This window comes from Aeromonas sp. 603404, from assembly GCF_049171775.1.
GTDB lineage: Bacteria > Pseudomonadota > Gammaproteobacteria > Enterobacterales > Aeromonadaceae > Aeromonas > Aeromonas veronii_A.
Genome location: NZ_JAAKPE010000011.1, coordinates 113,132 through 155,349 on the forward strand (window position 1 = coordinate 113,132; position 42,218 = coordinate 155,349).

At 58.9% G+C, this 42,218-nt stretch carries 40 protein-coding genes (1 of these 40 cut by a window edge); 25 read left to right on the forward strand and 15 right to left on the reverse strand.

The window, feature by feature from the left end:
- The 5 genes from ppc to G5306_RS15005 all read left to right on the forward strand — a co-directional run.
- On the forward strand, positions 1-573 hold the 3' end of the coding sequence (gene ppc / locus G5306_RS14985) for a phosphoenolpyruvate carboxylase (protein ID WP_118854538.1). 2,061 nt of this gene lie to the left of the window's left edge; 573 of the gene's 2,634 nt are visible here — the last part of the coding sequence; its start codon lies beyond the left edge, outside the window; its stop codon occupies positions 571-573.
- Between the two features lie 351 nt (positions 574-924).
- Entirely contained in the window at positions 925-1,389 is a 465-nt protein-coding gene (gene ybaK / locus G5306_RS14990; RefSeq protein ID WP_005336092.1) for a Cys-tRNA(Pro) deacylase, read from the forward strand.
- 136 nt (positions 1,390-1,525) lie between these two features.
- Positions 1,526-2,419 carry a hypothetical protein gene (locus tag G5306_RS14995; RefSeq protein WP_216952184.1) on the forward strand — a complete coding sequence of 298 codons (894 nt, stop codon included), beginning with the start codon at positions 1,526-1,528 and terminating at the stop codon, positions 2,417-2,419.
- Positions 2,420-2,486: 67 nt separating this feature from the next.
- Complete coding sequence (locus tag G5306_RS15000) at positions 2,487-3,278, forward strand: substrate-binding periplasmic protein (protein WP_216952183.1); 792 nt, start codon at positions 2,487-2,489, stop codon at positions 3,276-3,278.
- 111 nt (positions 3,279-3,389) lie between these two features.
- Positions 3,390-4,274: a hypothetical protein gene (locus G5306_RS15005; protein WP_421313079.1), complete on the forward strand. Its 885-nt coding sequence runs from the start codon at positions 3,390-3,392 to the stop codon at positions 4,272-4,274.
- On the opposite strand, the gene G5306_RS15010 is transcribed toward G5306_RS15005, so the two are convergent.
- Complete coding sequence (locus tag G5306_RS15010; RefSeq protein ID WP_047434749.1) at positions 4,268-5,152, reverse strand: LysR family transcriptional regulator; 885 nt, start codon at positions 5,150-5,152, stop codon at positions 4,268-4,270. The two genes, G5306_RS15005 and G5306_RS15010, sit on opposite strands and share 7 nt — an antisense overlap.
- A gap of 134 nt (positions 5,153-5,286) precedes the next feature.
- Between G5306_RS15010 and G5306_RS15015 the strand changes: the two genes are divergently transcribed.
- The 5 genes from G5306_RS15015 to dhaR all read left to right on the forward strand — a co-directional run bounded on the left by G5306_RS15015 (position 5,287) and on the right by dhaR (position 10,494).
- On the forward strand, positions 5,287-5,688 hold the full coding sequence (locus tag G5306_RS15015; RefSeq protein ID WP_040069042.1) for a CidA/LrgA family protein: 402 nt from the start codon (positions 5,287-5,289) through the stop codon (positions 5,686-5,688).
- The gene (locus tag G5306_RS15020) at positions 5,681-6,370 is read left to right on the forward strand and encodes an LrgB family protein (protein ID WP_005341581.1); all 690 of its coding nucleotides are present in this window, start codon (positions 5,681-5,683) and stop codon (positions 6,368-6,370) included. Before G5306_RS15015 ends, G5306_RS15020 begins: the two co-directional genes overlap by 8 nt.
- A gap of 74 nt (positions 6,371-6,444) precedes the next feature.
- On the forward strand, positions 6,445-7,344 hold the full coding sequence (locus tag G5306_RS15025; protein ID WP_342291521.1) for a hypothetical protein: 900 nt from the start codon (positions 6,445-6,447) through the stop codon (positions 7,342-7,344).
- 277 nt (positions 7,345-7,621) lie between these two features.
- A complete protein-coding gene (locus tag G5306_RS15030; RefSeq protein WP_421313080.1) occupies positions 7,622-8,482 on the forward strand; it encodes a patatin-like phospholipase family protein in 861 nt (286 codons plus the stop codon).
- A 110-nt stretch (positions 8,483-8,592) separates the two neighbouring features.
- Positions 8,593-10,494: a dihydroxyacetone kinase operon transcriptional regulator DhaR gene (dhaR, locus tag G5306_RS15035; protein ID WP_421313081.1), complete on the forward strand. Its 1,902-nt coding sequence runs from the start codon at positions 8,593-8,595 to the stop codon at positions 10,492-10,494.
- Positions 10,495-10,588: 94 nt separating this feature from the next.
- Here dhaR and G5306_RS15040 read toward each other — a convergent pair whose 3' ends face one another.
- From G5306_RS15040 to G5306_RS15075, 8 genes are all read right to left on the reverse strand, one after another.
- Complete coding sequence (locus G5306_RS15040) at positions 10,589-11,671, reverse strand: glycerol dehydrogenase (protein WP_064337434.1); 1,083 nt, start codon at positions 11,669-11,671, stop codon at positions 10,589-10,591.
- A gap of 132 nt (positions 11,672-11,803) precedes the next feature.
- Positions 11,804-12,520 carry a dihydroxyacetone kinase phosphoryl donor subunit DhaM gene (gene dhaM / locus G5306_RS15045; RefSeq protein ID WP_421313082.1) on the reverse strand — a complete coding sequence of 239 codons (717 nt, stop codon included), beginning with the start codon at positions 12,518-12,520 and terminating at the stop codon, positions 11,804-11,806.
- Position 12,521: 1 nt separating this feature from the next.
- Positions 12,522-13,151, reverse strand: a complete 630-nt coding sequence (dhaL, locus tag G5306_RS15050; RefSeq protein WP_421313083.1) for a dihydroxyacetone kinase subunit DhaL — start codon at positions 13,149-13,151, stop codon at positions 12,522-12,524.
- Positions 13,152-13,160: 9 nt separating this feature from the next.
- Complete coding sequence (gene dhaK / locus G5306_RS15055; RefSeq protein WP_421313084.1) at positions 13,161-14,231, reverse strand: dihydroxyacetone kinase subunit DhaK; 1,071 nt, start codon at positions 14,229-14,231, stop codon at positions 13,161-13,163.
- Positions 14,232-14,469: 238 nt separating this feature from the next.
- Complete coding sequence (locus tag G5306_RS15060; protein ID WP_005355011.1) at positions 14,470-15,828, reverse strand: NCS2 family permease; 1,359 nt, start codon at positions 15,826-15,828, stop codon at positions 14,470-14,472.
- 306 nt (positions 15,829-16,134) lie between these two features.
- Entirely contained in the window at positions 16,135-16,347 is a 213-nt protein-coding gene (cspE, locus tag G5306_RS15065; RefSeq protein ID WP_005316548.1) for a transcription antiterminator/RNA stability regulator CspE, read from the reverse strand.
- A 595-nt stretch (positions 16,348-16,942) separates the two neighbouring features.
- Positions 16,943-17,227, reverse strand: a complete 285-nt coding sequence (gene yjbD / locus G5306_RS15070; RefSeq protein WP_421209399.1) for a DUF3811 domain-containing protein — start codon at positions 17,225-17,227, stop codon at positions 16,943-16,945.
- Positions 17,228-17,373: 146 nt separating this feature from the next.
- Positions 17,374-18,276: a cation diffusion facilitator family transporter gene (locus G5306_RS15075; RefSeq protein WP_421313085.1), complete on the reverse strand. Its 903-nt coding sequence runs from the start codon at positions 18,274-18,276 to the stop codon at positions 17,374-17,376.
- Between the two features lie 461 nt (positions 18,277-18,737).
- On the opposite strand from G5306_RS15075, the gene G5306_RS15080 reads away from it, so the two are divergent.
- Positions 18,738-18,863 carry a hypothetical protein gene (locus G5306_RS15080; protein ID WP_019445191.1) on the forward strand — a complete coding sequence of 42 codons (126 nt, stop codon included), beginning with the start codon at positions 18,738-18,740 and terminating at the stop codon, positions 18,861-18,863.
- A 72-nt stretch (positions 18,864-18,935) separates the two neighbouring features.
- Here the strand turns inward: G5306_RS15080 and G5306_RS15085 are convergent, their stop codons facing one another.
- Positions 18,936-19,679, reverse strand: coding sequence for a substrate-binding periplasmic protein (locus G5306_RS15085; RefSeq protein ID WP_368226823.1), 744 nt, complete (start codon positions 19,677-19,679; stop codon positions 18,936-18,938).
- A gap of 149 nt (positions 19,680-19,828) precedes the next feature.
- Positions 19,829-20,416, reverse strand: a complete 588-nt coding sequence (locus tag G5306_RS15090; protein ID WP_005340181.1) for a single-stranded DNA-binding protein — start codon at positions 20,414-20,416, stop codon at positions 19,829-19,831.
- A 426-nt stretch (positions 20,417-20,842) separates the two neighbouring features.
- Between G5306_RS15090 and G5306_RS15095 the strand changes: the two genes are divergently transcribed.
- From G5306_RS15095 to G5306_RS15150, 12 genes are all read left to right on the forward strand, one after another.
- Positions 20,843-21,490: a LuxR C-terminal-related transcriptional regulator gene (locus tag G5306_RS15095; protein ID WP_042080923.1), complete on the forward strand. Its 648-nt coding sequence runs from the start codon at positions 20,843-20,845 to the stop codon at positions 21,488-21,490.
- Positions 21,490-21,933 (forward strand): curli production assembly/transport protein CsgE, encoded by a 444-nt coding sequence (locus G5306_RS15100; protein WP_421313086.1) that lies wholly within the window; start codon positions 21,490-21,492, stop codon positions 21,931-21,933. The genes G5306_RS15095 and G5306_RS15100 overlap by 1 nt, the downstream gene beginning before the upstream one ends.
- A gap of 11 nt (positions 21,934-21,944) precedes the next feature.
- Positions 21,945-22,346 carry a curli assembly protein CsgF gene (locus G5306_RS15105; RefSeq protein ID WP_042063493.1) on the forward strand — a complete coding sequence of 134 codons (402 nt, stop codon included), beginning with the start codon at positions 21,945-21,947 and terminating at the stop codon, positions 22,344-22,346.
- 7 nt (positions 22,347-22,353) lie between these two features.
- A complete protein-coding gene (locus G5306_RS15110) occupies positions 22,354-23,193 on the forward strand; it encodes a CsgG/HfaB family protein (RefSeq protein WP_005355003.1) in 840 nt (279 codons plus the stop codon).
- Positions 23,194-23,379: 186 nt separating this feature from the next.
- Entirely contained in the window at positions 23,380-23,901 is a 522-nt protein-coding gene (locus tag G5306_RS15115; protein WP_201952781.1) for a curlin, read from the forward strand.
- 34 nt (positions 23,902-23,935) lie between these two features.
- Positions 23,936-25,387: a curlin gene (locus G5306_RS15120; protein ID WP_216952160.1), complete on the forward strand. Its 1,452-nt coding sequence runs from the start codon at positions 23,936-23,938 to the stop codon at positions 25,385-25,387.
- Positions 25,388-25,497: 110 nt separating this feature from the next.
- Positions 25,498-25,812, forward strand: coding sequence for a curli-like amyloid fiber formation chaperone CsgH (gene csgH, locus G5306_RS15125; protein ID WP_257493016.1), 315 nt, complete (start codon positions 25,498-25,500; stop codon positions 25,810-25,812).
- 89 nt (positions 25,813-25,901) lie between these two features.
- Positions 25,902-28,730, forward strand: coding sequence for an excinuclease ABC subunit UvrA (gene uvrA / locus G5306_RS15130; protein WP_421313087.1), 2,829 nt, complete (start codon positions 25,902-25,904; stop codon positions 28,728-28,730).
- A gap of 121 nt (positions 28,731-28,851) precedes the next feature.
- Positions 28,852-30,528: a sensor domain-containing diguanylate cyclase gene (locus tag G5306_RS15135; protein WP_421313088.1), complete on the forward strand. Its 1,677-nt coding sequence runs from the start codon at positions 28,852-28,854 to the stop codon at positions 30,526-30,528.
- 458 nt (positions 30,529-30,986) lie between these two features.
- Complete coding sequence (locus tag G5306_RS15140) at positions 30,987-31,583, forward strand: OmpW family outer membrane protein (RefSeq protein ID WP_421313092.1); 597 nt, start codon at positions 30,987-30,989, stop codon at positions 31,581-31,583.
- Between the two features lie 222 nt (positions 31,584-31,805).
- Complete coding sequence (locus tag G5306_RS15145; RefSeq protein WP_164535993.1) at positions 31,806-33,785, forward strand: HAMP domain-containing methyl-accepting chemotaxis protein; 1,980 nt, start codon at positions 31,806-31,808, stop codon at positions 33,783-33,785.
- Between the two features lie 8 nt (positions 33,786-33,793).
- Entirely contained in the window at positions 33,794-35,251 is a 1,458-nt protein-coding gene (locus tag G5306_RS15150) for an ABC transporter substrate-binding protein (protein WP_421313089.1), read from the forward strand.
- A 73-nt stretch (positions 35,252-35,324) separates the two neighbouring features.
- Here G5306_RS15150 and G5306_RS15155 read toward each other — a convergent pair whose 3' ends face one another.
- On the reverse strand, positions 35,325-36,125 hold the full coding sequence (locus G5306_RS15155) for a GNAT family N-acetyltransferase (RefSeq protein WP_421313090.1): 801 nt from the start codon (positions 36,123-36,125) through the stop codon (positions 35,325-35,327).
- Between the two features lie 329 nt (positions 36,126-36,454).
- Here G5306_RS15155 and metF point away from each other — a divergent pair, with 329 nt between their 5' ends.
- Positions 36,455-37,345, forward strand: a complete 891-nt coding sequence (gene metF, locus G5306_RS15160; RefSeq protein WP_005340191.1) for a methylenetetrahydrofolate reductase — start codon at positions 36,455-36,457, stop codon at positions 37,343-37,345.
- Positions 37,346-37,414: 69 nt separating this feature from the next.
- On the opposite strand, the gene G5306_RS15165 is transcribed toward metF, so the two are convergent.
- Positions 37,415-38,479: a DUF3103 family protein gene (locus tag G5306_RS15165; protein ID WP_219295629.1), complete on the reverse strand. Its 1,065-nt coding sequence runs from the start codon at positions 38,477-38,479 to the stop codon at positions 37,415-37,417.
- 122 nt (positions 38,480-38,601) lie between these two features.
- Positions 38,602-39,777, reverse strand: a complete 1,176-nt coding sequence (locus G5306_RS15170) for a benzoate/H(+) symporter BenE family transporter (RefSeq protein WP_421313091.1) — start codon at positions 39,775-39,777, stop codon at positions 38,602-38,604.
- Positions 39,778-39,896: 119 nt separating this feature from the next.
- Between G5306_RS15170 and G5306_RS15175 the strand changes: the two genes are divergently transcribed.
- Positions 39,897-40,466 carry a helix-turn-helix domain-containing protein gene (locus G5306_RS15175; RefSeq protein WP_043822550.1) on the forward strand — a complete coding sequence of 190 codons (570 nt, stop codon included), beginning with the start codon at positions 39,897-39,899 and terminating at the stop codon, positions 40,464-40,466.
- Positions 40,467-40,482: 16 nt separating this feature from the next.
- On the opposite strand, the gene G5306_RS15180 is transcribed toward G5306_RS15175, so the two are convergent.
- The gene (locus tag G5306_RS15180; RefSeq protein ID WP_219295632.1) at positions 40,483-41,679 is read right to left on the reverse strand and encodes an NnrS family protein; all 1,197 of its coding nucleotides are present in this window, start codon (positions 41,677-41,679) and stop codon (positions 40,483-40,485) included.
- Positions 41,680-42,218 lie beyond the last annotated feature (539 nt).

Sequence of the window (42,218 nt, forward strand, 5' to 3'; positions counted from 1 at the left end):
CTCGGCAAGCTGCCGCTCGGCTCCCGTCCCTCCAAGCGCAAGCCCAACGGCGGCGTCGAGAGCCTGCGCGCCATTCCGTGGATCTTCGCCTGGACCCAGAACCGCCTGATGCTGCCGGCCTGGCTCGGTGCCCACAAGGCGCTGCAACAGGCCATCGACGGCGGCAAGCTGGCGGTGCTGGAAGAGATGAGCGCCCAGTGGCCCTTCTTCCGCACTCGCCTCGAGATGCTGGAGATGGTGTTCCTCAAAGCGGACGTCTGGCTCGCCGAGTACTACGACACCCGTCTGGTGCCGCAGGAGCTGTGGGGCCTTGGCAAACAGCTGCGTCAGGAGCTCGCCGAATCTATTGAAGTGGTGCTGAAACTGAGCCCGCGCGGGGATCTGCTGGAGGATCAGCCCTGGATCAAGGAGTCCATCAAGCTGCGCAACCCCTACACAGACCCGCTCAACGTGCTGCAGGCCGAGCTGCTCAACCGCTCCCGCAACCACCCGGAGACCCTGCACCCCGAGCTGGACAAGGCGCTGATGGTCACCATCGCCGGTATTGCCGCAGGTATGCGCAATACGGGTTGATAGCCAGCCCAAGCAAGAGGCTTTAGTTATATCTATCAAGCCAAAGGGCGCCAATAAGGCGCCCTTTGTTTTTTTGTTGCCCGGCAGAATTCGGCTCGATGGGAGCCTCACCCATGTTTTGGGCGGTATTTTGTAGGGTGCAATAAGCACAGCGCATTGCACCGCTCGAAAATGCTCTTTGCCTAGTCTCGTCCTGTGTTTCATAGGGCAAGTGGCACAATTCACCTTGTTAATTGCACCCTACGTATTATCGGTGATGGGTACATATTTCCCCTCCGGCTTGCATCCCTCGCCATGCAGGCGCAGACTGTTTGGCCTTGTTTTTATGCGATTCGATTCAAGGCAACCATCATGACTCCTGCCATCAACCTGCTGAAGAAGCTAAAAATTCCCCACAAGCTCTACCCCTACGAGTGCGAAGCCCACGACGATTTCGGCAAGCATGCCGCGACCCAGCTCGGGCTGCCGGAGGCGCAGGTGTTCAAGACTCTGGTTGCCCATCACGACAAGCAGGCGGTGGTGGCCATCGTTCCCTCATCCGGCATGTGCAGTCTGAAGCAGCTGGCCAAGGCGACTGGCCTCAAGAAGGTGGAGATGATGAAACCGGCGGAAGCGGAGAAGCTGACCGGTTACAAGGTGGGTGGCATCAGCCCGCTGGCCCAGAAGAAGCTGCTGCCCACCGTGCTCGACGAGTCGGCGCTGCAGTTTGACGAGATCCTGGTGAGCGGCGGCAAGCGCGGCCTCTCGGTCGGTGTGGCGCCGCAGGATATGCTGACGCTGATGAAGTGGATCGCCGCTCCCATCGGCGAAGAGTAGTGCCGGGCACGTTGTGAACCTGTTCTCCGGGCCTGTGGTGGCCCGGATAGCCCCACCTGTGAGCGGGCGCGTGCCCTGTGCTCAACGGGGTGCGTGCCAGTCTATAATGGGTGAACCCCGTTGTATGAGTTCAGCCATGATGTACCGACTTCTGTTGCTTTGCCTCTGTTTATCCCTCCCCTCAGCCTTGCTGGCTGCCACCCGTTTTACCCTGCTCAGCCCTGAAAACAGTCAGGATATGCGGATGCGTTATTACCGTGAGGTGATGCAGCTGGCGCTAGAGAAAACTCGCCCCGAATATGGCGACTACGAGTTGCTGGACTCCCTGCCGATGAACAAGGCGCGGATGCGGATCGAGGTGCAGGAGCAGGGCAAAAACGCCCTCTTTATTGTCGACAGCTGGCCTTATCAGGGGGAGGCAGTGGCGGATCAGGTGGCATCGATCCCGTTCCCGATCGATATGGGGATCCTCGGCTATCGGGTCTGTTTCGTCGGCTCGGATCGTGCTGCCGAGCTGGCGCGGGTGAACACCCTGGATCAGTTGCGCCACTTCACTCAAGGGGTGGGCACCGGCTGGCAGGATGCGGTGATCCTGCGCAACGGCGGGCTGACTGTGCATGAGGTGGATAACTACGAGTCGCTGTTTCGTATGGTGGCACGAGGGCGCATCGATCTCTTCTGTCGTGGGGCCAACGAGATCCTGTCGGAGTGGCAATCTCATCAGGGCAAGGTGGCCGGTTTGACGGTCGATCGCCATCTGGCCCTTTTCTATCCGCTGATCCACGTGTTCTACAGCAATGCCCGCTACGTTCAGGAGCGCGAGCGCCTTGAGCGCGGTCTGCAACTGGCCTGGCAGGATGGTTCGCTCAAACGGCTCTGGCGCCATCACTTCCAACCCTCGCTGGTGTTTGCCAATCTGGGGGCTCGCCAGATTGTCCGGCTCGGCAATCCGCAGTTACCCAAGGACGGTTTTGACTATCGCCCCTACCTTTACAACCCGCTGACGGATGATTTCGGTTCACAACCCTGAGCCGGGTTATCAGGTGCGCAGCTCTGATAGAGTAAGGGAGAGATCATTGCCGCAAAGGAGATGGCCCATGCACGCATCTGCCCTCTCCTTGCTCTTCATCGCGTTGCTGCTGCCTGCCACCGGCGGTGCAGCCCCGGTCTTTACGCTGCGTACCTGCCTCGAAAACAGTGACTCCTACCCCTGGCTGCTGCAATCGGGGGAGGGGATTGTCCAGTATCACCTAAAGGCGGTTGCTACCGCCCTCAATGCCGAGATCGTGCTGACGCCGCTGCCGTGGAAGCGCTGCCTCTCTCGGGTGAGCAGTGGCCAGATGGATGCGGCCATCAAGATGAGTTACAGCGTCGAGCGGGCGACCAGGGTGGGGGTCTATCCCATGCGTGAGGGCAAACCCGACCCCGCCAAGCGGCTGCTGACCGAGAGCTACAGCCTCTACCAGCTAAAGGGGGGCAAGAGCCTGTGGGATGGCACCACCCTCAGGATCAAGGGCATGGTGGCGGCCCAGTCGGGATTCTCCATCGTCGACTGGTTGCAGGCTGCGGGAGCCGAGGTGGATGACTCCAGCCGTGACCCGCTGATCATGTTGAAAAAGCTGGTGATGGATCGGGCGCAGGCGACCGCCATCCAGACCGAGGTGGCCGACAGCATTCTGGCGGCCCATCCCGCGTTGCAGGCCCGTATCGAGCGGCTGTCGCCGGTACTGGTGGAGAAGCCCTACTATCTGGTCTTCTCTCACCGCTTCTATCAATCTCATCCCCGACAAAGCCGGCAGGCGTGGGATGCTATCGAGCAGGTGCGCGACTCTGCTGCCTATCAGCGTTATGCCACATCGCTCAGAAGCACACCTCCGGTGGGGGAGTAGGCTGATGGATGCGACTGGCCGAAAAGTGGAGGAGAGCGTGGGGTGGCGGCAGGGCCGAGCGGCCAAGCTAGGGGCTACACTGAAAGAACCCCTTCAGCCAAGGCGCGGTTTATGTCACCCCTGCATCTGCTGGCTGCCGCTCTGCTCTGCATGTTGTCGCTGACCGGACAGGCGGCCACCCGGTTTACCTATATCAGCCCGGAGAGCGAGCGGGACCCGCGCACCACTTATGATCGGGAGCTGCTGCGGCTCGCCCTCGACAAGACCCGCGACCAGTTTGGCGACTATCTGTTGGAGCCTGCGCCGCCCATGACCAAGGCGCGCGAGCGGGTCAGCATGCAGCTCGACAACTATCCCAACCTCTTTGTAATGGACAGCTACAGCAGCACCCGCGAGGATCTGGGGCTCGCCTATGTCCGTTTTCCCATCCATCTGGGCATCGTCAGCTACCGCATCTGTTTTGTCAGCCCGCAGCAAAAGGGGGCGGTGAGCAAAGTGACCGACCTCAAGGGGCTGCGCCAGTTCACCTTCGGTCAGGGCAAGGGGTGGCTGGATGTGGATATCCTGCGTTACGCCGGGATGGAGGTGGTGGAAGTGGAGGGGTACGAAAAGCTGTTCAAAATGGTGGCGCGGGGCCGCTTCGATCTCTTCTGCCGCGGGGTGAGCGAGCTGCGCAGCGAGCAGCTGACCCACAAGGAGATGACGGACCTGCTGGTGGATGATGCATTGTTGATCTACTACCCGCTGCCCCGGGTTTTCTACACCAATCCCAACAATCGCGAGGCGCTGCAGCGGGTCGAGCGGGGGTTGCAGCTGGCGTGGCAGGATGGCTCGCTACAGGCGCTGTGGCGCAAGAGCTTTGGCCCGGCCATCGCCTTTGCCAAGCTCTCCCAGCGCCGACTGCTGCGACTGGATAACCCCTTCCTCGACGGGATCAGCTTCGATTACCGCCCCTACTTCTACAATCCGCAGACCGATCGCTTCGGCGATTACTGAGGTGCCTGCCGCTGGCGGCAGAGGGCCAACCAGGCCTCGGCGGTGCGGGAGAGATAGCGCTCGCTCGGCCAGATCACCCCGAGTCGCCAGCTCAATTCGGGCTCCAGCGGCCGCAGCACCAGACCATCCGGGGTCAGCCGGTGGCAGACCGGCTCCGGCAAGAAGGCGACCCCCATGCCGCTGCGTACCATGGCGGTGAGAAAATCCCACTGGCTGCTGCGCGCCGCCACCTGCGGCACAAAGCCCGCCTCCTGACATGCCTGCTCCAGCCGCTCGCTCAGGGTAAACGCCTGGGTATAGAGCAGGAAGGGCTCCTCCTGCAGGGACTCCAGCCGCAGCGGCGCCTCGCCATGCCAGCGGGGTTGATCAGGCAGCACTACCCGGATCGGGTATTGATCCAGCTCCAGCGCGCTGAGGGCGCCTCCCTCTTTGGTCGGCAGCATGGTGATGGCGAGATCCAGCTCCCCCTCCAGCACCGCCTGTTCAATGCGGCGACCGCCGTACTCCACCAGGGTCAGCTCCACCTTGGGATAGCGGCTGCGGTAGGCGCGGATCAGATCCGCATAGACGTGACCCACCATGGGGGGAATGCCGAGGGTGAGGCGACCATGTTGCAGGCTCTGCAGATCCGCCAGTTCGGCCTCCAGCTGCTGCATCTCTGCCAAGATGGTCTGGGCCCGGTTGAACAGCACCTGGCCGCTGTCGGTCAGGGTGAAGCGGCGCCCTTCCCGGTTTAGCAGGGGTTGACCCAGCTCCTCCTCGATATTGCGGATCATCTTGCTGATGGTGGGCTGGGTGACGAACAGCTTTTCAGAGGCGCGGGTGAAGCTTTTTTCCCGCACCAGTTCGACAAAATAGCGCAGGGCGCGAATATCCATGGACTCTCTCGACCCTTGTTGGCGGGTGCAGGATGAAGTATGCCTATGGGGCATGAATTCGATAATTTTAATTCATTTCTGGCAGGTTTTGCTCAACTCTATACTGTGAGCCGGTTCACAGAAAGACGATGATCATGAAAGCCCTCTGCTTGCGCTGGTTACAGACTCCCTTCCAGATTGTGTTGCTGGCAGCCATCTGGCTGCTGGCCGATACCGCGGTGCGTACCCTCCATCTGCCGCTGCCCGCCAACCTCACCGGCATGTTGTTGCTGCTGGCCTGCATCCTGCTCGGGGTGGTTAAGGCCGAGTGGTTTAGCGCGGGTGCTCGCTGGCTGCTGGCCGAGATGCTGCTCTTCTTCGTGCCCGCCGTGGTGGCGGTGGTCAACTATCAGGATCTGCTGTTGCAGGAGGGGTGGCGCATCATGGTGGTGCTGCTGGTGAGCACTACGCTAGTGCTCGGCACCACGGCGCTGGTGGTGGATCGGGTTTACCGCCTCGAACTGAAACTGGCCCGCCGGAGTCGCCGTCATGTCTGATACCCTGCTCGGGCTGATCTGTTTCGCCCTCACCCTGCTCTTCTACTACGCCAGCAAATGGCTCTATGGCAAGAAGCGCATTCTGCCGCTGATGCCGCTGCTACTGGCGCCGACCCTGCTGGTGGCCGTGGTGCTGCTGTTCCACATCCCCTATCAGGATTACATGGCGGAATCCCACTGGCTGCTCTGGCTGCTGGGCCCCGCCACCGTCGCCTTCGCGGTGCCGGTCTACGAGAACCGCCAGCTCATTCGTCGCCACTGGTTGTCGTTGTCGGTAGGGGTGGTCGCTTCCGTCATCATGGCGGTGGGGAGTACCGTGCTGCTGGCTCGCTGGCTGGATCTCTCCGACATGTTGCAACGCAGTCTGGCGATGCGTTCCATCACTACACCGTTTGCGGTGGAGGCGACCCGCGCCATCGGCGGTCAGAGCGACCTCACCGCGCTGTTTGTGGTGCTCACCGGCGTCATCGGCATGGCGGTGGGTGAGAGCGTGCTCACCGTGCTGGCCATTCGCAGCCGTCTCGGCAAGGGGGCGGGGTTTGGTGCCTCGGCCCACGGCGCCGGTACCGCCAGGGCCTATCAGATGGGCAACGAAGAAGGGGTGGTCTCCAGCATGGTGATGATGATCGCAGGTATGGTGACCGTGCTGCTGGCACCCCTGCTGGGCCGGATGTTCTGGTAGGCCTGGCTTCCCTTTAGAAGGCGGCTCGTCCCGGCGCTACACTCTAGTGAGCCTGTATTTCCGGGATGAGCAGTATGACCTTTCATCGCCTCGCTTCCTGCTTGCTGCTGTGCAGCCTTTCCCTCCTTGCCACTCCCCTACGGGCGAGCGACGTCATCACTCATATCAGCCCCGAGAGCGATCGGGACTTGCGTACCCTCTATTTTCGCGATCTGTTGCAGCTGGCGCTGGAGAAGACCCGCGACAGCTTCGGTGACTACGAGCTGCGAACCGCGCCGCCGATGAACCGTATCCGGATGCGACAGATTGTGCAGACTCAGCAATACCCCAATCTGTTTGTGGCTGACAGTCTGCGCCCGGCCGCAGAGAGCGGAGCGCTGGATTACGTCCGTTTTCCGGTGGAGCTGGGCATCCTCGGTTATCGCATCTGCTTTGTCAGCCCGCAGCAGGCCGATGCGGTGGCAAGGGTCAATACCCTGACCGACCTGCAGCAATTTCTGCACGGGCAGGGACGTGGCTGGCAGGATGCGGAGATCCTGCGTCATGGGGGATTCAAGGTGCAGGAGATCGACGGTTACGAGCGGCTGTTCAAGCTGGTGGCTCGCGGTCGCATCGATCTCTTCTGCCGCGGGGCCAACGAGCTCTTCATCGAGCAGGAGCAGCACAGTGATCTGCCCGGCCTCACCGTGGATCGGCGAGTGGCGCTGCACTATCCCTTCCTCCACCTCTTCTACACCCACAAGGATAATCAGGCCGCCATCCGCCGCCTCTCGGTCGGCCTCAAACTGGCGTGGCGGGATGGCTCGCTGCAACAGCTCTGGCTGCGCCACTTCAAACCTTCCCTTGAGCAGGCGCAGCTCCCCAGGCGCCTGCTGTTCGAGTTGGCCAATCCGCGCCTTGATAAGGTGGACTTTGATTATCGGGCCTACCACTACAACCCCGTCGACGGGACGTTCGGGCCCGGGCTGCCTTGATCCTGATGGTGTTGTTCCCGGATAAAGGGCCGGATCTGCCGATGCGCTTAAGCATGCCAAAAAGGCATGTTTTTTATTATTTAAATTCATTTTTTGAAGGTTGGTGCGCTGCATATACTGGGGGTCGCTTCACGGTTCAGGTTTGCTCCTGCCCGCTTCTGGCTTGTGCGAGTGAGCCTGAATCGTCCTGCTGCGGCGTCTTGATGTTCTGCATGAAGGCGTCCATCACTGGGCCGGGATCGATCCCGGCAGGTATTACAGCTGACGGAGCCTTGTTATGTTTAATTCCCACTCTTGCGCCCTGATTGTCGAAGGGGGGGCGATGCGCGGCATCTTTGCCAGCGGCGTGCTCGATGCCTTCGTGGAAAGCCACCACTACCCGTTCGATTTCGTCATGGGCGTCTCGGCCGGTGCCACCAATCTGGTCTCTTATCTGAGCGAGCAGCCGCGCCGCAGCCACCACATCATCACCGAGCTGGCTTGCAGTTCCCGGTTTCTCGATCCCCTGCGCTTTGTCAAAGGGGGCGATCTGGTGGACATCGGCTGGCTGTGGCAAGCCAGTCGCCATCGCTTCCCGCTCGATCTCGAGACTTTCTGCGCCCGCGACATTCCCTTCTATGCGGTGGCGACCGATGTGGCGAGCGGCAAGGCCATCTATCTGCCGGTGCGGCCCGACAACATGGATGAGGTGCTGACCGCCACCTGCGCCCTGCCAGTGGTGCAGCACGATACCCCCTGCGTCGATGGTCGCCCGATGGCCGATGGCGGGATCAGCGACTCCATTCCGGTGATCGAGGCCTATCGGCGCGGTGCACGGCGGATGACAGTGGTGCTGTCGGAACCCCGGGGCTATCGCAAGAAGCCGGCCCGTTTCTGCTGGATGGTCAAAGCCTTGCTGAAAACCCAGCCTGCACTGGCGCAAGCTATGCTGGAGCGGGATCGCGCCTACAACCGGGCGCTCGATTTCATCGCCAATCCCCCTGCCGATTGCGACATCGAGGTGATCGCGCCACCGACCGATTTCATGGTCTCCCGTTTTACCCAGGATCCGATCAAGCTGGAGTCCGGCTATCTGCAGGGCTACTGGCAGGGGCGCCAGAGCGTGCTGCGGGCAGTCAGGACTGTACGTGCCGCTTAGCGGCAACCTGGTGTCTTTAAACGTTGCCACCCTCTGAGGCAGGTCACTGAATCGGGGGCGCTGGCGTGGTTAAATGGTCGGCTCACATCTTGCCGGATATTGCTGTGACCATGCCATCTGACCTTCAGCCGCTGCTCGCTTGGCCTGACTATCTGCAGGCCTCCTGGCTGCGCTGCGCCCACCAGACCAGTGCCACCCTCTGGCATCCGCCCCACAGCGCCAAGGGGCAGACCTTGCAGAGCCTGCGTCAGCGCAAGCGTGACCTGCTCACCACCGGCGAGATGGCCCTCGAAGATCTCTACGAATTTATGGAGGGGCGCCCCTGCGCCCTGCTGCTCACCGACGAGAGCGGCTGCCTGCTGGCCCAGACCGGTCACCCCGACACCTTGCGCGAACTGGCAGCGCTGGGGTTTGGCCCCGGCGCCTTCTTCAGCGAGGGGCGCATCGGCACCAATGCCATCAATCTGGCGGCGCTGGAGGGGGTACCGCTCTGCGTCAGCGGCCCCCAGCACTTCAACCAAACCCTGCACCCATGGCACAGCTGCGCCAGCCCGGTCTACAACAGCAATGGCCGTCAGGTCGCCATCATCGCTTTGATCTGCAAGGTGGAGGAGGCGAGCGCCGGCGATCTGGCGCTCACCGTCAGCGCCGGGCGCGAGCTGGCACATCTGCTGCAGATGGAGACCCTGATGCAGGAGTCCCAGCACCACCTGAGCGAGCTTTACGCCCTGCTCGACGGCATGGATGACGGCGTGCTGGCCTGGGATCCGCAGGGTCGGCTGCGCTACCTCAACGCGCTGGCGGCCCACCGGCTGCGGCTCGATCCGGCGCTCTGCCTCGGCCAACCGCTGGAGCAGCACCTGTTGTTGCCCCAGCGGTTGCAGCTGGCCATCAGGGGGCAGACGCCGCTCAGCCATGTGGAGGTGACGCTGGAGCGGCTCGGCGCGCAGGGGGGAGAGTTTATCAATGCGCTGGTGAGCCTCAAGCCGCTGCCGGGGCCGGAGGGGGTCAGCTTTATCGCCCTGCTGCACCCGGTCGATCGGCTGCGGGCCATTCACCAGTTGCGCCAGACGGTGCCCGAGTTGTCGGCGCTGGTGGGCGAATCGAGCGCCATGCGCAAGCTGCTGCGCTACGCCCGGCAGGCGGCCCAGAGTCAGGGGCCGATCCTGCTGCGTGGCGAGGAGGAGGTGGGCAAGGCCCAGCTGGCGGAGGCGATCCACTTTGGCAGTGAGCGGGCCGCCGGGCCGCTTATTACCCTCAACTGCAAGGCACTGCCGAGCGAGCGGATGGCGCTGGAGCTGATGGGCTCCGACGAGGCGGGGCAGGAGCGGGCAGGCAAGTTCGAGCTGGCCCACGGTGGCACCCTGGTGCTGGAGCAGGTGGAGTGCCTCTCCGCCCCCATGCAGGCGGCGCTGCTGCAACTGCTCAAGACCGGCCGCATCCAGCGCTTCGATTCGGCCCGCATCCTGCCGCTCAAGGTGCGGATCATCGCCACCAGCAGCGCCCCGCTGGAGCAGCTGGTGCAGGAGGGGCTGTTTGGCCGCCAGCTGCTCTATGCCTTGCAGGCGTGCGAGCTGTGGCTGCCGGGGCTGCGAGAGCGCGCGGCGGATCTGCCGGGTCTTATCAGCCAGCAGCTAGGGGCGCAGGGGCGCGAGCCGGTACGCCAGTTCAGTCCGGCGGCCCTCGACTGTCTGCTCGCCTATCCCTGGCCCGGCAATCTGGGGGAGCTGCGCAGCGCCGTCGAGCATGCGCTGCTTCAGGCCGGTCAGGGGCCGATCCCGCCGGAGGCGCTGCCCGCCGCCATTCGGCACGGTTATCAGCGGGTGGCGGACGAGGTGGTGGGGCAACCGCTGCTCACGCTGGCGGAGCTGGAGCGGCAAGCCATCCTGCGCTGCGCCCATGCCTGCAAGGGGCAGGTGAGCCAGATGGCCCAGCATCTTGGCATCAGCCGCACCACCCTCTGGCGACGACTCAAGCTGCTCGAGATCGATCCCGCCGACTATCAGGGCTGATGGCTATTGAAGCCGTTGCAAACCGGCCCGCAGAAAACGAAACGGCCCCGCAGTTGCGGGGCCTTGTTATATGGCAGGGTCAGTCGTAGCGCGGTTACAGCCCCAGCTGGTGGGCAGTCACGATAGCTGCCAGCACATCTTCGGCAGTGACCTTGAACGGCATATTGTGGATGGTTTCGCCCTCGGCGGTGGAGGCTTTGGCCACCTCCATCAGGCGCGCCATATCCAGCTCCTTGACCCCCATCATATGCAGGTTGGTCGGCAGGCCCACCGAGCGGCAGAAACCCAGCACGGTTTCGATCTCCGCCATCGGGGCGTTCTCCAGCACCAGTTGCACCAGGGTACCGAATGCAACTTTCTCACCGTGATAGAGGTGGTGGCACTCGGCCAGCTGGGTCAGGCCGTTGTGGATGGCGTGGGCGGCGGCCAGCCCGCTGCTTTCGAAGCCGATACCGCTCAGATAGGTGTTGGCCTCGATGATGTTCTCCACCGCCTTGGTGCAGAGCCCCTGCTCCACCGCCAGCTTGGCCTTGTAGCCATCGGCCAGCAGGGTCTTGTAGCAGAGCTCGGCGATGGCCTGCGCCGCCAGGGTGGAGGCGCCACCGGCCATGGTCTGGCAACCGGAAACCTTGTTGGCGCGCGCCTCGAAGTAGGTGGAGAGCGCATCCCCCATGCCGGAGACCAGCAGCCGCACCGGGGCGCGGGAGACCACGCCGGTATCCATGATGACCATGTTGGGGTTGGTCGGGATCATCAGGTATTCGCTGAACTGCCCCTCCGGGGTGTAGATGACCGCCAGCGCGCTGGTGGGGGCATCGGTGGAGGCGATGGTGGGTACTATGACCACCGGCACCTTCTGGTAGAAGGCGACCGACTTGGCGGTATCCAGCGTCTTGCCGCCGCCGATGCCGATGATGACGTCAAACGGCGTCTGCTTGCAGCGGGCCAGCAAGCGGTCGATCTCGGGGCGGGAACACTCGCCGTTGAAGCAGTCGAATTCCGGCTTGATACCGGCGCCGTGGAAGCTGGTGGCCACGGTATCGCCCACCAGCTTGGTGACGAAGGCGTCAGCCAGGATCAGTGGCTTGCTGCCGAGCGCTTTGACGTAGTTGCCGATGTTGGCGAGGGCCCCGTTGCCTTGCACGTATTTGCTGGGGCTGATGATAATGCGGTCCATATTCTATCCCTCTCTCTTTACTAATTAAGAATCGGGGCGAAGGGGCGGCAGTGCCGGGGACTCCTTCGTCTTGAATGAAGCTGCACAGGCTCTGCGAGCGAGTGCAACCCCTTGAAACAATGGTGTGCGGCGTCAGTCGCCGAAGCGATCAAAGGCCAGCTGCTGGAAGCAGGCCAAGGCGGCGCTGGCATCCTCCCCGCGTGCCAGCAGGGTGAGTTGGTCGCCCTGACGCACGTTGAGCATGGCGAGCCGGGTCAGGCTGCGGGGATTGGCCTCTTTGTCCCCCTTTTGCAGCTTGAGTTCGGCGGCAAAGGGCTTGAGGGCGGCCACCAGCCGGGCGGCGGGGCGCACATGCAGGCCGTGGGGGTTATCCACCACCACCTCGCAGCGCAGCCAGCCGTCGTCAGCAACGGGGGCTGTCTCGGTGGCGGCCTGCGCCGCGCTGGCAGGCAGCATCGCCTGTTTCGGGCCCAGCGCGCCGAGTGCCTCGGTGGCCACCTCATCCAGCGTCAGGCCGGAACCGGCCGCCACCACAGCGGCCAGGGTGCCCTCCACCAGCGGGGCCGGGCAGAGCCGCACCCTTGCGCTTAACTCGGGTGGCAGCAGTTCTAGGGCGGTCTCGGCGCTGAGCAGAGCGCTGCCCAAGTCCATCAGCACCAGCACGCCGCTGCCGTCGTCCGCCTCTTCAATCGCACTCATCACCGCGATGGCATCGGTGCCGATGGGGTGGTCGGGGTCATCGACCCCGGCCGCCAGCAGCAATCGGGCCGGGCTGCCGAGCTGGTCGGCCAGCGCTTTCAAGCCGGCCGCCAGCATGGCGCTGTGAGAGACAACTACGATTCCGATCATGTCACAACCTCGCTCTGTCACGCAGGGCGCTCAGCAGCAGCAGGGTCGAGGTGGCCCCGGCATCCTGATGGCCGATGCTGCGCTCGCCAAGATAGCTGGCGCGCCCCTTGCGGGCCTGCATCTGGATGGTCGCCTCGGTACCGGCCGCGGCGGCTGCCACCGCCTTGTCCAGTGCTTCATTGAGGGGCAGCTCTTGCTGCTGCGCCTGTTGCAGGGCGGCCAGTGCCGGCCACCAGGCATCGCACATAGTCTTGTCGCCCGGCTCGGCACGGCCGCGGGAGACGATCCCCTCGACCCCGTCACTCAGCATTTTGCACAACTGGCTGAGGCTCAGGCTCTGGCAGGCATCGCTGCTGGCCGCGGCCCGGATAAAGAAGGTGCCGTAGAGCGGGCCGCTGGCGCCGCCGACCGAGGAGAGCAATGTCATACCGGTGGTTTTCAGTACCTGCCCGATATCCTTGTCTGCCACTGCGGGCAGCTTCTCGGCCACCTTGGCGAAGCCGCGCTGCATGTTGAGGCCGTGGTCGCCGTCGCCGATGTCGGTATCCAGCGCGGTGAGGTAGTCACGCTGCTCGGTAAAGATGTGTTCGCAGTCCAGCAGCCAGTTGACGATGTGATGCTTGCTTAACATGGGTTCTCCTTAGCAGCCGCGACGCAGGGCGGGGGTGTGAACGGGGGCATCCCACAGGGTCATCAGTTCGTCATCTACCTTGAGCAGGGTGATGGAGATGCCGGTCATGTCGAGGGAGGTGCAGTAGGGGCCGATCAGGTTGCGCACCAGATGGATGCCCGCCTCCTCGCACAGGGTAGCGAGGCGGCCATAGACGCCATAGAGCTCGGAGATGGGGGTGCCGCCGAGGCTGTTAACCAGCGCGATGACCCGATCGCCCTTGTTGAGCGGTTCGATAAAGGTGTGCTCTTCCTGCCAGCTGCCGCTGGTGCGATCCCAGTGGCGCAGGGTGCGCCCATAGGGGGTATTGTCCGCCAGCTCGCTGAACATGTCGTCCACCAGCATATTGAGGTCGGTGAAGGGGCGGCGCTCGATGCCCGGCTCGCCGTGGATACCGACGCCGAACTCCATCTCGTTGTCCGCCAGGGTGAAGGAGGGCTTGCCAGCGGCCGGCACGGTGCAGGCATGCATGGCTACGCCTATGGTGCGGCTCTGGTTGTTGATGCGACGGGCCAGCGCCTCGCAGCGCGCCAGATCGTAGCCCGCCTCGGCGGCGGCACCGACCAGCTTCTCGCACAGCACGGTCGTGGCAACGCCACGGCGACCGGCGGTGTAGAGGCTGTCTTTGACCGCCACGTCGTCATCGATCAGGGCGAAGCCTACCTTGACCCCGTCGCCGTGAAGCAGCTCGACCGCGGTCTCGAAGTTGAGCACGTCGCCGGTGTAGTTCTTCACCAGAAATAGTACGCCCGCGCCGCCATCAACGGCCTGACCGCACTCGTACATCTGATCCGGCGTCGGAGAGGTAAAGATCTCGCCGGGGCAGGCGCCATCCAGCATCCCTTTGCCCACCAGACCGCCGTGCATCGGCTCGTGGCCGCTGCCACCGCCGGAGACCAGCGCCACCTTGCCCATCACGGGGGAGTCGGCGCGGGTGATGTAGTGGGGTTCGATACGTACCTTGAGCTCGGGGTGGGCGGCTGCCATCCCCATCAGTTGTTCACGGACCACGGCATCGACGGCATTGATCAGTTTCTTCATGGCTCACTCCTTGGCTTGCCACCGCTCGGGTGGGCAAATGGTTGATGGAGCCAGTCTAACGACAGAAAAAGGGATAAAAATGACGGGCGATTTGGTTCGGATTTGAAACAGCAGAAGGGGGATGGATGTTTCAATCTGAAACGGCGCGGGGCTAGCGGGCGGGAAACTGTTAGCTGACTCACAGCCATGAAAAAGGGCCCCGCAGGGCCCTTCGCTATAACCGGAATATGCGGGCGGGTTAGATGGCCCAGCCACCGGCATAGAAGACCACCAGCGCCAGGGCGATGATGACGGTGCCGACGTTCAGCTTCTTCCACTCGGCAGCGAAGATGCGGCCAACGACCAGCGCCACGAAGCCCAGCATGATGCCGGTCACGATGTTGCAGGTGAGCACGATGAAGACGGCGCACAGCATGCCGGAGAGGGCATCGACCGAGTCGCTGAAGTCCAGCTTGGTGACGTTGCCCAGCATCAGCAGACCGACGTACATCAGGGCCGGTGCGGTGGCGTAAGCCGGTACCAGATAGCTCAGCGGGGAGAGGAAGATCATCAGCAGGAACAGCACGCCGACCAGCGCGGCGGTCAGACCGGTCTTGCCACCGGCTGCGGTGCCTGCGGCGGATTCGATGTAGACGGCAGCCGGAGCGCCACCAACGGCACCTGCCACCATGCTGCTGACGGAGTCGGCAGTCAGGGCCTTGCCGCCGCTGATGATGTGGCCACGTTCGTTGATGAGACCCGCCTGTCCGGCCACGGCACGGATGGTGCCGGTGGCGTCAAACACGGCGGTCATCACCAGCGCCAGTACGGTCGGAATGACTACCGGATTGAGGGCGCCCAGCAGATCCATGCTGCCTACCAGCGAGCCTTTCTCGCCAGTCAGGCTCGGCATGGCGAAGAAGCCCTGCCAGGTCACTTTCGGGTCGAAGATAAGGCCGAGGATGGAGATGGCGATGATCACCATCAGGATGCCGCCCGGCACCTTGCGACGCTCCAGACCGAAGATGGCAGCCAGACCCAGCACCGTCATGATCACCGGGAAGGCGGTCACTTCACCGAGCTGTACCGGCAGACCGGCCCCTTCGTTCTTGATCACCATGCCAACGCCGTTGGTGGCGATCAGCAGCAGGAACAGACCGATACCGATGCCGGTACCGTGGGCGATGCCGGAGGGGAGGTTGTCCAGGATCCACTGGCGCACGCCGGTGACGCTGATCAGGGTAAACAGCACACCCATCAGGAAGATGGCGCCCAGCGCGACCGGAATGCTCAGTCCCTGACCCAGCACCAGACTGAAGGCGGTAAAGGCGGTGAGGGAGATCGCGCAACCGATAGCCATCGGCAGCTTGGCCCACAGGCCCATCAGCAGGGAGCCGAAGGCGGCGATCAAACAGGTGGCCACAAACACCGGGCCCTGCTCAAAGCCGGCAGCGCCCAGCATGTTCGGCACCACTATGATGCTGTAGACCATCGCCAGGAAGGTGGTCAGCCCCGCGACCAGCTCCTGACGCACGCTGCTGCCGCGCGCAGAAATGGAAAAATAAGAGTCCAGAAAGCCGCCAGTCCCTGTTTGGGCGGCCATATCTTGCTTTGCCATAACTAATCCTGAAAGTGTGAAGGAAATCGTTTGCGTTGGTGGCGCGCAAAATAGCAAGAATTCGCGGCAAATACAGCGGATAACCTGACTTTTTCGTCACTATTTTACATTTTGAGTCCATTCGGAGCTCATTCTAAGACTCAAGCGGTGAGAGCGTGTAAGGGAGGGATCAAGCGGTCGGGGGAGGGGAGGTCAGTGAGGAAAAAAGCGTGGAACAACAAAAAACCCGCCGAAGCGGGTTTTTTTAAATTCTTGCAGAGCTGTCAGCAGTTGGCATAAGCCATCAGCAGCATGCTCCGGCTTGAATTACAGACCAACTACGTTGGCAGCAGCCGGGCCTTTCTGGCCTTGCTCGATGGTGAACTCAACGCGCTGACCTTCGTCCAGGGTTTTGAAGCTGGTGGACTGGATAGCGGAGAAGTGTACGAACACGTCTTTGCTGCCGTCAGCCGGGGAGATGAAACCAAAACCTTTCTCAGCGTTGAAGAACTTAACGGTACCAGTCATTTTGTTAGACATAATAATTTCCTTAAATAGTGTTGAATGCCACCTAAATGGCAATTTTTGATTTTTCGTCAGCAATACGTATTGGGAGCACTAAAGAAGGAGAATTATTTGATAAGAATTATCCGAGGATAACGCTTATGCTAATCACTGCTTTACTAAAATGACTGCCTAACATAATCAGGTCTGAACTGCCGAACCATCGAGAAAGATTAAAACACGCTCTCATTTTTAAAGCAAACTTTATCTCGATATTAATGTTTTGTAACAGCCAAAAATATCATTTTTTATAGTAAACATGATGCATTTCAACGGCATAGAAAAATCAGTGCGGACTCATATCACCCTGTGGCAAGTCAGATTCGGCTTTTTTGTCCTGACTATGTAGCCAGTTCTGACAAAAAATATGAGAAAAAATGAAAAGGTGGCGAGAGACGTGGATTGTCAGTTGGCGTTTTCTCTAACTCACAATGTAAATCACTTCTTTGCTGCTGCGATTAGCTTCTGAGCGGCAAATCAATGGCAGCACCAAATCTGGCGCATCGAGCATCGTCCAGACATGCAAACGCCCGCTGGCACCAAGTGCCAGCGGGCGTTTTGCAAGAAGGGATCAGCGCTTGCTGCGAAACTTGTTGCTGACCGAATCAATCCAGCTGAAGGTTTCCGGCAGTACCTGGTTCTTGGCACGCTCTTTGGCTTTCTCGCGAGCCAGCTTGGAGGCTGCCTTGGCCGCTTCGGCGCGGTCGGCCACAATTTTCAGGCGACCCTCTTCGCGGATCTTGTTCCGCTCTCCGTTGGTCAGCTGGTGGTCTACATTGGCTTGTGCCTTTTGCAATAACAAGGCTATCTCGGCTTTTTCGGCCTCGGTCAGATCTTTCATTTCCAGCTTTTTCACGGCGCGCTCCTGCGGCAGGGTGGTTAGACACCCTAACACAGTTGTGCCGATCACTTCTTATGCAATCGGCTTTCCGGCAGTAAAAATGCGGGTTTGTGCCAACTTTCTGTTATTTCGCTGCCACTTTCCCGCCTGTTTGCCACATTTCAATTTATGGCGAGCGGTGAGGGCAGCTCTTGCTCCTCCGGCTCGACGTGGATCAGCACGATGGCGTGGGGCAACTGCGCCATGATGGCGTGTTCGATGCGATCACAGATATCGTGGGCTTCGCCGATGCTCATCTCCGTGGGCAGGGTGAGATGGAAGTCGATATGGCGACGACGACCGGCACGACGGCTGCGCAGATCGTGAAAACCGCTGGCGGCAGGGCAGCATTCGGTGATGATGCGGCTGGTCATCGCCAGCTCTTCCGGGCTCATGCTCTGGTCGATCAGCGGCTGGAAGGCCTCGTTGAGCATGCTGATCGCCTCTCTGACAATAAAGATGGCGACCGCAATGGCGACCAGCGGGTCGAGGATGGCGAGTGAATGGCCAAACAGACCGGCCAGCCAGATCCCGCCAAGACCGACGGCGACCCCGGCGGAGGTGAACACATCCGCCTTGAGATGGAGCGCATCGGCCGCCAATGCAACTGACTCTTCTTCCCGGGCCACCTTGTAGAGGTAGGCCGAGACGCCGCTGTTGACCAGCGCCGAGATCACCATCACCAGCACGCCCCAGCCAATGCTTTCAATCGGGCTGGGGGTGATCAGCTTGTCGACGGCTTCGAAGATGATCCAGCCCGCGGCCAGCAAGATAAGCAGTGCTTCGATGACGCCGGAGACATTTTCAATCTTGTCGTGACCATAGGGGTGGCGTTCATCGGGCGGGAGATCGGACTTTTTCACCGCGAACAGGGCGATCAGGGCCGCCACCAGATCCATGGCGGAGTGGATCGCCTCCGAGATGATACTGACCGAGCCGCTGGCGAACCCGGCCACCATTTTCATGATGATCAGACTGATATTGGAGCAGACCGACACCATGGCGGCTCTGGTTTTTCTGTTCATGTCACAGCTTCCTGAATAAAAACGGATATTTCGGTGCGGCGCGCATTATATCCGGCTGACCGGAAATAACCTATTAGGTGTTGTAACCTGATGTTTCCGGTGATATTGCGAATGCTTATTAAAATGGTGGCCTCTTGCGCGGTAATAAATAATGAGAGGGATTTATATTTCTCCGTGAAAATATCTAGCCAACGATGACTTAATATAAGCGTGACAACATTTAATAATGCGAATTACTCTTTTTTGGTCTTTCCTGTTGAGGTCGTTTGGCCTCCCCTCTCAAGGGGCTGCACGCGACATCTTTTGGACGAGAATGAGGCTGGATCCGGATGCCGCTGGAGGGTATGCTGGGTCTGGTGATGGTCTTGCACCATCCCACCAAGCGTACTGAAGTTGATGATTCGGATGGCATGCTGGCTCCCATGAGGAACCAACTGTCTGGGTAACATTTTTGGAGTTTGATGATGAGTAACAAAGAACATCACAACGGCAAAGATGCCAAGAAAAAACCGCAGATGTCACTGAAAGAGAAACGCGAAGCCAAACGTCAGAAAGCAGAACTGAAAAACGGCAGCGCAATGAAGTAACGCTCCCCTACTGCTGTTCCTTCGGAGCCAGTACAAAGCCAGCCCTTACCGGCTGGCTTTTATGTTTGTGGCTCACGGCGTGGCGCCGTAAGCCGCGAAAATCTGGTGATAACGACCATCCTGACGCATCGCCTCAAGGCGCTTATCAAACAGATTGCGGGCATCGGCCGTTCGGAAGGCAAAGTGATAGACGGTGGGCGGGAAGAGGTCTGCTTGCCTGACCTGATTGCGCTCGTAGTGCTCGCCTGCCTGGGCGGTGGCGATCAGCTGGTCGAGGTAGTAGTAGAACACCCGCTCCTCCAGTACGACTGCATCCACCCTGCCGCGCATCAGCTGATGTACCTGCACCTGCTGCTTGGCTACCTCCTCATAGTGGGGATTCTGGTTGGCCATGGTGGCGAACGCGCCCCCCAGAATGATCCTTGCCCGTTGAAAGGCGGTGACCCGTTTTGAATGCAGGTCGTCCAGAGTACTGATGTGGGTGCTGCGCAGGGTGAAGATCCGGTTATGGAAGGTGATAACGGGCTGGGTCAGAACGTGAGGATCAACCATACCGGGTCTGACGTTGATGATGGCATCCAGCTTTCCTGACTCGAACAGGCGGAAGGTACGCTCCAGTGGCAGAAATTCAAAGCAGGGCTCATAGCCGCTGCCAGCGAACGCCTCTTTCAGCAGATCCAGCTCAATGCCGCGATTCTCGCCTTCGATGACATAAGGGGGGATGGCAAAGCTGACCCCGACCTTGAGTGGCTTTGCCTGCAACTGGCCGGAGAGCATGCTGGTCAGCATTAGCAATAAAGGGGTGAGCAGTTTCATTGCACTTTTCACAAAGCGTTCCTGTGGAGAATATCCATCACTGTAGGGGAGGCAACCAAAAAGCGTTATATCCCTTTCGGGCTGAGAGGTTCAGCCAGAGTGCATAAAAAAAGACCCTGAGTTATCAGGGCCTTTTCAATATTCTGTTCTTAGAACGGGATATCGTCGTCGAAATCCATCGGCGGCTCGTTATATACCGGCGGCGCAGATTGCGGCTGCTGGGCAGGACGGCCATAACCGCCTTGCGGCTGCATGTTCTGCTGCGGAGCTGGTGCCGGGCGCTGTTGATTCATCGGCTGCTGGGCAGGCATGCTCTGCTGCGGCTGACCCCAGTTACCCTGGGATTGGCCACCCATGTTCTGGCCCATACCCTGACCGCCTTGCGGACGGCCACCCAGCATCTGCATCACGCCAGTGAAGCTGTCGACCAGCACTTCAGTGGTGTAGCGCTCCTGGCCGCTCTGATCCTGCCATTTGCGGGTTTGCAGTTTGCCTTCCACATAGACCTGGGAGCCCTTCTTCAGGTACTCGCCAGCCACTTCGGCCAGCTTGCCCATGAAGACGACGCGATGCCATTCGGTACGCTCTTTCTGCTCACCGGTCTGCTTGTCGCGCCAGGTTTCGGAGGTAGCCAGAGTAATGTTGGTCACGGCACCGCCACTCGGCATGTAGCGTACTTCCGGGTCTTGCCCGAGGTTACCGATCAGAATGACTTTATTGATGCCTCGACTGGCCATAATCTCTCTTCCACCTTATTTACCGGCCAGGTCGAAACCTGGTCCAACACGACTAGATACCTGATTAGTTGCTGTGTGCGAGGCGCAATGTCCCGCAGACGCATGTGACGGTCATAGTAACAGTTGCGAAGCGGATTGGCAGCATCCTTAACCGGCTTGATGTGCCAAAGGTAACTGTTGGCTCCTGCTGTAGTGATGGTCGGGTTGCAGCTGTTTCCGGCGCGTCCGGCATCACATTTCTGCCATATATTCCTGTTATGCTGGCAGATTGGCGAATTGTAATCGGTTTTTAAATCGAATAAAAACATATGGTTACGATATTTATGAGATCCATTCTCATACTTTTTTAATATTGTGCTCCCATACCTCCTTGGTAGACTCAGTCGGCCAGATTAGGTGGTTTACAGGTTCAAGGAAGAGCACACAATGAAAGCCGCATGCCCGATCGCACTGGTCACTGAAAATAATGTGCAGGCCAGCACATTTGCTGCCTATCTCATCTCTCATTTGAGCCGTCCCGTCCAGCTAATCCACGAGATTAATCAGCTAGATAACCAGTGTGACGGCACGCTGTTTCTCATCGATCTCGACTATATCCGCTCTGGCCAGTCACTGGGCTGGAACCGGGCGATCTCCGAACGCTTTGGCATGGCGACCACTGTGCTGCTCAATGCTCCCACTGCGACGGATCGCGACCTGTTGCTGATGTGGCCGCAGATCTGCGGTCTGTTTTTCCGTCAGGATCCGCTCGACCGACTGGTTGCCGGGTTGCAGAAAATCCTGTTGGGCGAGTACTGGATGCCGCGCCACCTGCTGTGCGAGCTGGTCGAATACTATCGCCAAGGCAATAGCTACCTGCTACGCAACGACACCCTTCTGACAGCCAGAGAGCAGGAGATTATCCGTTATCTGATGACGGGCGCCTCCAATGTCGAGATCGCCGACAGCCTGTTTGTCAGCGAGCACACCGTCAAATCCCACCTCTATAACGTCTTTAAAAAGCTGAATGTGAAGAACCGGATCCAGGCGGTGAGCTGGGCCAAAGAGTATCTCGATGCTCCGGACTCCCACTGATGAAAGCGCTCTCTGTGGCGTGTTGCCTTGCGCTGCTCTGGGGCTGCACGAGCGTTGTGGCGGCCGAGGCCGATGCACCGCTGGAGTCGGTACAGCCGGAGCAGGAGAGTGATCGGCTGGATGTGGATGGTTTGGTGCTGGACCGCACTTTTACCCGCTTCGGTCAGGGCTTTTATAACGAATTTACCCGGTTGCGCAGTGATGAAGACCCGAATGCCAGAGAAAATCTGACGATTCATGAGCGCCCGACTGCTCGCTGGGGCAGCCTGATCTGGATCACCCATAACCGGAAGGTGATTTTTAAAACCGCGCTCTCTCCCGGCAGCAATCAGCAGGAGCAGAGTGCCAAACTGGCTTGGTCACAGGTCAGGCAGACCCTCGAACAGCAGAAGATCGCGACCCTGTTCATGGATACCTTCGATTTGGAACATGATGAACTATAAGGATATTTCTCATGCGTGCCCGGTTATGGCTAGTTGCAGCACTGATAGCGCCAGCGCTCCATGCGTCGGAGCTTGTCTATCGCCCCGTCAACCCCAGCTTTGGGGGTAACCCTCTCAACAGCAGTCATCTGCTTGGCACCGCCAATGCGCAGAATGATTACAAGGATCCCGCCAGTGGCAGTGGTAGCAGCGGCACCTCGGCGCTGGATCGCCTGACCTCCAACCTGCAATCCCGCCTGATCAGCCAGCTGTTGGCCGATATCGGCAAGGATGGCAGCCAGAGCGGCAGTCTGGTGACCGATGATTTTGCCATCAATGTGGTGGATGAAGATGGCACCCTGGTGGTTTCGATCACCGACCGGGTGACCAACCAGACCACCATGATCGAAGTGAATGGCCTGATTGCTGATTGAGGGCGCGATGAAACGACAACTGTTATTGATAGTGCCCCTGCTTGCGCTGGCTGGCTGTGCGACCCATATTGGCTCGCCCGTTGCCGATGAGAAGGCAACCCTGATGCCGCGATCCGTCTCTTACAAGGAGCTGATCAGTCTGCCCAAGCCAAAAGGGAAAATTGTCGCGGCCGTCTACGATTTTCGCGATCAGACCGGTCAGTACCTGCCCGCACCGGCGTCCAACTTCTCCACGGCGGTCACCCAGGGTGGGGTGGCCATGCTGAGCACGGCCTTGTGGGACTCTCAATGGTTTGTGCCGCTGGAGCGAGAGGGGCTGCAGAACCTGCTGACTGAACGCAAGATTGTGCGGGCGGCCCAGAACAAGCCCAACGTTCCCGGCAACAATGCCAATCAACTGCCCTCTCTGGTCGCCGCCAACATCCTGATCGAGGGGGGGATAGTCGCCTATGACAGCAATGTACGAACCGGCGGGGCGGGGGCCAAGTATTTCGGCATCGGTGCCAGCGGGGAGTACCGCGTCGATCAGGTGACGGTCAATCTGCGTGCCGTCGATATCCGTTCAGGCCGGATCCTGAACAGTGTCACCACCTCCAAGACAGTATTGTCGCAACAGGTGCAGGCCGGGGTATTCCGCTTCGTCGAGTACAAGCGCCTGCTGGAGGCCGAGGCCGGTTTCAGCACCAACGAACCGGTACAGATGTGTGTCATGTCGGCTATCGAGTCCGGAGTGATCCGGCTGATAGCCAATGGTGTACGGGACAATCTGTGGCAACTGGCCGACCAGCGGGATATCGACAATCCGATCCTGCAGGAGTACCTGCAAGACAACGCCCCGCTGCTTTGAGTTTTCCCTCTCTCGCAATGCCCTCCCTGGTGGAGGGCATTTTTTTGGCCTCTATCGAATACGACTTAAGACTTTCTGCTCAGCGACAGGGCGGTGTTTTTCATCCTCGAATCAGCGGAGTGCCTGATAGGCCGCCTCTTGTCTGACAGGGATACTGTGGGCGTTTTCCAACAAGGCGATGGCGCGATGAAACATCTGTTGAGTGCTCTCTTTTTTCTGCTGATATCGGGCGCCCCGCAACTCGCCGCAGAGCCTGCCGTCTTTGATGAGCTGGCGATGGCAAGCGAGCTGGATTCCGGTCTGCAGAACGACGGGAATCAGGCGCTGTTGTGGCAACTCGGTAGCGAGCAGCAACTGCACCTCACCCAGCAAGGGGAGCTGAATCAGGCGCGCCTGCTGCAACAGGGTTGGGCCAATGAGTTGGCGCTCTCCCAGGTAGGAGATGAGAACTGGGTCAATGGTGCGCAACTGGGTGAGGGCAATAGCGCCGAACTCTATCAGGCGGGCATCAATAACCGGATTTGGCTGCTGCAACAAGGCAGCGGCAATGAAGCCTGGATCAGTCAGCAAGGGGCAGACAATCAGGCCCGGGCGATCCAGCTGGGTGATGGCAATCAGGCCAGCATCGAGCAGAACGGAATCGGATTAACGGCCACCGTCATCCAGATGGGGGCCAATCAGCAAGTAAATGTCGTTCAAACCAACTGAGCCTAGGCTCAACCATTAGCACGAGAGGGAAATCATGTTTAAACGTACCATCATTGCCTCGGCAGTTCTTCTGGCGACCAGCACCGCTTGGGCGGCATCTACTGGCAACCAGGCTACGGTGAACCAGGCCCAGAGCGGCAATATCGCCACCATTAACCAGGTGGTGGGAAGCGTCGATAACAAGGCTAACATCGATCAAGCTGGTAACAACAACACAGCTGTTACCACTCAAAAGAATACCGGCCAGTCAGATGCCGATACTCGGCAGGTAGGTGACAGTAACGAGGGTTACATCTTGCAACAAGGTGACACTAACCTCTCCAAAGCCTCCATCGATACAAAGGGGAACGACAACTTTGCTGATGTGATTCAGCAATTTGAGAATGGCGGTGCGGTTGCCGGGGTTGTGCAGGATGGGGATCGCAACGACGCCAAGATCAAGCAAGATAATGGTGACTTAGCTGACTCCAGGATCACTCAAATCTCGGATGGTAATCGGGCTGTCATTAATAACCAGATATCCGATTTCGCTCGGGCGAGTGTACAGCAGCTAGAAGGGGGGGCTCACCAGGCTGACGTGACCCAGACAGCGGCTGATGGAGCCAACGCCGAAGTGGTACAACGTGGAGAGAGCAATATCACCAAGGTGCTGCAGGCAACCGGTAACTATGACTATGCACCGGCGGAAGGAACATCTGCAGTGGTGACTCAGAGTGGTTCTTTGAACAATGCAGACGTCACTCAATACGATAGTGCCAACGTAGCGACTGTTGAGCAAAGTGGAACCCGCGGTGAAGTGGTGACTCTGCAGCAAGGGTCTGATGCCGGGAATGGCAACGGCCTGTTGGCCAAACAGTCTGGAACCGGGGAGTTTGCTGACCTGACACAGGATGGTAATCGCAACCGGATTGAGACCGACCAGCAAGGTACTGGCAATGATGCCTTGGTCAACCAGACAGGTGATGACAACAAGGCCGTGGTCAACCAGTTAGCCAGCAGTACCGATGGTGCGGTCACCATTGATCAGGTAGGTAATGACAACTATGCCAATGCAGTGCAACAAGCAGGCAGCGGCAATACCATCGATATCGACCAGAACGGAACTGGCAACCAGGTTGCCTCTGCTCGTGATGGTGAAGGCAAAGGCGCCTGGACCTGGGGCTCGGACAACGAGCTGGTCGTTGCTCAGAAAGGCACTGACAACTGGGCCTATGCCGATGCGTCTCACTCTGAGTCTGTGGTCAAAGTGACCCAGGATGGTGAGTTGAACAATGCCAAGGTTGAGTCCTACTTGGGTAGCGAGAACAAGCTCACAGTGACCCAGAACGGCGCTGAGCACGAGGCCAATGTCTATGTCAATGCTGGGGTTGGTGGGGGGCGCAACACCGTTGATGTGGTGCAAAACGAAAGCTTTAATACTGCCAATGTGACCGTATTGGGCAGCGATAACCATGCCTATGTCTATCAAGGGGCTGGTAGCAACTGATGGTCATCTCCGGATTCAGGGGCCTGCGGGCCCCTCTTTTATTGGTGCTGCTCTGTGGGTTGATGCTGGTTCATCGCGTCGCTTCCCCAGCAAGCGCCAGGGGAAACGAGATGGAGCCCGATCCGTCGATCCGCTTGTCCCTCAATATTGCGCAGAACGAGCAGGGGCTGTCACTTGCGCCAACGCTGCTCAGCAAGCGCGACTTGACGGTGAGTGTCAGCTTGCTGGTGCATGGCGAAGGGGCGGCCGGGAGCACGACTCAGCGCCAGAGCCGTAATCTGTCGCTGCGGGCTGGAGTGGTCATGGCGGTTGGCAAAATAGGGCTGGGTTTGCGTTGTCCCTATCGGGTCGAGGTCACCGCTCTGATATGGCAAAACGAGCGGCTGCTGGTGGAGAAAAAAGAGCAGATGGCGTGCGCCGGATGATGCGCATTTCATCTCATGACTGTCTATTCATCCAGTAGTCTCTATGCCATACTGACTCGCTCAGGTTTCTGTATCGAGCGTGCAACAAGATGGAAAAGATCGTGGTCCGGGGTGCTCGCACCCACAACCTCAAGAACATCAATCTGACCCTGCCCCGCGACAAGCTGATCGTGGTCACCGGCCTCTCCGGCTCGGGCAAATCCTCTCTGGCGTTCGATACCCTCTATGCCGAGGGGCAGCGCCGCTATGTGGAGTCCCTCTCCGCCTATGCTCGCCAGTTCCTCTCCCTGATGGAGAAGCCGGACGTCGACCATATCGAGGGGCTTTCGCCCGCCATTTCCATCGAGCAGAAGTCCACTTCCCATAACCCGCGCTCGACCGTCGGCACCATCACCGAAATCTACGACTACCTGCGTCTGCTGTTCGCCCGGGTCGGTGAGCCGCGCTGCCCGACCCATGCCATTCCGCTTGCCGCCCAGACCATCAGCCAGATGGTGGATCAGGTACTGGCCCAGCCGGAGGGGAGCAAGCTGATGCTGCTGGCCCCGGTGGTGCGTGACCGCAAGGGGGAACACACCAAGCTGCTGGAGAATCTGGCGGCGCAGGGTTATATCCGTGCCCGTATCGACGGCGAGGTGTGCGATCTATCCGACCCTCCCGCGCTGGAGCTGCACAAGAAGCACACCATCGAGGTGGTGGTGGACCGCTTCAAGGTGCGCGATGACCTTGCCTTGCGTCTGGCCGAGTCGTTCGAGACGGCGCTGACCCTATCCGGTGGTATCGTGTTGGTGGTGCCGATGGACGGGGAGGAGGGGGTTGCTCCCATGACCTTCTCCGCCAACTTCGCCTGCCCGGAGTGCGGCTACTCCATGTCGGAGCTGGAGCCGCGCATCTTCTCTTTCAACAACCCGGCCGGTGCCTGTCCCACCTGTGATGGTTTGGGCGTGCAGCAATATTTCGATCCGGCCAAGGTGATCGGCGATCCGGCCATCAGTCTGGCCAACGGCGCGATTCGCGGCTGGGACAAACGTAGCTTCTATTACTTCCAGATGCTCAAATCCCTCTCCGAGCACTACAAGTTCGATCTGGAGACGCCGTGGGAGGATCTGCCACTGAAGACCCAGGATGTGATCCTGCGCGGTTCCGGTCGCACCGAGATCGAGTTCCGTTACATGAACGATCGCGGCGACGTGGTAGTGCGCAAGCACCCGTTCGAGGGGATCCTGCACAACATGGAGCGGCGCTACCGGGAGACCGAGTCCAACTCGGTGCGTGAAGAGCTCTCCAAATACATCGCCAACAAATCCTGTACCAGCTGCGGTGGCAGTCGGCTGCGGGAAGAGGCGCGCCACGTTTTTGTCGACAACCGCAACCTGCCGGCCATTGCCGAGCAGTCCATCGGCGATGCACTGGCCTTCTTCGAAGGGTTGAACCTCACCGGCCAGCGCGCCCAGATTGCCGAGAAGATCCTCAAAGAGATCGTCGAGCGGCTTGGCTTCCTGGTGAATGTGGGTCTCAACTATCTGAGCCTGTCCCGCAGTGCCGAGACCCTCTCCGGTGGCGAAGCGCAGCGCATTCGACTGGCCAGCCAGATCGGTGCCGGGCTGGTGGGCGTCATGTATGTACTCGATGAGCCTTCCATCGGTCTGCATCAGCGCGACAACGAGCGGTTGCTCAAGACCCTCACCCATCTGCGCGATCTGGGCAACACGGTGATCGTGGTGGAGCACGACGAGGATGCCATCCGCCTCGCCGACCATGTGCTCGATATCGGCCCGGGAGCCGGGGTACACGGCGGGGCCATCGTCGCGCAGGGTACGCCGGAGGAGATCATTGCCAATCCCGAGTCACTCACCGGTGACTACCTCTCCGGTCGCAAGCAGATCGCCATTCCTGCCGAGCGCACCCCGCTCACCGGCAAGTGGCTGAAACTCAAGGGGGCGAGCGGCAACAACCTGCGCAACGTCAACCTGGATCTGCCCATCGGGGTGATGACCTGCGTCACCGGCGTCTCCGGTTCCGGCAAGTCGACCCTGATCAACGACACCCTGTTCCGCATCGCTCATCGCGAGCTCAACAAGGCGACCGAGTCCACCCCGGCGCCCTATCGCAGCGTGGAAGGGCTGGAGCATCTGGACAAGGTGGTGGATATCGACCAGAGCCCCATCGGTCGAACCCCGCGCTCCAACCCGGCCACCTACACGGGCCTGTTTACGCCGATCCGCGAACTGCTTTCCGGCACCCAGGAGGCGCGTTCGCGCGGCTACCAGCCGGGCCGCTTCTCCTTCAACGTGAAGGGGGGCCGCTGCGAAGCGTGTCAGGGGGATGGGGTCATCAAGGTGGAGATGCACTTCCTGCCGGATGTCTACGTGCCGTGCGACGTCTGCAAGGGCAAGCGCTACAACCGCGAGACGCTGGAGGTGAAGTACAAGGGCAAGAACATCCACGAAATCCTCGAGATGACGGTGGAAGATGCCCGCGAGTTCTTCGATCCGGTACCGGCAGTGGCGCGCAAGCTGCAGACCCTGATGGACGTGGGCCTCTCCTATATCCGCCTCGGCCAGTCGGCCACAACCTTGTCTGGCGGTGAGGCACAGCGGGTCAAGCTGGCGCGGGAGCTCTCCAAGCGGGATACCGGTCAGACTCTCTACATTCTGGACGAGCCGACCACCGGGCTGCACTTCCACGATATCCAGCAGCTACTCAAGGTGCTGCACCAGCTGCGGGATCGTGGCAACACCATCGTCATCATCGAGCACAATCTGGATGTCATCAAAACTGCCGACTGGATCGTCGATCTGGGTCCGGAGGGGGGCGCCGGTGGTGGCCGCATTCTGGTGACGGGGACGCCGGAAGAGATTTGCACCAATAAAGAGTCTCATACAGCTCGTTTTTTGAGGCCACTTTTGGCGCGATAAGCCGTTATAATCGAGGGGCCTTTGGCCCCTTTTTGTTATAAAAATCGGGAGCATAGGGGGAAGCTCGTCAAGTGTGGGCAGGCTTGGCATCTCAGCATCATGGTAATGGATATATCGGGTTATGGCTCAGGCTCCGCGCACGATTGATCATCAGTTGGCTTACTCCATGTTCCCCATCTGGCTGGGGGCGATCCTGCTATTGCTGGTCCTGCTGGCGTGGGCCCAAATCCCGGCTGCCAGCCGGATTGAAGAGCAGCGAATGAAGGGGCATCTGCTGCGCGTGACCAAGGCGGTGCAGGCGGATGTGGCCGCTCTGGATGCATTCAGTCGGGATTGGGGCATCTGGGATGACAGTCACCGTTTTATGGACAACAAAAGCAGGGCGTACATCGAATCCAACCTGTTCAGTGATATGCCGATGCGGGATTTTAGTCTCAACCTGATGAGCTTCATGGATCTCACCGGCTACGAAATCTGGACGCGCACCCTGCTACCCGATGCGCCGGGGATCAATCCGGACCAGTTTCCCTACTTCCTTGATGAGCTGAAAAAGCAGTTAAGGGCGCGCTCGGTGGCGCAAGGGGGCATCAATCTGCACGGGATCCGTGCTTCCCAGTGGGGGCCGCTGATGTACTCGTGGCAGCCGATCAGAAACAGTGACGAGTCGGCACCGTTCAACGGTTTCTTGCTGGTTGTACGTTGGCTCGACAAGGCCTATCTCGAGCAGGTATCGGAGCGTACCGCGCTGCCTCTGGCGATCTCCCACGCCAATCTGGATGTCACCGCTACCTTCAAAAAACTGAAACCGCAAATAACGTATCGCCTGATCGACCTTGGGCTCACCCGGCTTAGGGGAGAGGTGCGACTGCTCAACAGCGATAACCAGCCGGTGCTGACTCTGGTGATTGAGGAGGAGAGAAAGATCTTGAGTGGCGTCATGGAGGGGGCGCTCTGGACCTTTATTGGTATGCTTTTTATCAGTTTTATCTGCGTCATGATCGCCATGTACCGGCTCAACAGCATTGTGCTTACCCCGTTGCAGCAGCTGGTGTCGGCGCTGCAACGCTTTGGCGATCGGCCAGATGCCACCTTGATCCCCTATATCGACAGCAGCGCCGAGATGGCGACCTTGAGCGGCAAGTTCAAGGAGATGGCCAGCAAGGTCAGTCAGCAACACGATGATTTGTTGGAAAAATCCAGCCAGATGGAGATGGCTGCATTCACCGACCCCTTGACCCGTTGTTTCAATCGTCGTTATCTGGATAGCTGGTTGCAAGACAATTGGGCCCGCCCTTGTCAGCTGTTGCTGCTCGATCTCGATCATTTCAAACGGATCAACGACCGATTTGGTCATGATATGGGTGATCTGGTGTTGCAGCAGCTGGCAGAACTGCTGCACAAGCTGGTGGTGAGTGACGCCGAGCCCGTTATCCGGTTGGGAGGGGAGGAGTTTTTACTCCTGTTGCAGGTGGATAATGAGCAAGAGTTGGTACAGCGTGCCGATTATCTGAGGCTTCGTGTTGTTCAGCACCGTTTCGGTTCGGAGGAGAGGCCGCTATGGTTAACGGTTTCATCGGGATATTGTCGGTATCCTCTGCATCCGGCGTGCCCCGATACCTTCTGGAGCCACAGTTTCAAGCTGGCCGACCTGGCGCTCTATCAGGCAAAACTGAGGGGCCGTAATCGATGCTGTGGCTATTCGGGCACTCTGTCTGTTCGGGAGGTGATGGAAAAGACCCCGGAGCAACTTGTCGAAGGGAATAGTCTTGCGTTGCAACATACTGTCAGCCCGGATTAGCCCTGCCGGACCAATACCAGATAGGCCAGGGCGACAATAAAACCGAGCAGGATAAAGAGAAAGGATCCGATCCCCCAAACGGCCGCGAGAAAGGCCCCCACCTTTTGCCATTTCGACTCATTTTTCATAAATAAACCATTACTTCCCAGTAACTTGCACGGCGCAAAAAATACGCTGATTTGCCCATATTAACAACAATTAATAGCCACTCTGCCGAGCGATAAGGTGTGGTTTGCTTGCTTGTTTTGGCGCTGAATGGGGTTGGTTACAACCTGTCGAAACAGGTATTCCGGCTTGTTGTCTGGGGACTCAAGGAGATTGGGATGGCGCGCAAAGATGTCACACCAATCGATTTATTTCCGCGCAACCTTTGCTTCAAGTCAATAACTTTGCATTTACAAGGGCATATAGTCAGCGGGCTTACAGCATCAAATGAAAACAAAAAAAGGGATTACGTGATGAAAAAATTACTTCCTCTGATGATTGCCGCTGCAGTGGCCTCTCCTTTCGCCATGGCCCATCAGGCTGGCGACATTCTGGTTCGTGGTGGTTTGGCATTTGTATCGCCGCAGGAAAGCAGCACGCCTGTAGAGCTGGAAATTAATGACAACATGCAATTGGGATTGACTCTCTCTTACATGATTACTGATAACTGGGGTGTCGAATTGCTGGCTGCAACCCCCTTCTCTCATTCAGTCAAACTGGGTGGCGCTGAAGTGGCCAAGATCAAGCATCTGCCGCCGACTCTGATGGGTCAGTACTATTTTGGCGATGCTCAAAGCAAGGTTCGCCCGTATGTCGGTATTGGCGTGAACTACACCACCTTCTTTGATGAAGAGGGTCGTGGTGCACTGTCAGGAACCGATGTCAAAGTCGATGACTCCTGGGGTGTTGCCGGACAAGTTGGTATCGATATGGCGATCACTGACCGCTGGCTTGTCAACGGTTCAGCCTGGATCATGGATATCGATACCGATGTGCATACTGCGATTGGCACCATTAATACCAAGGTCGACCCGATGGCCTTTATGGTGGGTGTTGGCTACCGCTTCTAATGATTCTGACTGCGGCTCTGAACGGATCGCGGAAGATAGCAAAGTACGTCTCTTTCAGCCCGGCTTTTGCCGGGCTTTTTTCGTATTGCTGATTTTGTCTGGACTGTGATCCAACCCGATACAAATCAATTAAATCCCTGTCGCTTTATTTCAGTTATTCGCCACCCTTGCCGATAGTGACTATGTTCACTTTACCTTCCCCCAATGAGTGAGGATGTCTCCATGGGCTTATCTATTGTGCAGCGGATCATCGCCGGATTCGTGTTGATGCTGCTGTTGCTGATCCTGCTTGGTGTGATCAGTACCTTTAAAATCAAGGGTATAAATGACGGCCTCTCTGCCGTATCTGACCGGGCAACCCCGCTGGTAGTGGCTGTCGCAGGTCTAAAGGGGGCACTGCAGGATAGTAACCGCTGGGTGCTGGTCTACCGCACCAGTGAAGATGCCGCCCAGTTGCCGCAGCTGGCCAATCAGTTCAAGGAGCAGCAGAACCGCTTCGCCCAGCTGAGTCAGGAGATGGGTAAATTTACCGACGTAGCGGATGCTCGTGTCCGCTTCCAGCAGGTTGAGAGTGCTACCACCCAATTTTATGGCTTGGCGGATCAGGTGTTGGCCCAGCATCGGCAGTGGGTCAGTGCGCTGGATCAGCGCCACAAGCTGGAGATGGAATTTATCCGCCTTGAGGATACCTACCAGTGGGCGGCGGATCTGCTGCTGCAACAGACCGCCAGCAAGCGCTCCATGCGCAACAAGGCGGAGCTTATTACCTCGGGTATCGCCCGCGATCTGAAGAATATCCGCCGTGCCGATGCCAAAACCGACCTAAATGAGCTGGAAAAGGTACTCAGCAAGGATATCGAGATGGCCCGCAAGCGGTTGGAGCGGGTAGTGGTGCCCGATGATGTGAAAGCGCGCTTTGTCTCCAATCTGGATCGGATGCAGGAGTTGGCGCTCGGCGCTCAGGGCTTGCTGGCAACCATGCGTCAGGCTCAGCAACTGGCGCTGTCGCTGGCCACGCAAAATCAGCAGCTGGATGCCAGTCTGGTCAACAGCCTCAATTTGCTCGATGAGATGGGCAAGTCCGCCGGTGCCATCGCCAGCGACAGCCGGATCAACGCCGATGCGGCGGTCAGCAGTGCCAGCTTCTGGATCCTGGTGGTTGCCGCGATGTCGGCCGCTGCGGCGCTGGTGATCGGCTATACCACTGCGCGCAGCATTCAGCGCCCGTTGCAGATGATCAACAAGGAGCTCGATTACATGGCGGCCGGTGACATGACCCGCCGCATCAACTACCGCAGCAGTTGTGAATTTGGCAGCCTTTCCCGCTCTATCGATACGCTGGCGGGCAAGACCGGTGAACTACTCTCTCAAATCAATGCGGGCTCCCGCCATCTGGTGGATGAGGCGAGCCGGGCCGCCGAGATCAGCGAACGGGCCATGTCCCGGGTACAAGAGCAGAAGAGCCAGACCGATCAGGTGGCCGCCGCCATTACCGAGCTGGAAGTGAGCGCCACCGAGGTGGCCCGCTCTACCGATGGCACCAAGCGGGAAGTGGATCTGGCCGATGAAGAGGCGCGTAATGGTCGCCAGAAAGTGGCCACCACTCGCCGGATCACCGAGCAGCTGGCTGGCGCCATGGAAGAGGCGGTCGGGATCACCTACAAACTTGGGGAATTCAGCAACAACATCGGCAGCATTCTCGATGTGATCCGCAGCATTGCCGAGCAGACCAACCTGCTGGCGTTGAACGCTGCCATCGAAGCGGCTCGTGCTGGCGATGCCGGTCGCGGTTTTGCGGTGGTGGCCGATGAGGTACGGGCGCTGGCCAATCGCACCCAGACCTCGACCGAAGAGATCCAGGGGATGATTGAGAACCTGCAGAGCTCCAGCAAGCATGTGGTTGAAGTGATGGGGCGTAGCCAGGAGCAGACCCAGAGCTGTGTCGAGCAGACTCGCGAGATGGATGTGGCGCTGCAATCCATTGCCGATCGGATGGGGGCCATCAAGTCGATGGCGGATCAGGTGGCCCATGCCGCTCAGGAGCAGATCTCCGTCAGTCAGGGGGTCGCTCGTCATATCGCCGGTATTGCCGATGTGGCATACGAGACTGAGCGCGAGGCGCGCGAATCCGCCAGTAGCAGCGAAGTGCTGGCCGACCTGGTCGCCAAACAGCAGCAATTGATCGCACATTTCAAGGTCTAGGAGGGCTTATGTCTAAAAAGTGGATTGGAGCCCTGAGTCTCCTGTTGTGTGGCCAGCTGATGGCCAGCGAGCTGGTGATTGAAAGCTGGCGAACCGATGACAAGGCGTTGTGGGAGCAGAAGATTATCCCGGCGTTTGAAGCGGCGCATCCCGGCATCAAGGTGAGTTTTCATCCGGTGCAGAACGTCAACTACATGCCCACCCTGTGGGAGAGCCTGAAAGGCGGTAAGGCGGGGGATCTCATTACCTGTCGTCCGTTTGATGACTCGCTCGCCCTGTTCAAGGCGGGCCATCTGGCCGAGCTGACCGAAATGGCAGGGATGGAGAACTTCCCGAGTTTTGCCCAGTCACCCTGGCAGACTGACTCCGGTGCCCAGACCTTCTGCGTACCCATGGCCTCGGTGATTCATGGCTTCTTCTATAACAAGAAGATCTTCAGTGAGTTGGGGCTCACCTTGCCGCAAACCCGCGATCAGTTCTTTGCCGTGCTGGACAAGATCAAGGCCGACGGTCGCTATGTGCCGCTGGCCATGAGCGGTTCCGAGAGTTGGGTTGCCTCCGAGCTGGGGTTCCAGAACATTGGTCCCAACTACTGGAAGGGAGAGGACGGCCGTCTGGCACTGATCGGCGGGCAGGAGCGGTTGGACAACCCGCAATATGTGAAGGTGTTCGATGAGCTGGCGCGCTGGCGCTCCTACCTCGGTGAAGGTGGCGAGAGCCGCGATTATGCGACCAGTAACGAGCTGTTCACCTCGGGCAAGGCCGGCTTCTACGTGGCGGGCTCCTGGGAGATTGCCCCCTTCACCGGCAAGGTCGATTTTGGCGTCATGCGTCCGCCGGTGGCCAAACAGGGTGATGGCTGTTTCTTTACCGACCACACCGATATCGGTATGGGGATGAACCCGGCCAGCAAGAACAAAGAGGGGGCAATGGCCTTCCTGCAGTGGCTGACGACGCCGCAATTTGCCGAGCTCTATACCAACTCGTTGCCGGGATTCTTCTCCCTCTCCAACCACTTCTTCGATGTCACCAATCCGGCGGCCAAAGAGATGATGGAGTGGCGCGATCAGTGTGACTCGACCATTCGGGTGGCGACCCAGATCCTCTCCCGTGGTACGCCCAAGTTGGGGGATGAACTGGCAGAGGTGAGTCAGGCTGTGCTGCTTGGCAAGATGGAGCCCAAAGCTGCCGCGGATCGCCTAGAAAGTGGCTTGAAGGGCTGGTATGCCCCTCATCAGGGCAACAAGGCCAAGAGCGTGGATTGTCAGTGTGATGCGGTTGCTCCTGCTTCGGCTTCAGCGCCAGCGACTGAGGTGTCTGCAGCCCCCGCGACCAGTGAAACGCCTGCCGTGGTGGCACCCGTAGAACCCGCATCAGCCGCCGCTGCACCATTACCGGCGCAGTCGGATGAGGTAGAGCAGGCGCTCTCCAACGAGCTGGAGGCGCCACAGCAGCCACAGCAATAGGTCATCTGCATCAATAAGAGCGGGAGGCATCAGCCTCCCGTTTTTTTATGGCTCGCGGCCAGCATGTATCGCTTTATTGTACTTCGTGGGGCCAGCGGCAGAGGCTGCCGATGCGAGCAACCGGGGCAAACCCCAGAGAGCGGTAAATGCGCTGCGCATGGTAATGCTCGTCGGCCACTATGATTAGCTGTTTGGCACGGGATAATCCTGCGCGAGCCACTTGACTCAGCAGCTGGCGGCATAACCCCTGGTTGCGCCACGCATGGTGCGTGCGTACCAACTGGAAGCGCCCAAGTGTGCCGCAAAAGAAGAGACCACAGCTGGCGACCAGTTGCCCCTCTTGCCAGATCCCCCACCAGTCCCCGAGACCATCGGCAATCATGGCCTGATAGAGCGCCTGGCGGGATCGCAGATAGGGGAGATAGCTCTGTTCAGAGTGTTCCTCATCCCGCTCATGGAGTTCGAAGTCGAGCCACTCAGGCCAATCAGCAGTAGTGAAGGTGCGTGCCTCAACCTTGTTCATGTCGTCGTGAGGGGGCGGGCAACTCTGTTCATCCAGCGCCAGCACCACGCACTCCATATATTGGTAACCCGTTGCGACAAAACCGGCGATCCGGCTGTTTTGCCCGGCCGCCAGTGGCCATTGGAAGGTGCGGTGGCGCACTCGAGGATCCTGGCCGATCAGCTGATCAAATGTGGCTTCCAGCCAGCCTTTGTCACGGTCGCTGGGTGGGTTGGGGAGCAGCAGGTAGTTGCCGAAGTAGTAGTCGGGAGCATCCGGCGTGCGAACCGCCCAGAACTGATCGTGCTGAACAACCTCGCCCTGATAGCGATCGAACAGCAAGTCGGTGGCAAAGCCGGGATGGGTATCCATGATGGTGCTCCTGCAAAGACTCATTCTGTTATCGGCAGGAGTGGGAAATAGATGAAAAGGGGCCGGAGAAACCTCCGGCCAAACAATCACACGCAGATTCAGAACGTCCAGGACGATCTGCCCCCATCATAACTCGACTGGGGCAATTTTGGGATGGGCACTTTTCGGTTACGTACCGTTAATTTTGTAAATATGAAGTTCGTCAGATCGGATGTGAGGTAAATCTCTGTTGACTTTGTGTCGTTTTGCTCATAAATATAAAGACGTTTAGACGTCCAAACATCCGTTTTGACGTAGGCAGATGGATTGTAGGACAGGGAGAAAAGCAGATGGGATTTCACAGTGCACGTCAGGTTGAGGCGCTCAACCAGAGCTTGGCAGATTTGAATGGCGATATATCGGTCAGTTTCGAGTTTTTTCCGCCCAACAGTGAAGGGATGGAGAATACCCTCTGGCAGTCCATCGAACGGCTGAAAGTGCTGGAACCCAAGTTCGTCTCTGTTACTTATGGCGCCAACTCCGGTACCCGTGATCGCACCCACAAGGTGATCAAGGACATCAAGGAGCGGACAGGCCTGATTGCGGCGCCGCACCTGACCTGTATCGATGCCAGCCGCGACGAATTGCGCACCATCGCCCGCGACTACTGGAATAGCGGTATTCGTCATATCGTGGCTCTGCGCGGTGATTTGCCGCAGGGGTTGGAGAAGCCGGATATGTATGCCACCGATCTGGTTGCCCTGCTCAAGTCAGAGGCGGACTTCGATATCTCGGTTGCCGCCTATCCGGAAGGTCACCCGGAGGCCAAGAGTGCGCAATCCGACCTGCTCAATCTCAAGCGCAAGATCGATGCCGGTGCCAACCGCGCCATCACCCAGTTTTTCTTCGATGTGGAAACTTACTTGCGCTTCCGGGATCGCTGCGCGGCCATCGGTATCGATGCCGAAATCGTGCCGGGGATCCTGCCGGTCTCCAACTATCAGACGCTGGCCAAGTTTGCCGGTTTTACCAACGTGAAGATCCCGCGCTGGATGCATCAGCGTTTCGAGGGGCTGGATAACGATCAGATGACCCGCAATCTGGTGGGGGCGAGCATCGCCATCGATCAGGTGCGCGTGCTGAGTCAGGAAGGGGTGAAGGATTTCCACTTCTATACCCTGAACCGCTCCGAGCTGACTTATGCCATCTGCCATACTCTGGGGGTTCGTCCCAAGGGTTGACCGGTGGTCACCGCGATAAAAGCAAAAAGCCAATGAGTTGCTCATTGGCTTTTTCGTTATGGCCGATTATCAAGGTCTGGTCGGGGCGATCTCTTTTGGCTCAAGATCGATAACCGCATTACCGGCAGCCCCCGGATACTGGCGATAGACCTGATCCTGCTCCAGTGTGTAGAAGGTATCCAGATAGTCGTCGTTGTTGGTCATCCAGGAGTCGGGCAGTGCCTTGACGATGCGACCGCCGAGATCGAGGAAGGGCAGGGCTTCCGGCACGCCACCCGCAGTAAAGCCGAGTTTGAGAGCTTCAATCAGCAGGGCGCTCAGCTCCTTATAGTTGACGTTGTCATCCTGCTCCATCATCACCACATCGACGGCACCCCAGCGATAGCGATCCCAGTAAACCAGGATCTGGTTGGGGGTGTAGTCTGTGTTGTCATAGTCGAGGTAGGGCATGTCGACAATATCGACCACTGGTTCATCCCGGCTGGGATTAACCCCTGCGACCACAGCATACACTTCGGCTGCGCCGAGCAGCCAGGGCTCCTGATCATCCTTCAGCCTGATCTTTTTCAGGATACTGGTCTTGAGTGGCACTGTGCTGGCCGTTACTCGCGGGGCGCTTTGCAGGTCCGCATCGGCCAGCGCCTTGCGCATCACCTTCAAGCCTGCGTTTTTGGCTTTGACGGGATCGGCTTCGACTACCAGAACCGGCCGGGCCGGAGCCTTGTCCACATCCAGATAGACGGGATTGCCAGCACTATCGAACGCTTCAATGGCGCTCCAGCTCTTCTCATCCCCACTTGGAACATAGGCGACCAGCGGTTCGACGCCCTGCTGCAGTGCTGTGGCCTGATCGGTGTTGGCCAGCCTCAACTGCATCAGTTGCTTGACCTCGCCATCCAGTCCTTGCCGGCTGATGGCTGCCTGGTTGGCATCGCTCGCCTGCCGTTTAAGGCGCGGGCTGGCCTTCTGCAGCAGGTTGGGAAGCGGGCTCTGGTATTGCTGATTGCTCAGCAGGGGCAGCAGGTTTTTCTGCTGAAGTGCGAGCTGGCGAGCCAGCTCTCGATCCGTATCGGCAGCCTGGACGCTCGTAGCACCCAGTATGGCCAGTAGTAACAAGACAGCCTGATTTTTCATTTTTATACTCCGTTGCATGGAACCTGACAGGGCACCATGTCCGGGAAGATTGGTGCCCTGACGCCACTAGAAGGAAATTAGTTTCACTTGTGAATCATTTTATCTGGATAGTGTGCAGAGGTTCACGGTTTGAGGTTCAATTGATTCCTTTGTCGATATAATTGGAACTGATAGATAGCCAGACCAATCAGCAGACCCCAGCAGGCTGCCGCGATGCCGAGCAGGCTGATCCCGGACGCGGTAATGATAAAGGTGAGCAGCGCAGCTTCTCGCGCTTCATCCTCTTGCAAGGCCGAGTGCAGGCTGCTGCCGATGGTGCCGAGCAGGGCTAGCCCTGCGACACAGGTCACCAGTATCGCCGGGAAGGCCGTGAACAGCGCCGCCACCGTGGCCCCGAAACAGCCGGTCAGCAGATAGAAGCAGCCAGCCCACACTGCCGCGGGCCAGCGCCGGTTGGCATCCGGATCCACCTCTTTCCCCATGCAGATGGCCGCAGTGATGGCCGCCAGGTTGAAGGCGTAACCGCCGAATGGAGCCAGCAGCAGACCGGTGAGGCCAGTCCAGCTGATCAGCGAGGAGGTGGAAGGCTGATAGCCGTGGGCCCGCAAGATGGCAATTCCCGGCATGTTTTGCGATGTCATGGTGACAATGAACAGCGGCAGCGCGATACCAAACAGAGCATCAAGGGAGAAGGCTGGCCATGTCCAGACCGGGCTGGCGAGTTGCCAGTGAAGGGTGCCCATTTGCAAATCCCCCCGCACGCTGCAGATCAGCATCCCCACTCCCAGTACTAGCACCATGGTATAGCGGGGCCAGAGATGACGACCCAGCAGGAAGGCCAGCAGCAGGGTGCCAAGCAGCAAGGGATCTTGCGGGGCGACCTTGAATAGATCCAATCCGAATCTGAGCAGCACGCCAGCGAGCATGGCGGCGGCCAGTGGAGCCGGAATATGTTTCATCAAACGGTCGAACCAGCCGCTGATGCCACACAGAGTGATCAGCAGGGACGAGATCACAAAGGCGCCGATGGCTTCCGCCAGAGTGAAGTTGCCCAGCGTGGTGATCAGCAGTGCCGCACCCGGTGTGGACCAGGCGGTTAGTATGGGTATGCGGTAATAGAGAGAGAGGCCGATGCAGCTCACCCCCATGCCGATCCCCAGCGTCCAGAGCCAGGAGGCGACTTGAGCTGTATCTGCACCCGCCGCTGTGGCGGCCTGGATGATCAGGATGACGGAGCTGGTGTAGCCGACCATCACGGCGATAAATCCTGCGACCAGATGGGGGATGGCGAAGGGCATGACTCTTCCTCTTGGCGTTGTGACGCGCTGTGCGTTATTACGTACAATACAGCTTTGACTATATCGCCGTGCGCTATAGCGCACAAGGCGCATCGTGCAAGAGTAATAAAGAGGCAGTTATGCAAGAGATGAGTCAGCATCTGGCTGCTCGACTGAAGGGGCTGCGCAGCGAGCGCGGCTGGAGCCTGGATGCCGCCGCGCGCGAAACGGGTGTCAGCAAGGCGATGCTGGGGCAGATTGAGCGGGGAGAGTCCAGCCCGACAGTGGCGACGCTGTGGAAGATCGCCACCGGTTTTCGAGTCTCATTTTCCAGTTTCATCGAGCCCACACCCGCCACGCCGGAAGAGGTGCTCTATCGCACCGCCGATGCTATTCGCCAGCAGCCTGCGGGTGAGGGCATGCAAGTGGCACCGCTCTTCCCTTATGAAAACCGGTTTGGTTTCGAGTTGCTTGAGCTGACCCTGTTACCGGGTTACCAGCGTGAATCCGAGCCCCATGAGCCGGGAGTGACCGAGCATGTCATCGTCATCAGTGGCATGATGGAGGTGCTGGTGGAAGGGGAGTGGCGCTCATTTGAGCAAGGGGAGGCGGTGCGTTTTGCTGCCGACCGTCCCCACGGTTATCGCAATCTCGGCATAGCCCCGGCTATTTTTCACAACTTGATCCACTATCCGGTGGCAACACCCTGAACATGTTACGCAGTCATCAACCCGGACGACCATCTGCTCTGGGGCGGATCAGTATCGGGGTATAGACCCAGACAAACAGACCATAGGCAGCGATCCAGGCAAGCGCGCTGAGGTTCCAGCCATGCAGGGTAAAAGTGGGCCAGAACAGCGGAATTACCACCCGCATTGTGGCGGCAGCGATAACCAGGGCGAATGCGCCAGTGATCCTGCGTCCTACCTGCAAGGCTCTACCGCTATGGCCGAGGGAGACTCGCGCAATCATGCCCAGGATCATGGTCCCCATGCAGCCTGCGCTGAGCAGGTGGCTGGCCATCGACAACGTGATGGGCAGATCCGCGCTATGTGCCGCAAGGGCGAACAGGCCAAGAGGGATAAACAGATAAGCGAGATGGAGTGACCACAGCAGGGGATGCGTAAGGGTCGATGGCAGATGCCAACGCAGTTGTCGCCACAGATGCAAACTCGCCGCCACTATATAGAGAGGCACTATATATATGCTGGTGACCCATTGGGTGGGGAGTAACAGCCAGCAGAGCAAGATAAGCCACTGTGTCGCGAGCGCAGTCCGTTCCAGCCAGAGTAGAGGTGCAGCTTTCTCCTGACCGGTTGCTCGGGCGGTGAAGAACGGAATCACCCTTCCACCCATCACGGCGATCAGGGTGGTAAACAACAGCACAGTGGTGATCAATAGGTGCTCAACGGTGGTCCAATCGGCCTGCCATAACCAGCTGGCGCCATTGAGCAGGGTCAGTATCAGCAACAGGGGCACGAAGAAGAGGTTGCGCCATTGCCGGGTTATCAAGATAGGCTTGGCAAGGAACCAGGCGCACAGCGGCAGCCAGAGCAGGTCTGCTACCATCAGGAGCGTATTCTCTTCACCCAGCCAGGGTAACAAGGTCCTTGGCAACATCCACAACCCCACCACCATTGCCAATGGCCAGCTCCGAACCCCGGGATGGGCCGTCCAGTTCTGCACCGCGGTGAGCAGAAAACCCGCGACGATGGCAGCCCCGAAACCAAACAGCATCTCATGACCATGCCACCAGGTCGGGTTGGCAATCCCTGGCAAGGTAAGCCAACCGTTGAGCTGCCCCAACCAGAGCAACATGCCGACGGCAGCAAACAGAGCACCGAACAAGAAGAAGGGTCGGAACCCCAGGCGGAACAGCGGGACGATTTGCTCTTCCTTATGGCTATCGAGGATTTGATGCATGAGGGCATTCCAATTAAACATTTGAGATGGCAATTATAAGTTGGCTTTTCAAATGTTCAATTTAAATCCGGCAATAGCCAGGATTGATGTCATTTTGAGCAAAAAAAGAGGTGGTTGCTTGATATCTGAGCGAACTAACTTTTTTGCTGAAAAAGCCCTTGTCATCCCGGCGCGGCTCCCTATAATGCGCCCCTACCAGCACGGCGGAACACGCCGGACTGATGAGCCAGCTTCCTAGCGAAGTGGGCGCCGAAAGAAAAGCGAAAACAACCGCTTGACTTTCGAGGTGAGAAGCGTAATATGCGCCTCCTCAACGCGACAAGCGTGATGTTCTTTAACAATTTGAATCAAGCAATCTGTGTGGGCACTCACAGCATCGAACATCAAAAACAATTTTTGATTTTCAATGTCTGGTGAAGTGACCAAGACGATTTCTTAGCAATAAGAAGTCGAAAAGTTTATTTCAGCAATTCATTGAGCCGCTTTTCGAAGCAACCAAACTTAAATTGAAGAGTTTGATCATGGCTCAGATTGAACGC

Bases quoted from the DNA above. Each gene is read 5' to 3' on its own strand.
- ybaK (WP_005336092.1), top strand. From the start codon at position 925: ATGACTCCTGCCATCAACCTGCTGAAGAAGCTAAAAATTCCCCACAAG.
- G5306_RS14995 (WP_216952184.1), top strand. From the start codon at position 1,526: ATGATGTACCGACTTCTGTTGCTTTGCCTCTGTTTATCCCTCCCCTCA.
- G5306_RS15000 (WP_216952183.1), top strand. From the start codon at position 2,487: ATGCACGCATCTGCCCTCTCCTTGCTCTTCATCGCGTTGCTGCTGCCT.
- G5306_RS15005 (WP_421313079.1), top strand. From the start codon at position 3,390: ATGTCACCCCTGCATCTGCTGGCTGCCGCTCTGCTCTGCATGTTGTCG.
- G5306_RS15010 (WP_047434749.1), bottom strand. From the start codon at position 5,152: ATGGATATTCGCGCCCTGCGCTATTTTGTCGAACTGGTGCGGGAAAAA.
- G5306_RS15015 (WP_040069042.1), top strand. From the start codon at position 5,287: ATGAAAGCCCTCTGCTTGCGCTGGTTACAGACTCCCTTCCAGATTGTG.
- G5306_RS15020 (WP_005341581.1), top strand. From the start codon at position 5,681: ATGTCTGATACCCTGCTCGGGCTGATCTGTTTCGCCCTCACCCTGCTC.
- G5306_RS15025 (WP_342291521.1), top strand. From the start codon at position 6,445: ATGACCTTTCATCGCCTCGCTTCCTGCTTGCTGCTGTGCAGCCTTTCC.
- G5306_RS15030 (WP_421313080.1), top strand. From the start codon at position 7,622: ATGTTTAATTCCCACTCTTGCGCCCTGATTGTCGAAGGGGGGGCGATG.
- dhaR (WP_421313081.1), top strand. From the start codon at position 8,593: ATGCCATCTGACCTTCAGCCGCTGCTCGCTTGGCCTGACTATCTGCAG.
- G5306_RS15040 (WP_064337434.1), bottom strand. From the start codon at position 11,671: ATGGACCGCATTATCATCAGCCCCAGCAAATACGTGCAAGGCAACGGG.
- dhaM (WP_421313082.1), bottom strand. From the start codon at position 12,520: ATGATCGGAATCGTAGTTGTCTCTCACAGCGCCATGCTGGCGGCCGGC.
- dhaL (WP_421313083.1), bottom strand. From the start codon at position 13,151: ATGTTAAGCAAGCATCACATCGTCAACTGGCTGCTGGACTGCGAACAC.
- dhaK (WP_421313084.1), bottom strand. From the start codon at position 14,231: ATGAAGAAACTGATCAATGCCGTCGATGCCGTGGTCCGTGAACAACTG.
- G5306_RS15060 (WP_005355011.1), bottom strand. From the start codon at position 15,828: ATGGCAAAGCAAGATATGGCCGCCCAAACAGGGACTGGCGGCTTTCTG.
- cspE (WP_005316548.1), bottom strand. From the start codon at position 16,347: ATGTCTAACAAAATGACTGGTACCGTTAAGTTCTTCAACGCTGAGAAA.
- G5306_RS15075 (WP_421313085.1), bottom strand. From the start codon at position 18,276: ATGAACAGAAAAACCAGAGCCGCCATGGTGTCGGTCTGCTCCAATATC.
- G5306_RS15080 (WP_019445191.1), top strand. From the start codon at position 18,738: ATGATGAGTAACAAAGAACATCACAACGGCAAAGATGCCAAGAAAAAA.
- G5306_RS15085 (WP_368226823.1), bottom strand. From the start codon at position 19,679: ATGAAACTGCTCACCCCTTTATTGCTAATGCTGACCAGCATGCTCTCC.
- G5306_RS15090 (WP_005340181.1), bottom strand. From the start codon at position 20,416: ATGGCCAGTCGAGGCATCAATAAAGTCATTCTGATCGGTAACCTCGGG.
- G5306_RS15095 (WP_042080923.1), top strand. From the start codon at position 20,843: ATGAAAGCCGCATGCCCGATCGCACTGGTCACTGAAAATAATGTGCAG.
- G5306_RS15100 (WP_421313086.1), top strand. From the start codon at position 21,490: ATGAAAGCGCTCTCTGTGGCGTGTTGCCTTGCGCTGCTCTGGGGCTGC.
- G5306_RS15105 (WP_042063493.1), top strand. From the start codon at position 21,945: ATGCGTGCCCGGTTATGGCTAGTTGCAGCACTGATAGCGCCAGCGCTC.
- G5306_RS15110 (WP_005355003.1), top strand. From the start codon at position 22,354: ATGAAACGACAACTGTTATTGATAGTGCCCCTGCTTGCGCTGGCTGGC.
- G5306_RS15115 (WP_201952781.1), top strand. From the start codon at position 23,380: ATGAAACATCTGTTGAGTGCTCTCTTTTTTCTGCTGATATCGGGCGCC.
- G5306_RS15120 (WP_216952160.1), top strand. From the start codon at position 23,936: ATGTTTAAACGTACCATCATTGCCTCGGCAGTTCTTCTGGCGACCAGC.
- csgH (WP_257493016.1), top strand. From the start codon at position 25,498: ATGGAGCCCGATCCGTCGATCCGCTTGTCCCTCAATATTGCGCAGAAC.
- uvrA (WP_421313087.1), top strand. From the start codon at position 25,902: ATGGAAAAGATCGTGGTCCGGGGTGCTCGCACCCACAACCTCAAGAAC.
- G5306_RS15135 (WP_421313088.1), top strand. From the start codon at position 28,852: ATGGCTCAGGCTCCGCGCACGATTGATCATCAGTTGGCTTACTCCATG.
- G5306_RS15140 (WP_421313092.1), top strand. From the start codon at position 30,987: ATGAAAAAATTACTTCCTCTGATGATTGCCGCTGCAGTGGCCTCTCCT.
- G5306_RS15145 (WP_164535993.1), top strand. From the start codon at position 31,806: ATGGGCTTATCTATTGTGCAGCGGATCATCGCCGGATTCGTGTTGATG.
- G5306_RS15150 (WP_421313089.1), top strand. From the start codon at position 33,794: ATGTCTAAAAAGTGGATTGGAGCCCTGAGTCTCCTGTTGTGTGGCCAG.
- G5306_RS15155 (WP_421313090.1), bottom strand. From the start codon at position 36,125: ATGGATACCCATCCCGGCTTTGCCACCGACTTGCTGTTCGATCGCTAT.
- metF (WP_005340191.1), top strand. From the start codon at position 36,455: ATGGGATTTCACAGTGCACGTCAGGTTGAGGCGCTCAACCAGAGCTTG.
- G5306_RS15165 (WP_219295629.1), bottom strand. From the start codon at position 38,479: ATGAAAAATCAGGCTGTCTTGTTACTACTGGCCATACTGGGTGCTACG.
- G5306_RS15170 (WP_421313091.1), bottom strand. From the start codon at position 39,777: ATGCCCTTCGCCATCCCCCATCTGGTCGCAGGATTTATCGCCGTGATG.
- G5306_RS15175 (WP_043822550.1), top strand. From the start codon at position 39,897: ATGCAAGAGATGAGTCAGCATCTGGCTGCTCGACTGAAGGGGCTGCGC.
- G5306_RS15180 (WP_219295632.1), bottom strand. From the start codon at position 41,679: ATGCATCAAATCCTCGATAGCCATAAGGAAGAGCAAATCGTCCCGCTG.